General features: G+C 53.9%; 51 protein-coding genes (1 of these 51 running past the window's edge). 9 read left to right on the plus strand and 42 right to left on the minus strand.

Features of this window, described 5'->3' with window-relative positions; genetic code table 11:
* The 16 genes from NBA72_RS17850 to lrhA all read right to left on the minus strand — a co-directional run.
* Nucleotides 1–3305: autotransporter-associated beta strand repeat-containing protein (locus NBA72_RS17850; RefSeq protein WP_439006042.1), on the minus strand; the 3305-nt coding region annotated here is incomplete at its 3' end.
* 608 nt (nucleotides 3306–3913) lie between these two features.
* Nucleotides 3914–5371 (minus strand): NADH-quinone oxidoreductase subunit NuoN, encoded by a 1458-nt coding sequence (gene nuoN / locus NBA72_RS17855; protein ID WP_000156667.1) that lies wholly within the window; start codon nucleotides 5369–5371, stop codon nucleotides 3914–3916.
* A gap of 6 nt (nucleotides 5372–5377) precedes the next feature.
* Nucleotides 5378–6907 (minus strand): NADH-quinone oxidoreductase subunit M, encoded by a 1530-nt coding sequence (gene nuoM / locus NBA72_RS17860; protein ID WP_023138690.1) that lies wholly within the window; start codon nucleotides 6905–6907, stop codon nucleotides 5378–5380.
* Nucleotides 6908–6983: 76 nt separating this feature from the next.
* Entirely contained in the window at nucleotides 6984–8825 is a 1842-nt protein-coding gene (nuoL, locus tag NBA72_RS17865) for an NADH-quinone oxidoreductase subunit L (protein WP_042948965.1), read from the minus strand.
* A complete protein-coding gene (nuoK, locus tag NBA72_RS17870; RefSeq protein ID WP_000612687.1) occupies nucleotides 8822–9124 on the minus strand; it encodes an NADH-quinone oxidoreductase subunit NuoK in 303 nt (100 codons plus the stop codon). Before nuoK ends, nuoL begins: the two co-directional genes overlap by 4 nt.
* Nucleotides 9121–9675, minus strand: coding sequence for an NADH-quinone oxidoreductase subunit J (nuoJ, locus tag NBA72_RS17875; RefSeq protein WP_000393522.1), 555 nt, complete (start codon nucleotides 9673–9675; stop codon nucleotides 9121–9123). The genes nuoK and nuoJ overlap by 4 nt, the downstream gene beginning before the upstream one ends.
* Before the next feature lie 10 nt (nucleotides 9676–9685).
* Nucleotides 9686–10228: an NADH-quinone oxidoreductase subunit NuoI gene (gene nuoI / locus NBA72_RS17880; RefSeq protein ID WP_042948966.1), complete on the minus strand. Its 543-nt coding sequence runs from the start codon at nucleotides 10226–10228 to the stop codon at nucleotides 9686–9688.
* A 14-nt stretch (nucleotides 10229–10242) separates the two neighbouring features.
* Nucleotides 10243–11220 (minus strand): NADH-quinone oxidoreductase subunit NuoH, encoded by a 978-nt coding sequence (nuoH, locus tag NBA72_RS17885; protein WP_000118515.1) that lies wholly within the window; start codon nucleotides 11218–11220, stop codon nucleotides 10243–10245.
* A complete protein-coding gene (nuoG, locus tag NBA72_RS17890) occupies nucleotides 11217–13943 on the minus strand; it encodes an NADH-quinone oxidoreductase subunit NuoG (protein WP_001728014.1) in 2727 nt (908 codons plus the stop codon). The genes nuoH and nuoG overlap by 4 nt, the downstream gene beginning before the upstream one ends.
* A gap of 30 nt (nucleotides 13944–13973) precedes the next feature.
* On the minus strand, nucleotides 13974–15311 hold the full coding sequence (gene nuoF, locus NBA72_RS17895; protein WP_042948967.1) for an NADH-quinone oxidoreductase subunit NuoF: 1338 nt from the start codon (nucleotides 15309–15311) through the stop codon (nucleotides 13974–13976).
* Nucleotides 15308–15808, minus strand: coding sequence for an NADH-quinone oxidoreductase subunit NuoE (nuoE, locus tag NBA72_RS17900; RefSeq protein WP_000545038.1), 501 nt, complete (start codon nucleotides 15806–15808; stop codon nucleotides 15308–15310). The genes nuoF and nuoE overlap by 4 nt, the downstream gene beginning before the upstream one ends.
* A 2-nt stretch (nucleotides 15809–15810) precedes the next feature.
* On the minus strand, nucleotides 15811–17613 hold the full coding sequence (gene nuoC, locus NBA72_RS17905; protein WP_000247855.1) for an NADH-quinone oxidoreductase subunit C/D: 1803 nt from the start codon (nucleotides 17611–17613) through the stop codon (nucleotides 15811–15813).
* A gap of 86 nt (nucleotides 17614–17699) precedes the next feature.
* Complete coding sequence (gene nuoB, locus NBA72_RS17910; RefSeq protein WP_000386728.1) at nucleotides 17700–18362, minus strand: NADH-quinone oxidoreductase subunit NuoB; 663 nt, start codon at nucleotides 18360–18362, stop codon at nucleotides 17700–17702.
* Between the two features lie 15 nt (nucleotides 18363–18377).
* Nucleotides 18378–18821, minus strand: a complete 444-nt coding sequence (gene nuoA, locus NBA72_RS17915; RefSeq protein ID WP_000062993.1) for an NADH-quinone oxidoreductase subunit NuoA — start codon at nucleotides 18819–18821, stop codon at nucleotides 18378–18380.
* A 394-nt stretch (nucleotides 18822–19215) separates the two neighbouring features.
* Nucleotides 19216–19368, minus strand: coding sequence for an STM2329 family putative cytoplasmic protein (locus NBA72_RS17920; RefSeq protein ID WP_001121022.1), 153 nt, complete (start codon nucleotides 19366–19368; stop codon nucleotides 19216–19218).
* A 79-nt stretch (nucleotides 19369–19447) separates the two neighbouring features.
* Nucleotides 19448–20386, minus strand: a complete 939-nt coding sequence (lrhA, locus tag NBA72_RS17925) for a transcriptional regulator LrhA (RefSeq protein ID WP_023136804.1) — start codon at nucleotides 20384–20386, stop codon at nucleotides 19448–19450.
* A gap of 931 nt (nucleotides 20387–21317) precedes the next feature.
* Here lrhA and alaA point away from each other — a divergent pair.
* Together alaA and yfbR are read left to right on the plus strand one after the other, a co-directional pair.
* The gene (gene alaA, locus NBA72_RS17930; protein WP_000074540.1) at nucleotides 21318–22532 is read left to right on the plus strand and encodes an alanine transaminase AlaA; all 1215 of its coding nucleotides are present in this window, start codon (nucleotides 21318–21320) and stop codon (nucleotides 22530–22532) included.
* A 93-nt stretch (nucleotides 22533–22625) separates the two neighbouring features.
* On the plus strand, nucleotides 22626–23225 hold the full coding sequence (yfbR, locus tag NBA72_RS17935) for a 5'-deoxynucleotidase (RefSeq protein WP_000813882.1): 600 nt from the start codon (nucleotides 22626–22628) through the stop codon (nucleotides 23223–23225).
* 104 nt (nucleotides 23226–23329) lie between these two features.
* Here the strand turns inward: yfbR and NBA72_RS17940 are convergent, their stop codons facing one another.
* The 4 genes from NBA72_RS17940 to yfbV all read right to left on the minus strand — a co-directional run bounded on the left by NBA72_RS17940 (nucleotide 23330) and on the right by yfbV (nucleotide 26935).
* Nucleotides 23330–25156 (minus strand): SLC13 family permease, encoded by a 1827-nt coding sequence (locus NBA72_RS17940; protein WP_001012857.1) that lies wholly within the window; start codon nucleotides 25154–25156, stop codon nucleotides 23330–23332.
* 76 nt (nucleotides 25157–25232) lie between these two features.
* Nucleotides 25233–25910, minus strand: coding sequence for a sugar phosphatase (locus NBA72_RS17945; RefSeq protein WP_001555201.1), 678 nt, complete (start codon nucleotides 25908–25910; stop codon nucleotides 25233–25235).
* Nucleotides 25903–26397, minus strand: a complete 495-nt coding sequence (locus NBA72_RS17950; protein ID WP_000426135.1) for a YfbU family protein — start codon at nucleotides 26395–26397, stop codon at nucleotides 25903–25905. The genes NBA72_RS17945 and NBA72_RS17950 overlap by 8 nt, the downstream gene beginning before the upstream one ends.
* Before the next feature lie 82 nt (nucleotides 26398–26479).
* Nucleotides 26480–26935 (minus strand): terminus macrodomain insulation protein YfbV, encoded by a 456-nt coding sequence (yfbV, locus tag NBA72_RS17955; RefSeq protein ID WP_042948969.1) that lies wholly within the window; start codon nucleotides 26933–26935, stop codon nucleotides 26480–26482.
* 339 nt (nucleotides 26936–27274) lie between these two features.
* Here yfbV and ackA point away from each other — a divergent pair, with 339 nt between their 5' ends.
* From ackA to yfcC, 3 genes are all read left to right on the plus strand, one after another.
* A complete protein-coding gene (gene ackA / locus NBA72_RS17960) occupies nucleotides 27275–28477 on the plus strand; it encodes an acetate kinase (RefSeq protein WP_000095689.1) in 1203 nt (400 codons plus the stop codon).
* Between the two features lie 76 nt (nucleotides 28478–28553).
* Nucleotides 28554–30698, plus strand: coding sequence for a phosphate acetyltransferase (gene pta / locus NBA72_RS17965; RefSeq protein ID WP_042948970.1), 2145 nt, complete (start codon nucleotides 28554–28556; stop codon nucleotides 30696–30698).
* Nucleotides 30699–30915: 217 nt separating this feature from the next.
* The gene (yfcC, locus tag NBA72_RS17970) at nucleotides 30916–32436 is read left to right on the plus strand and encodes a putative basic amino acid antiporter YfcC (RefSeq protein ID WP_000117931.1); all 1521 of its coding nucleotides are present in this window, start codon (nucleotides 30916–30918) and stop codon (nucleotides 32434–32436) included.
* Between the two features lie 48 nt (nucleotides 32437–32484).
* Here yfcC and NBA72_RS17975 read toward each other — a convergent pair whose 3' ends face one another.
* The 5 genes from NBA72_RS17975 to NBA72_RS17995 all read right to left on the minus strand — a co-directional run bounded on the left by NBA72_RS17975 (nucleotide 32485) and on the right by NBA72_RS17995 (nucleotide 36466).
* Entirely contained in the window at nucleotides 32485–33438 is a 954-nt protein-coding gene (locus tag NBA72_RS17975) for a transketolase family protein (RefSeq protein WP_000593025.1), read from the minus strand.
* Nucleotides 33431–34261 (minus strand): transketolase, encoded by an 831-nt coding sequence (locus NBA72_RS17980; RefSeq protein WP_042948971.1) that lies wholly within the window; start codon nucleotides 34259–34261, stop codon nucleotides 33431–33433. The genes NBA72_RS17975 and NBA72_RS17980 overlap by 8 nt, the downstream gene beginning before the upstream one ends.
* Nucleotides 34258–35649 (minus strand): PTS ascorbate transporter subunit IIC, encoded by a 1392-nt coding sequence (locus NBA72_RS17985; protein ID WP_001518515.1) that lies wholly within the window; start codon nucleotides 35647–35649, stop codon nucleotides 34258–34260. Before NBA72_RS17985 ends, NBA72_RS17980 begins: the two co-directional genes overlap by 4 nt.
* A 20-nt stretch (nucleotides 35650–35669) precedes the next feature.
* Entirely contained in the window at nucleotides 35670–35942 is a 273-nt protein-coding gene (locus NBA72_RS17990; protein ID WP_000699818.1) for a PTS sugar transporter subunit IIB, read from the minus strand.
* Nucleotides 35943–36022: 80 nt separating this feature from the next.
* Nucleotides 36023–36466 carry a PTS sugar transporter subunit IIA gene (locus NBA72_RS17995; RefSeq protein ID WP_000901810.1) on the minus strand — a complete coding sequence of 148 codons (444 nt, stop codon included), beginning with the start codon at nucleotides 36464–36466 and terminating at the stop codon, nucleotides 36023–36025.
* 252 nt (nucleotides 36467–36718) lie between these two features.
* Between NBA72_RS17995 and NBA72_RS18000 the strand changes: the two genes are divergently transcribed.
* Nucleotides 36719–37738, plus strand: coding sequence for a LacI family DNA-binding transcriptional regulator (locus NBA72_RS18000; protein WP_000026949.1), 1020 nt, complete (start codon nucleotides 36719–36721; stop codon nucleotides 37736–37738).
* A 5-nt stretch (nucleotides 37739–37743) separates the two neighbouring features.
* Here the strand turns inward: NBA72_RS18000 and yfcD are convergent, their stop codons facing one another.
* The 3 genes from yfcD to yfcF are packed head-to-tail and all read right to left on the minus strand — an operon-like array spanning nucleotide 37744 to nucleotide 39606.
* Entirely contained in the window at nucleotides 37744–38298 is a 555-nt protein-coding gene (gene yfcD / locus NBA72_RS18005) for an NUDIX hydrolase YfcD (protein ID WP_042948972.1), read from the minus strand.
* A gap of 56 nt (nucleotides 38299–38354) precedes the next feature.
* Nucleotides 38355–38906, minus strand: coding sequence for a phosphodiesterase (gene yfcE / locus NBA72_RS18010; RefSeq protein ID WP_000772458.1), 552 nt, complete (start codon nucleotides 38904–38906; stop codon nucleotides 38355–38357).
* A 55-nt stretch (nucleotides 38907–38961) separates the two neighbouring features.
* Nucleotides 38962–39606: a glutathione transferase gene (gene yfcF / locus NBA72_RS18015; protein ID WP_042948973.1), complete on the minus strand. Its 645-nt coding sequence runs from the start codon at nucleotides 39604–39606 to the stop codon at nucleotides 38962–38964.
* A 142-nt stretch (nucleotides 39607–39748) separates the two neighbouring features.
* Here yfcF and yfcG point away from each other — a divergent pair, with 142 nt between their 5' ends.
* Both yfcG and NBA72_RS18025 read left to right on the plus strand, forming a co-directional pair.
* Nucleotides 39749–40396 carry a GSH-dependent disulfide bond oxidoreductase gene (gene yfcG / locus NBA72_RS18020; RefSeq protein ID WP_000566563.1) on the plus strand — a complete coding sequence of 216 codons (648 nt, stop codon included), beginning with the start codon at nucleotides 39749–39751 and terminating at the stop codon, nucleotides 40394–40396.
* A gap of 125 nt (nucleotides 40397–40521) precedes the next feature.
* The gene (locus NBA72_RS18025) at nucleotides 40522–41415 is read left to right on the plus strand and encodes a TIGR01777 family oxidoreductase (RefSeq protein WP_001166276.1); all 894 of its coding nucleotides are present in this window, start codon (nucleotides 40522–40524) and stop codon (nucleotides 41413–41415) included.
* A gap of 51 nt (nucleotides 41416–41466) precedes the next feature.
* On the opposite strand, the gene hisP is transcribed toward NBA72_RS18025, so the two are convergent.
* The 10 genes from hisP to NBA72_RS18075 all read right to left on the minus strand — a co-directional run bounded on the left by hisP (nucleotide 41467) and on the right by NBA72_RS18075 (nucleotide 51996).
* The gene (gene hisP, locus NBA72_RS18030; protein ID WP_001293591.1) at nucleotides 41467–42240 is read right to left on the minus strand and encodes a histidine ABC transporter ATP-binding protein HisP; all 774 of its coding nucleotides are present in this window, start codon (nucleotides 42238–42240) and stop codon (nucleotides 41467–41469) included.
* 13 nt (nucleotides 42241–42253) lie between these two features.
* Nucleotides 42254–42961 (minus strand): histidine ABC transporter permease HisM, encoded by a 708-nt coding sequence (hisM, locus tag NBA72_RS18035; RefSeq protein ID WP_000569771.1) that lies wholly within the window; start codon nucleotides 42959–42961, stop codon nucleotides 42254–42256.
* Nucleotides 42958–43644, minus strand: a complete 687-nt coding sequence (locus tag NBA72_RS18040; protein ID WP_000965498.1) for a histidine ABC transporter permease HisQ — start codon at nucleotides 43642–43644, stop codon at nucleotides 42958–42960. The genes hisM and NBA72_RS18040 overlap by 4 nt, the downstream gene beginning before the upstream one ends.
* A 180-nt stretch (nucleotides 43645–43824) precedes the next feature.
* Nucleotides 43825–44607, minus strand: coding sequence for a histidine ABC transporter substrate-binding protein HisJ (gene hisJ / locus NBA72_RS18045; protein WP_000731868.1), 783 nt, complete (start codon nucleotides 44605–44607; stop codon nucleotides 43825–43827).
* Nucleotides 44608–44844: 237 nt separating this feature from the next.
* The gene (gene argT / locus NBA72_RS18050; RefSeq protein WP_042948974.1) at nucleotides 44845–45627 is read right to left on the minus strand and encodes a lysine/arginine/ornithine ABC transporter substrate-binding protein ArgT; all 783 of its coding nucleotides are present in this window, start codon (nucleotides 45625–45627) and stop codon (nucleotides 44845–44847) included.
* Nucleotides 45628–45915: 288 nt separating this feature from the next.
* Nucleotides 45916–46485 carry a UbiX family flavin prenyltransferase gene (locus NBA72_RS18055; RefSeq protein ID WP_042948975.1) on the minus strand — a complete coding sequence of 190 codons (570 nt, stop codon included), beginning with the start codon at nucleotides 46483–46485 and terminating at the stop codon, nucleotides 45916–45918.
* 26 nt (nucleotides 46486–46511) lie between these two features.
* Nucleotides 46512–47918, minus strand: a complete 1407-nt coding sequence (locus NBA72_RS18060) for an amino acid permease (RefSeq protein ID WP_000380348.1) — start codon at nucleotides 47916–47918, stop codon at nucleotides 46512–46514.
* 63 nt (nucleotides 47919–47981) lie between these two features.
* Nucleotides 47982–49085, minus strand: coding sequence for an alanine/ornithine racemase family PLP-dependent enzyme (locus tag NBA72_RS18065; protein ID WP_000281907.1), 1104 nt, complete (start codon nucleotides 49083–49085; stop codon nucleotides 47982–47984).
* 1 nt (nucleotide 49086) lies between these two features.
* A complete protein-coding gene (locus NBA72_RS18070; protein WP_023203556.1) occupies nucleotides 49087–50508 on the minus strand; it encodes an APC family permease in 1422 nt (473 codons plus the stop codon).
* 90 nt (nucleotides 50509–50598) lie between these two features.
* Nucleotides 50599–51996 carry a diaminopimelate decarboxylase family protein gene (locus NBA72_RS18075; RefSeq protein ID WP_042948976.1) on the minus strand — a complete coding sequence of 466 codons (1398 nt, stop codon included), beginning with the start codon at nucleotides 51994–51996 and terminating at the stop codon, nucleotides 50599–50601.
* A gap of 210 nt (nucleotides 51997–52206) precedes the next feature.
* Between NBA72_RS18075 and NBA72_RS18080 the strand changes: the two genes are divergently transcribed.
* Nucleotides 52207–53634 carry a sigma-54 interaction domain-containing protein gene (locus tag NBA72_RS18080; protein WP_000168925.1) on the plus strand — a complete coding sequence of 476 codons (1428 nt, stop codon included), beginning with the start codon at nucleotides 52207–52209 and terminating at the stop codon, nucleotides 53632–53634.
* Nucleotides 53635–53669: 35 nt separating this feature from the next.
* Here NBA72_RS18080 and purF read toward each other — a convergent pair whose 3' ends face one another.
* The 4 genes from purF to folC all read right to left on the minus strand — a co-directional run.
* Nucleotides 53670–55187, minus strand: a complete 1518-nt coding sequence (gene purF / locus NBA72_RS18085; protein ID WP_000334205.1) for an amidophosphoribosyltransferase — start codon at nucleotides 55185–55187, stop codon at nucleotides 53670–53672.
* Between the two features lie 37 nt (nucleotides 55188–55224).
* The gene (gene cvpA / locus NBA72_RS18090) at nucleotides 55225–55713 is read right to left on the minus strand and encodes a colicin V production protein (RefSeq protein ID WP_000262102.1); all 489 of its coding nucleotides are present in this window, start codon (nucleotides 55711–55713) and stop codon (nucleotides 55225–55227) included.
* A gap of 310 nt (nucleotides 55714–56023) precedes the next feature.
* Nucleotides 56024–56698 carry a cell division protein DedD gene (gene dedD, locus NBA72_RS18095; RefSeq protein WP_000157031.1) on the minus strand — a complete coding sequence of 225 codons (675 nt, stop codon included), beginning with the start codon at nucleotides 56696–56698 and terminating at the stop codon, nucleotides 56024–56026.
* Nucleotides 56688–57671 carry the 3' portion of a bifunctional tetrahydrofolate synthase/dihydrofolate synthase gene (gene folC / locus NBA72_RS18100; RefSeq protein ID WP_000792286.1) on the minus strand. It continues 285 nt past the right edge of the window, so 984 of the gene's 1269 nt are visible here — the last part of the coding sequence; its start codon lies beyond the right edge, outside the window; its stop codon occupies nucleotides 56688–56690. Before folC ends, dedD begins: the two co-directional genes overlap by 11 nt.

Genomic DNA, 57671 nt, shown 5'->3' on the forward strand with positions numbered 1-57671 from the left:
CCGGATTTCACCACCTGGCCGCTGCCGCTGATGGCGTTGTCAAAATCACCGCCGGTGTTCAGTTCCAGCACGGCGTTGTCGGTAATGTCGCCGGTACCCAGCGCCTCAACGTTGCTGGCGACCAGCGTGCCGTCGCTGATGAGCGTGCCGCCGGTATAGGTGTTTTCCGCATTCAGGATCAGCGTGCCTGCGCCGGTTTTGGTAAGCGACTGGCCGTTCCAGCCGCTGTTGGCGTCAACATTTTCCAGCACCGTGTTGACCGTAAAGCTGTCGTCGGCATCCGCCAGGTTGAAGGTGCCGTGGGCGTCGATGGCGGCGTTGTAGCGATCGGCATACCACGTCAACGTCTCGACCAGATCATAGTGTGTGTCATTGACGTTTTTCTGCCCCACGACGGTAATGAACGCGTCCGGGTTCATGGCGTTGCCATTGATTGTGATGCCGTCAAAATCGCCGCTAATGGCGTTGTCCGATTCGATAAGCGCCAGGGAGATCAGATCGTCGGTGCTGCGTATCGGCTCCTGGCTGGCGGGCGAGGCGACATTCAGCGTGCCGTCCAGATTAACGTTTTTTGCGCGGATGGCGGGGCCGCTGGTCGCCGTCAAATCGGCCGTTAGCGTGCTGCCGTCCTGCTGGGTCAGGGTATTGGCCTGTAGCGTGCTGCCCGCGCCGATTTCAACGGTGGCGCCGCTGTGGGTGGTGAGATCCGCCACGATAAAGGGATCGCTGGCGCTTGCCGCGTCCAGTTTGAGGTAAGCACGGTTGTCGATATTGCCGCTGCCCAGCGCGCCGCCAGCGGTGGCGGTCAGCGTTCCCTCTGCAATGGTGGTGCCGCCGCTGTAGCTGTTGTTGTTACTGAGCGTCAGCTCGCCGCCGCCCTGTTTTACCACGTTGCCGCTGCCGCTTATGACGCTGCCGTAGGCGGCGGCATCGCTGCGGTTAAACGTCAGCGTGCCGTTGTCAACGATGTCGCCGTTAAACGCGCCCAGCGTGCCGCCGTTGCCAATCTGCAGCGTCGTGCCGCTATCGACGGTCGCGCCTTTGGCGGTCATCGCGCCGTTCAGTATCAGCGTGCCGGATTTTACCCAAAGCGCGCTGTTGGTTGTTCCCGAGAGGTTCATCGTCGCGCCCGACAGCGTCCAGTCGCCGCTGCTGGTCACGCTGTTCAGGCCGCTGATGCTGCTGCCCAGCGTACCCTCCCCATCCAGAATCAGATTATTGTTGGCGCTGGCGCTATTGTTGTCGTCGGTAATGCTGCCGGATATCTCCGTACCGGTATTGAGGGTGATAGTGTTGTTCTTGCTGCCGCTATTGATGAGAACGGCGTTGGTTCCGCCGGTTATTTTGCCCTGACTGGTCAGGGTGTTGCCGGAGCCGCTAATGGTTACGCCATTGGTGTCGCCCAGGATTGCTCCCGCATTAGCGAGCGTATTGTTATTGCCGTTGAGCTGAACGGCGGTATTTGCCGTGATGGAGCCGCCCGCCAGGTTATTGAGCGTGTGGCCCGTGGTGACGTAGACGCCGAATACCGAGGAGTCCATCGTGCCGCTGTTGTTAATCGTGACAGCGCCGCCGTGGGCATAGACGCTCGCGTCCCCGACGCCTTTACCCGTTGTGGTAATGGTGCCGGTGTTGGTGATAGTGCCGCTGGCGCCGCTATTGTACTGGATGCCGTAAGAGTTACTGGAGCCGGTCGCCGTGATGCTGCCGCCATTGGTGACGTTGTTGGCGCCGCTGTTAATCAGAATGCCGTTGTCTTTGGCGACGATAGCGCTTCCGCTTTCAGTCGTGACCTGGTTATTGCCGCTCGCGATACTGATGCCGGTACTGGTGGCGGTAATCTTACTTCCACTTTTGGCCGTGATCTGGTTGCCGCTGCCTTTACTGACGCGGATACCATTTTTGCCTGAAATTTCACCGCCTGAGGTGGTGACGATATTGTTATTGCCGCTGATAAGGAGGCCGTCGCTTACGCCGGTCATCTTCCCCTGGTTGGTGATGGTATTGCCGTTGCCATTAATCGCCACCGCCGTGTTGGCCGAGATTGCGCCCCCGGCCTGGTTATTGAGCGTATGGCCTTTGGAACGTGCCGAGTCGAGATAAACGCCATAGACGCTGGAACTCATGGTTCCGCTGTTATTAACGATGGTGCCGTCGCCGTTGCCGTGGACATAGACGCTGGCGTCTCCCGCGCCGCCGCCCGTGGTGGTAATGGAGCCGGTATTGGTGATAACGCCGCCGGAGGTACTTTCGCCATAATGGATGCCGTAAGTATTGGCGGTGCCATATGCGGAAATCGTGCCGTCATTGGTGACGAGGTTGTCGACGCCCACTTTAAGTTCCATGGCGGTGGACTTGATGCCGACGAGGCTGCTGTTTCCCGCCGTGATCACCCCGCCGACACGGTTGACCACTTCAAAATGAGAACCGTGATAGAGCGCAACGGTAATAAAATCAGACTGCATAAGGCCGCTATTATCAACAGAAACAGAACCACTCACCGCCATATCATTCAGGGTGTGGACATAAATCGCCGCATCCTCGATCTTGTTTGAACCATCGCTGGCCGTGGTGATAATGGTGCCGGTATTGACAATCGTACCGTAAGTACCGTCGCGAAACTCGACGCCATAAGAGCGCCAGGAGCCGTCGGAGTTAATCATCCCGCCGTTGGTGATGTGGGCCTCGCCGCTCTGGACTATCACCCCGGAAACTCCCTCCAGCACCCCGCTTTCGCTGCTGACGTAACTGCCGCCATTGAGCATATAAACGCCGGCATATTCCTGGGGGATATCCTCAGGATCATGCTCATACGTTGCGCTGTTTTCGATCCGGGCGTCGTTGATCACGCTGCCGCCATTTTGAAGCAATATCGTTCCATCTTCGTTGGAACCGGTGATCGTCCCCTGGTTATGTACGCTGGTGGCGCCCGTTAACGAATCCAGGTTCATCGCCTGGCTGTCGGTCAGGCTGCTCCCCACGACAGCGCCGCTTTCAATCAGCAGATCCCAGTCGTTGCTGTTATCGCCGACGATGGCGGCGCTGGCCGCTGTGTCGGTGGCGACGGTATTGCCCGTTTCCACGACGAACGGCGTAGCGCCTGACAGGGTGTAGGTGGTGGTCTGGGAGGGAATGGAAACTCGCGTTTCCTCTGCGACGGCGGGGGCAGCATCCATCGCCAGCAGAGTTACCGCGCACGAGGCGCTGACGCTGACGATAGCGCGGCTACCACTGCGCGCCAGTTCGGAGGTGACAATATACATGCCGCGGGCGGCGTTCCATATAATATTGTAGGTTTTGTTCACTTACTATGTCCTTATTTTCTTTTTGTCCTTTTTGTTTACCTCCGTGGAGCAGCACAAAACCCGGCTATATCGGAGTAACGTTTACGACATAATAAATCGGAATTTGTCATTTTATTAAATTTTATAAATGAACATTAGCATGACATGGTGTGTAAATAAATTTATTTAACGATTATATGCACTTAGAGGTTGCGGTAATAATTAGTAATTCTACCGTTTGGATTCATGTAAATTAAATAAATCAAAATAACATTACTGCAAATTATATTAACAAAGCTGACTGGTTTTGAATTTTATCGCTTCGATCTATTATTCATGGGGAATATAGAGGAGGTGTGAATATAATAGCGCCTGGCGGCGCTGTCGGATGGCTGACAAAGGAGAATACAACGTTGATGCCGGATGGCGGCTACGCCTTATCCGGCATCTGGTTCTGTGTTCGTTGGAAAAGTGTTGGGTTTCGGCTACGCCTCACCCAACGAGTCTATGGTCTCTATGCGTCACAGGTTTTCATAAGTTGGATGCAATCCAACATTTAGAGGCTCCGGTGTTGGTCATCAGCCTCAACCGCCGATAAATCGGCGGTTATTGACATCATCAACGCGGCATTACATCAGCGGCATCGCCAGTTGCACAAGGCTAATCAGCGGCTGCGGCCAGACGCCCAGTACCAACACCAGCAACGCGGAGATCAGCACCACGATACCGCCTGCGCTGTACTGCCAGTTTGTCGGCGCGTCGCGTCCCGGTTGCTGCGGCGCGTGCAGGTAGAGACTCACCGCAACACGCAGGTAGTAGTACAAACCAATCGCGGAACCCACTACCACGGCGGCGACCAGCCACCACAGGCTGGCCTGAACGCCGACCGCCAACACGTAGAATTTGCCGATAAAGCCCAGCGTCATCGGGATACCTGCCAGCGACAGCATCATCACCGTCATTACCGCGGCAAGAACCGGACGGTGCCAGAACAGACCACGGTAAGAGTACAGAGAATCCGCGTCCGGGCCGCGGAACGGGCTGGACATCAGGCTGACCACGCCAAACGCGCCGAGGCTGCTGAACAGATAACCGGCCAGATAAACGCCAACCGCTTCCATCGACATCTCGCCGCTCTGCAGGGCAATCAGCGCCACCAGCAGATAGCCGAGGTGAGAGATAGAAGAGTAACCGAGCAGACGTTTGATGTTGGTCTGGCTCAGCGCCATCAGGTTACCGAAGATGATAGAGGCAAAGGCGATAATGCCCAGCACCACGCGTACCGCTTCGCTGTCGCCTACCGGCGCATAGAGGAACAGACGCATCACCACGCCGAAGATAGCGATTTTGCTCGCCGTCGCCAGGAAGGTGGAAACCGGCGCAGGCGCGCCCTGATAAACGTCTGGCGTCCACAGGTGGAACGGCACCAGAGAGAGTTTAAAGCCCAGACCGACAATCATCAGGCCAAAGCCCGCCAGCAGCAACGGCTCGTGCAGCATACCATCGCCGAGGCTCTTACCGAGCGCTTCGAAAGACAGGTTGCCGGACTGCGCGTACACCAGCGCCATCCCGAACAGCAGGAAAGACGAGGCGGCGGCGGAGAGGATGGTGTATTTGATACTGGCTTCCAGCGAGCGTTTCTGGCGGAAAGCATAACCAATCAGGCCGAACAGCGGCAGCGAGATCAGTTCAATACCAAGGAACAGCGCCGCCAGGTGGTTGGCGTTCGCCAGCAGAATTCCCCCCAGGCTGGCGATTAACACCAGCAGGTAGAACTCTTCCTGGTTATCGTTATAGCCTTCCAGCCACGGGTAGGCAAAGGTACAGGTGGCGAGGCTCGCCAGCAGCACCAGCCCGGTGTAGAGCATCGCAAAGCCGTCAACGCGCATCAGCGGCGTGACGTCCATTGCCCCGGCCTGGCCGACAAACCAAAGCGAAACCAGAGCAGCGTTAAGCCCAATGACCGACAGCGTGGCATTGAGGAAGTGATTGCGTCGCCACGCAATGGAGAGCATCACAACCACCACCGTCAAGCCGACGATCAGCAGCGGTAGCAGCGCAATCAGGTGTTGTGGAGTTATTGTCATGGCGATTTACGGCCTTGTAGTAGTAACGGAATTAACAAACCACTGCTGGATGTTGCTCATCGCAGAATGCGAGGTATCCAGAATCGGCTGCGGATAGAAGCCAAGCAGTACCAGAAGCACCACCAGCAACAGAATGATAAACAGCTCGCGCAGCGACATCCCTGGCAGTTCCTGGCTGGCAATCTGGCTCTTCGCTTTACCGAAGTAAGCGCGATGCAGCATCGCCAGCGAGTATACAGAGGCGAATACCAGCCCAAAGGTGGAGATCACGGTAATCATCGGCACCACCTGGTAGCTGCCGAACAGAATCATAAATTCGCCGACAAAGTTACCGGTGCCCGGCATACCGAGCGTCGCCACCGCAAAGAACATGGACAGCGCAGGCAACCACTTCATCTTGCCCCACAGGCCGCCCATCATACGCATGTCGCGGGTATGCAGGCGCTCGTACAACTGACCACACAGAATGAACAGACCGGCCGCGGAGAGACCGTGCGCGATCATCTGGATCACCGCCCCCTGGTAAGCCAGTTGGCTGCCGGTGTAGATAGCGATCAGCACGAAGCCCATGTGGGAAACGGAGGTATAGGCAATCAGGCGCTTGATGTCGTATTGGGTAAAGGCCATCCACGCGCCGTAGAAAATGCCGATAACGCCAAGCCACATAGCGATCGGCGCAAACTCCGCCGACGCGTTCGGGAACAATGGCAGGGAGAAACGCAGCAGACCGTAAGCGGCGGTTTTCAGCAAGATACCGGCCAGGTCGACGGAACCGGCGGTCGGCGCCTGGGAGTGCGCATCCGGCAGCCAGCCATGCAGCGGCACCACCGGCATTTTCACCGCGAAGGCGATGAAGAAGCCCAGCATCAGCAGATATTCCACACCGTGGGACATCGGCGTGTTCAGCAGCTCTTCATAGTTGAAGGTCCACACGCCGGTCGCTTTATAGTGCACAAAGACCAGCGCCAGGATGGCAATCAACATCACCAGACCACTCGCCTGGGTGTAGATGAAGAACTTGGTCGCCGCCGTGATACGCGTTTTCCCGTCAGAAGCTTTGTGGCCCCACAGCGCTATCAGGAAGTACATCGGCACCAGCATCATTTCCCAGAAGAAGAAGAACAGGAACATGTCGATGGCCAGGAACACGCCGATAACGCCGCCTAAGATCCACATCAGGTTCAGGTGGAAGAAGCCCTGATATTTTTCGATTTCTCGCCAGGAGCAAAGCACCGCCAGAACGCCGAGCAGGCCGGTCAGCACCACCATTAGCAGCGACAGTCCGTCGAGCGCCAGATGGATAGAGATGCCAAAACGCGGGATCCACGGCAGGACAAATTCAGATTGCCACTGCGGAATACCGGCGGATTGCGTCAGTGAGTAGCCGCCCTGCAACCACAATTGCAGACCGAGCGCCAGCGTCAGCCCCATGGTAATCAGCGCTATCCAGCGCGGCACCTTCACGCCAAAGCGTTCGGTCTGCCAGCACAGAAAGCCGCCGATAAAGGGAATCAATATTAGCCAGGGTAGTAACATGGCGATTTTTATTCCTTTTTAAGGCCTCTGACAGAGGCCTGATTTTCAACGAATTTGGATAAAATTCACTTTACGATCAACGCAGTACCATCAGCAGCGCCAGCACCACAACCGCGCCAATGCTCATTGATGCCACATACCAGCGCAAATAACCGTTCTCGCTCAGTACCAGGCCTTTGCCTGCAAAACGGGAAAGGATAGCCGGAATGTTCATCAACGCATTAAGCGGGTCGCGCTTCAGCAGCCAGGCAATGCCCAGGAACGGCTTAACGAACACTTTGTCGTACAGCCAGTCAAAGCCCCAGGCGTTATACCACCAGGTCCCCAGCAGACGGCCCGGCGCGCTGTTGGCGATCGACGTAACAAGCGTACGTTTACCCAGCCACAGCCACGCAGCGATCAGGATGCCCGCAATCGCTACGATGCCGGAGGTAATTTCCAGCGTCATGACGCGACCATGCTCAAGTTCAGTCGTTGCAGGCAATACTCCCTGCAGCGGCGGCACAATCAGCGCGCCAACAAAGGTAGACAGAAGCATCAGGACAATCAGCGGCAGATGGTGGGTAATCCCCTTCCCTGCATGAGCATGAATTTGTTCTTTACCGTGGAATACGATGAAAATCATCCGGAAGGTGTACAGCGAGGTCATGAACGCGCCGACCAGACCCGCCACCATCAGATTGATATGACCGTTCGCCATCGCGCCAGCCAGGATCTCATCCTTACTGAAGAAGCCTGCAGTGACCAGCGGCAGCGCCGACAGCGCCGCGCCCCCCACCAGGAAGCAGGCATACACCAGCGGAATGGACTTACGCAGACCGCCCATCTTAAAGATGTTCTGTTCGTGATGGCAGGCCAGAATTACCGAGCCGGAGGCCAGGAACAGCAGCGCTTTAAAGAAGGCGTGCGTCATCAGGTGGAAAATCGCCGCATCCCACGCCTGTACGCCCAGCGCCAGGAACATGTAGCCAATCTGGCTCATGGTGGAATAGGCCAGCACGCGTTTGATGTCGGTCTGCACCAGCGCGGCGAAACCCGCCATGACCAGCGTAATCGCCCCGATAATGCCCACCAGATGCAGAATTTCCGGCGTCATCAGGAACAAACCATGGGTACGAGCGATCAGGTAGACACCGGCGGTAACCATCGTCGCGGCGTGGATCAGCGCGGAGACCGGCGTCGGGCCGGCCATCGCGTCGGCAAGCCAGGTCTGCAACGGTAGCTGCGCAGATTTACCGACCGCGCCGCCCAGCAGCATCAGCGTCGCCCACATCAGCATGTTGTTGCCGTCAGCAAAGTGCGCTGGCGCCAGCTCGACCATTTCGCGGAAGTTCAGCGTGCCCAGTTCGTTGTAGAGGATGAACAGCGCGAAGGCGAGGAATACGTCACCGACACGGGTCACCACGAAGGCTTTCATTGCCGCTGCGCCATTCTTCGGATCGCTGTAATAGAAGCCGATCAACAGATAAGAGCACAGGCCCACGCCTTCCCAGCCGAGGTACATCAACAGCAGGTTATCGGACAGCACCAGAACAACCATGCTGGCGATAAACAGGTTGGTATAAGCGAAGAAGCGGGAGTAACCCTCTTCTCCACGCATGTACCAGGACGCGAACATGTGGATCAGGAAGCCGACGCCGGTGACCACAGAGAGCATGGTCAGCGACAGGCCGTCCAGCACCAGGTTAAAACCGATGTTGAAGTTACCGACCGACATCCACGTCCACAGCGGCTGGCTGAACGCCTGTTTGCCGTTGGCGAAGAAATCCATCCCGACAAACGCTGTCACCAACGCCGCCAGACCAACGGAGCCCACGCCAATGGTCGCGGAGAGATTTTCCGACCAGCGTCCGCGAGAGAACGCCAGCAATACAAAGCCAATCAATGGCAGAATAATGGTTAAGGCAAGCATGTTCATCCACGCATCTCACTTACTGAATCGATGTTCAGGTTCTGGCGACGGCGATGGAGTTGCAGCAACAGCGCAAGTCCAATACTCGCTTCCGCAGCCGCAAGGCTGATGGCGAGAATGTACATCACCTGACCATCGGTCTGGCCCCAGTAGCTCCCGGCGACCACAAAGGCCAGCGCGGAGGCATTAATCATGATTTCCAGCCCGATCAGCATAAACAGCAGATTGCGGCGGATAACCAGACCGGTTAAACCCAGGACGAATAAAATCGCAGCGAGGATCAGTCCGTGTGTTAAGGGGATCATGCGCGCTCCTCCGTTTTTCTTTTCGCGCGGTCATCGGCGCGGTTGCTTAGCACTTCGCCCGCACGCTCTTCACGACCGACGTGGAACGCCACCACCAGGCCTGCCAGCAGCAGCATCGACGCCAGTTCGACCGCCAGAACATAAGGCCCGAACAGCGTAATGCCCACCGCTTTCGCGCTAATCGGCGTGCCGTCGATGCCCTGGTCGTTAACGCCCAGAATGGCGTACACAATGACCGCCAGCATAATGGCCGACAAAACCGCCGGACCAATCCACACCTGCGGCTTCAGCCACTGGCGTTCCTGTTCGATTTCGCTGCCGCCGAGGTTGAGCATCATCACCACGAACACAAACAGCACCATGATGGCGCCTGCGTAGACGATAATTTCCAGCGCACCGGCAAAATAAGCGCCCAGCGAAAAGAACACCCCGGAAATCGCCAATAGCGATATCACCAGATACAACAGCGCGTGTACCGGATTGGTATGGGTGATCACTCGCAGGGTCGCGAGGATGGCTATCAGGCCACAGATATAAAAAGCGAATTCCATTGCCCTCTCCTTACGGTAACAGGCTCTTGACGTCGATAGGCTTGGCTTCGTTCTCTGCTTCGCCTTTATCTTTGCCGTCGATTGCCATACCCGCCATCCGGTAGAAGTTATATTCCGGGTATTTGCCCGGACCGGAAATCAGCAGATCCTCTTTTTCGTACACCAGATCCTGACGTTTGTATTCGCCCAGTTCGAAGTCCGGGGTCAACTGAATCGCCGTGGTCGGGCACGCTTCTTCGCACAGGCCGCAGAAGATGCAGCGTGAGAAGTTAATGCGGAAAAATTCCGGATACCAGCGGCCATCTTTGGTCTCCGCTTTTTGCAGAGAGATACAGCCTACCGGACAGGCTACCGCACACAGGTTACAGGCAACGCAGCGCTCTTCACCGTCCGGGTCGCGCGTGAGCACGATACGGCCACGGTAACGGGGCGGTAAATAGACCGGCTCTTCCGGATACATCCGCGTTTCGCGTTTGTCGAACGCATGCAGGCCGATCATCCAGATACTGCGTACCTGAGTGCCGAAACCTACTAATAATTCTTTTAAGGTCATGGTCTTTGTGTCCCTTATTGCGCCTGCCACAGAATGACAGCCGCCGTTACCAGCAAGTTGATGAGCGTCAGCGGCAGGCAAACTTTCCAGCCGAAGGACATTACCTGGTCATAACGCGGACGCGGTAACGACGCACGAATCAAAATGAACATCATCATGAAGAACGCGGTTTTCAGCGCGAACCAGACGAATGGCGGTAAGAACGGGCCATGCCAGCCACCGAAGAACAACGTTACCATCAGCGCGGAAACGGTGACGATGCCGATGTACTCCCCCACGAAGAACAGACCGAATTTCATCCCGGAATATTCGATGTGGTAACCGTCCGCCAGTTCCTGCTCGGCTTCCGGCTGGTCAAACGGGTGACGGTGACAGACCGCTACGCCCGCGATGGCGAAAGTAACAAACCCAAAGAATTGCGGAATCACGTTCCACAGATGCGCCTGGTTATTGACGATATCGGTCATATTAAATGAACCGGCCTGCGCCACCACGCCCATCAGGGAAAGACCAAGGAACACTTCGTAGCTCACCGTCTGGGCAGACGCGCGCATCGCGCCCAGCAGCGAGTATTTGTTGTTGCTCGACCAACCGGCGAACAGCACCGCGTAAACTGCCAGACCAGCCATCATCAGGAAGAACAAAATCCCGATGTTTAAATCGGCCACCACCCAGTTAGGGCTAACCGGCACAATGGCGAAGGAGAGCAGCAGCGAAGTAAACGCGATCATCGGCGCCAGGGTAAAGATGACGCGATCCGAGAATTTCGGGATCCAGTCTTCTTTAAAGAACATCTTGATCATATCCGCGACCAGCTGGAGCGAGCCGCCCCAGCCAACGCGGTTTGGTCCATAACGGTTCTGGAACAGACCCAGCAGACGACGTTCGCCAAAGCTCATGAAGGCCCCGCAGGTGACGACCACCAGCAGAATCACCACCGCTTTGAGAATGCTCAGCAGGATCTCAATCAGATCCGGTGTAATCCAACTCATTGTTGCGCCTCCCGCAGATCCTCAAGACGCGCGCCAGCCAGAACCGGCGCGATGCCAGGCATACCCATCGGCAGCCCTACCTGCCCTGCCGCTAACCCTTCAGAGATTTCAACCGGCAGCGTCACCGTATTGCCATCGTAGCTAAAGGAGACGCGCGTCCCGGCATTGACGCCCAATTTCGCGGCATCCGCCGGGTTAAGTTTGATATACGGCTGCGGCATACGGCTCTGGAAGACCGGAGAACGCTGAGACAATTCGTCGCTGCCAAACAGGTGGTAATACGGCGCAATACGCCACTGACCGTCCTGCGCCTGGAAGCTTGCCGGCACGGTAGTGAAATAATCCAGACCGCCCTCAGTCGCTTCAATCAAACGCACGCCCGGATCGCCGTGACGCAGTTTGCCGCCCACTTCATCCTGGAATTTGTTCCACGCCTGCGGGGAGTTCCAGCCCGGCGCCCAGGCGAACGGAATTTCAGATCGCGGGGCAGTCGGTTGGTTATTCCCTTCCATCGAGAAGGCGAACATGGTGTCTTTATCCTGCGGCTGACGTGGTTCATGCACGCTGATATTGGCGCGCATCGCCGTACGACCGCTGTAACGATGCGGTTCGCGCGCCAGCTTCTGCCCACGAATGCGGAAGGTCGCATCCGGCGCGGCGTCCTTAATGCCGGCAAATTGCGGCATGGCGGCAATGACCGCGTCGATCACGTGGTCAAGCTGAGTCCAGTCCACTTCGCGGTTTTCGACGGTGCTGTGCAGCGAATGCAGCCAGCGCCAGCTTTCCAGCATAATCGTCTTGTTATCGTAGTAGGCCGGATCATAAACCTGGAAGAAGCGCTGCGCGCGGCCTTCGTTGTTGATGACCGTACCATCGCTTTCGGCGAAGCTTGCCGCGGAAAGCACCAGATGCGCGTTTTCCATAATCGCCGTGCGCTGATGGTCAACCACCATCACCAGCGGCGCTTTGGCGAGCGCGGCGTTCACGCGCGTAGCGCTTGCATGACGGTGGAGATCGTTTTCCAGCACCACCACCGCGTCCGCGTTGCCGGTTTCCAGCTCGCCCAACGCATCGTCAAGCGAACCGCCGCCCATCATACCCAGCCCCATGCTGTTCACGGAGCGGGCAATCATAGTAATACCGACGTCGGCGCCACGGCCTTTCAGCGCTTTCGCCACGTTGGCGGCCGCCTGAATCACCTCACTGCTACCGGCGTTAGTGCCGGAGATAATCAGCGGTTTTTTCGCGCCGGCCAACGCCTGCACAATGACATCAATTTTGTTTTGTAAGTCGCTGTCGATACCGTCAACCGCAGGCGCTGTATTGTCCAGCGCATGAGCAATCGCAAAGCCCAGGCGCGCCTGATCTTCCACCGGCGCGCGATAGGTCCAGGCGGCGATATCATCCAGACGGGTGTCGTCCACGTTGGTCACGAACAGCGGATGTTTGGCACGCTGGCCGATGTTAAGGATGGCCGCAATCTGCCAGTCGGCCACTTTCTGCGCCGCCGCCATTTCACGCGCTTTACCTTTCACCGCCTGACGTACCGCCAGCGCAACGCGCGCGCCGGTCTGGGTAACGTCTTCGCCCAAGACCAGTACCGCGTCATAAGATTCGATCTCCCGCAGCGCCGGGGTGTAAATTCCGCCTTCACGCAACACTTTCAGCGCCAGTTGCAGACGTTCCTGCTCGCCGCGCGCGATACCGGTGTAGAAGTTTTCCGCACCAACCAGCTCACGCAGCGCAAAGTTGCTCTCAATGCTGGCGCGTGGCGAACCGATACCGATCACTTTCTTCGACTGGCGCAGAATATCCGCCGCGCCCTGCATCGCCTGCTCGGCGTTGAGAGTAATAAAGTCATCGCCGCGGCGCTGAACCGGCTGACGCGGACGGTCTTTCAGGTTCACATAGCCATAGCCGAAACGACCGCGGTCGCAGAGGAAGTAGTGGTTAACGGTACCGTTGTAACGGTTTTCGATACGGCGTAATTCGCCATAGCGCTCGCCCGGGCTGATGTTACAACCGATGGAACACTGCTGGCAGATGCTCGGCGCAAACTGCATGTCCCATTTACGGTTGTAACGCTCGGAGTGCGTTTTATCGGTGAAGACGCCGGTCGGGCAAATCTCGACCAGGTTACCGGAGAATTCGCTTTCCAGCGTACCGTCTTCCGGACGCCCGAAGTAGACGTTGTCATGCGCGCCATAGACGCCCAGATCGGTGCCGTCGGCATAATCTTTGTAGTAACGCACACAACGGTAACAGGCGATGCAGCGGTTCATTTCGTGAGAGATGAACGGCCCCAGATCCTGGTTGCGGTGGGTACGTTTGGTGAAACGGTAGCGACGGAAACTGTGCCCCGTCATCACGGTCATATCCTGAAGATGGCAGTTACCGCCCTCTTCACAGACCGGACAGTCGTGCGGGTGGTTAGTCATCAGCCACTCCACCACGCTTTCACGGAACTGTTTCGCTTCTTCGTCGTCAATAGAGATAAAGGTACCGTCGGTGGCTGGCGTCATACAGGACATCACCAGGCGACCACGCGTATCTTCCGCGTTTTGGTATTGCTTCACCGCACACTGGCGGCAAGCACCGACGCTTCCCAGCGCCGGGTGCCAGCAAAAATACGGAATATCAAGGCCCAGGGACAGACATGCCTGTAGCAGGTTGTCCGCGCCGTTGACCTCGTATTCTTTGCCGTCTACATGAATCGTAGCCATTAGCATGCTTCCAAATTAAAAATCGTTAACTCACCAGCGATCTTTGAGCAGGTTCGGCTGAATACCATTGATTAAATGGGTATTGCTGAACGGCTGCTTGATGCCAGCTTCGAATTCGTCGCGGAAATACTTAATTGCGCTTTGCAGTGGCTCAACCGCGCCCGGCGCATGCGCGCAGAAGGTTTTACCCGGTCCGAGGAAACGACACAGTTGCTCAAGTGTCTCGATATCCCCCGGCTGGCCTTCGCCACGCTCCAGCGCGCGCAGAATTTTCACGCTCCACGGCAACCCGTCGCGGCATGGCGTACACCAGCCGCAGGATTCGCGGGCAAAGAACTCTTCCAGGTTACGCACCAGCGATACCATGCCGATTTCGTGGTCTACCGCCATCGCCAGCGCGGTGCCCAGACGGCTGCCTGCTTTACCGATGCTTTCGAACTCCATCGGCAGGTCAAGATGCGCCTCGGTCAGGAAGTCGGTTCCCGCCCCGCCCGGCTGCCAGGCTTTGAATTTCAGGCCATCGCGCATACCGCCCGCGTAGTCTTCGAGGATCTCGCGCGCGGTGGTGCCGAACGGTAATTCCCACAGGCCCGGATTCTTCACGCGGCCTGAGAAGCCCATCAGCTTGGTACCCGCATCTTTGCTTTTCGAAATGTTCTGGTACCACTCCACGCCGTTGGCGAGGATTGCCGGGACGTTGCACAACGTTTCGACGTTGTTCACACAGGTCGGCTTGCCCCATACGCCGGAGGTCGCCGGGAAGGGCGGCTTGGAGCGCGGGTTCGCGCGGCGGCCTTCGAGGGAGTTAATCAGCGCCGTTTCTTCACCACAGATGTAACGCCCTGCCCCGGTGTGCACGAACAGTTCAAAGTCGAACCCGGTGCCCATGATATTTTTGCCAAGCAGCCCGGCCTCGGTTGCTTCAGCAATCGCACGGCGCAGATGTACAGCCGCTTCGATATATTCTCCACGCAGGAAGATGTAACCACGATACGCTTTCAGCGCGAACGCGGAGATCAGCATGCCTTCCACCAGCAGGTGCGGCAGTTGTTCCATCAGCAGACGGTCTTTATAGGTGCCCGGCTCCATTTCATCGGCGTTACACAGCAGGTAACGGATGTTCATGGATTCATCTTTCGGCATCAGGCTCCACTTCAGACCGGTGGAAAAGCCCGCGCCGCCGCGCCCTTTCAGACCGGCGTCTTTTACCTGGCTGACGATTTCATCCGGAGACAGGCCTGTCAGCGCCTTACGCGCGCCTTCGTAGCCGTTTTTGCTACGATATTCATCCAGCCAGACCGGCTGTTTGTCATCGCGCAGACGCCAGGTCAGCGGATGGGTTTCGGGAGTACGGATAACGTTTTTCATTTATACCGCTCCAGTAGTTCAGGAATGGCTTCCGGGGTCAGATGGCTGTGAGTATCCTCATCAATCATCATGTTCGGCCCTTTATCGCAATTCCCCAGGCAGCAGGTCGGCAGCAGCGTAAAGCGACCATCAAAGGTCGTCTGCCCCGGTTTGATGTTGAGATTTTTTTCCAGCGCGGCCTGAATCCCCTGATAGCCGGTGATATGGCACACCACGCTGTCGCAGTAGCGAATCACGTGGCGACCGACCGGCTGACGGAAGATCTGGCTGTAGAATGTGGCGACGCCTTCGACGTCGCTCGCTGGAATACCCAGCACATCGGCAATAGCGTAGATCGCGCCGTCCGGCACCCAGCCACGCTGCTTCTGAACGATTTTCAGCGCTTCAATGGACGCCGCACGCGGGTCTTCGTAGTGGTGCTTCTCGTGCTCTATCGCTTCACGCTCTGCCGCACTCAGCTCAAAAGCCTCGGTTTGTGGTTGTTGATTCTCGTGCATAATTAGCGGTCCACATCTGACATAACAAAATCGATACTACCCAGATAGACAATCAGGTCGGAGACCAGGCTACCGCGGATCGCCGAGGGAATCTGCTGCAGGTGCGCAAAGCTCGGCGTGCGCACGCGGGTACGGTAGCTCATAGTGCTGCCGTCGCTGGTCAGGTAGTAACTGTTAATCCCCTTCGTCGCTTCCACCATCTGGAAGGACTCCTGCGCCGGCATCACCGGGCCCCAGGAGACCTGCAGGAAGTGGGTGATCAGGGTTTCGATATGTTGCAGCGTGCGCTCTTTCGGCGGCGGCGTGGTCAGCGGGTGATCCGCTTTGAACGGCCCTTCCGGCATGTTATCGAGGCACTGCTGAAGAATGCGCAGACTCTGGCGCAGCTCTTCCACTTTCAGCATCACGCGGGTATAGCAGTCGGAAACGCCGCCGCCCACCGGCACTTCAAAGTCAAAGTTTTCGTAGCCAGAGTATGGACGCCATTTACGTACGTCGAAGTCGATCCCGGTCGCGCGCAGCCCTGCGCCGGTGGTGCCCCACTCCAGCGCCTCTTTCGCGCCGTAAGCGGCAACGCCCTGCGAACGCCCTTTCAGAATAGTGTTACGCAGCGCGGCTTTCTCGTAAGAATCCAGACGCTTCGGCATCCACTCAAGGAACTCTCGCAGCAGGCGATCCCAACCGCGCGGCAAGTCGTGCGCGACGCCGCCGATACGGAACCAGGCCGGGTGCATACGGAAACCGGTAATGGCTTCCACCAGGTCATAAATTTTCTGCCGGTCGGTAAAGGCAAAGAAGACCGGCGTCATCGCGCCGACGTCCTGAATAAAGGTCGAGATGTACAGCAGATGACTGTTAATGCGGAACAGTTCGGAGAGCATCACGCGGATGACGTTCACCCGATCCGGGACGGTGATCCCTGCCAACTTTTCTACCGCCAGCACGTACGGCATTTCATTGACGCAACCACCGAGGTATTCGATACGGTCGGTATAGGGAATGTAGCTATGCCAGGACTGGCGCTCGCCCATTTTTTCGGCGCCGCGGTGGTGATAGCCGATATCCGGCACGCAGTCGACGATTTCTTCACCGTCAAGTTGCAGGATAATACGAAACGCACCGTGCGCAGACGGGTGGTTCGGGCCGAGGTTGAGGAACATAAAGTCCTCGTTGTCAGTCCCGCGCTTCATCCCCCAATCTTCCGGCTTAAAGGTCAGCGCTTCCATTTCCAGATCCTGCTTGGCTTTGGTCAGCTCAAACGGGTCGAATTCGGTCGCGCGCGCCGGATAATCTTTACGCAGCGGATGGCCTTCCCAGGTTTGCGGCATCATGATGCGCGTCAGGTGCGGGTGGCCTTCGATATCAATACCAAACATCTCCCAGGTCTCACGCTCGTACCAGTTGGCGTTAGGGAAAAGTTTAGTGAAGGTCGGCACGCGCAGGTCGTTTTCAGACAACGCCACCTTGAGCATGATATCGCGATTACGCTCAATGGAAATCAGGTGGTAGAAAACGGAAAAATCCGCGGCGGGTAACCCGTCACGGTGCGTACGCAGGCGTTCATCCATGCCGTGTAAGTCAAACAGCATGACGTAAGGTTTCGGCAGTTTCTTTAAGAAATCGCCAACCTCCAGTAGTTGTTCACGCTTGACCCAAACAACGGGGATACCGGTGCGGGTCGCCTGAACGGTAAAGGCATCCGGCCCAAAACGGTTGCGCAGTTCGCCGATAACCGGATCATCAAGATGATCGCGGGTACTCCATGCAGCGTCTTGCGCGGTTAAGTCGGTCATATTGTTCACCATTGCAAATGGTCCGTGGTGGTCGGCAGTGCTTCGCGCTATTAAAATAGTGGTTAGCGAAGTGAAGTGCTGCTGCCGACAGGCGCAAATTAAATCTCGTCCGGGGTACGCAGGTTCGTGACGGCAATACGCTCGCCGCGTTTACGTTCGCGTTCTGGCTGCATATTGGCGCGATACACGCCCTGATCGCCCACCACCCATGAGAGCGGACGGCGCTCTTTGCCAATCGATTCTTGCAGCAGCATCAACGCCTGCATATACGCTTCCGGACGCGGCGGACAGCCAGGGATATACACATCCACCGGGATGAACTTATCAACGCCCTGCACTACCGAATAAATATCGTACATGCCGCCAGAGTTGGCGCAGGCGCCCATAGAAATGACCCATTTTGGCTCCAGCATTTGGTCATACAGACGCTGAATAACCGGGGCCATTTTGGTAAAGCAGGTACCGGCCACCACCATCAGGTCAGCCTGACGTGGCGACGCACGCAGCACTTCCGCGCCGAAACGGGCAACGTCATGCACTGCGGTAAAAGAGGTCACCATCTCTACATAGCAGCAAGAAAGGCCGAAGTTGTAGGGCCAAATTGAGTTTTTACGGCCCCAGTTAACCATGTCATGCAGTTTGCCCATGAACACGTTTTTGTTAACTTCCTGCTCCAGGGGGTCGGTTACGATCTCCTGTTTTTGCAGGGGGTAACGGTCATTCTCACCGTTAGGATCTATGCGGGTGAGCGTATAATCCATCTTAATGCCTCGCGGTTAGCGTTGACGATTAGCGATACTGTTCGTTTCCGGGTTCATACGCTCGCGGCGTGAACGCGCGGGCGTCCAGTCCAACGCGCCAATACGCGCCAGATAAACCAGACCAGCCAGTAACACAAAAATAAAAATTGCAGCTTCCACAAAGCCAACCCAGCCGCTTTCGCGGATAGAAGTTGACCATGCGAACAGATACAGCGCTTCAACGTCGAAGATAACGAAGAACATGGCTACCAGGTAAAACTTGGCAGACAGGCGTAAGCGGGCGGTGCCGACCGAGTCGATACCTGATTCAAACGGAACGTTCTTGTGCCTCGCGCGTGCGCGACCGCCCAAAAACCAACCGCCTACCAGCATCAGGCAGCACAGGCCAATGGCAACGATAAGAAAGATAGCGAATGCCCAGTGATGAGCGATGACTTCAGTGGATGTTGACATACTCATTGCTTACTCATCAAAAGTAGCGCCAGTTTCTCTGCTCTTTACGGCAGATGGGCGCCACATCGATTCATGGGGAGGAATAAAAAAAACCCTACAATTACTGTAGAAAATGATAAAAACAGCTAATTGATGTGGTTTTTTACTCCTTTCTATAACCTTTTGTCAACTTTAACAAAAGTTCCTTCACATTAATTTACATCAATTCATCAACATTAACATTAAGTGCCATCCTGGAGAAAATGACTCTTCGGCCAGGGGGGATTTTATGTTGTTGAATCGTGTCCGTTGTGAAGCAAAAGAAATAACACACACCTATTTTGACAGGAATTTGTGAAGATGCCTCCCCCTAAATGGGAGTATTTTCTTGATCTGTGACACGCTTTTGTTAATTCACCCCCTAAAACAGCAACAATTTCTCTAGTTTTTTAACATGCAAATTCATAAAATGGATGTTCTGGTTATTTTTTACCCACATTGAACTGCGAATCGCTACTGGCTGATTTACCGCAACTTTTACAATTTGTGCGGTTAAGCGCGTACAGATGGGCACAAAAAAAGAGCCACTGAGCGTTTTTTCATCGCCAGCGGCTCTTTTTTACATTTACGACTTAGCGCCTTTTGCCTGCGAGCTACTCAAAACCCCCTTCCACCATCAGCGGATCATCTCCGCCCTCTGCAGAAAACTGGTTGTAATGCCATGGGTTTTGATAGCTTTCCATCGCATGGAAAATCACCATCGCCAGCTCGTTCTGGCTATTGGGATCGCGGCACAACAGATATTCCGTATCCGGCAAAGGCGGTAATCCGTCTGCGGCGCCCAGCACGCGAAGGTCGGGACTCATCATTTCGACAGGTCGAGCCGTTACGCCAAGACCGGCTTTAACGGCCGCGCGTACCGCCGGTAATGTAGACGCCACATAGGCCAGCCGCCAGGGAATACCCGCTGCATTTAGCGTCTCCAGCACCATATCGCGGAATGGGCTGGGATCGTCCAGCAGGACTAATGGTACGGGCTCTCCCCTTTGCAAAACATACTCAGCCGCACAATACCAATGGGTGGGCGAGGTCCGCAAATTCAAACAGTCCAGCGAATTAGGTTGGTTAGTCGTCACCACCAAATCTACTTCCTGCGATTTAACCATGTCCACCATATAGGCGTTGCGTTTTACCCGTACATCAAGCGCGAGTTTCGGATAAACCGAGCTGATTCGGCTAAGCAAAAAAGGCAGGATAGTATCAGCTGATTCATCAGAAGCGCCAATTGTTAACACTCCCTGAAGATTACTGAACATTAATGATGAACACGCCTCATCATTAAAACGCAGGATTTTTCTGGCGTACCCCAGAAGCTGGATACCGTGTTCGGTCAAAAGCTTGTTACGACCATGGCGGGCGAACAATTCCTTTCCCACGAGTTGCTCAAGACGCTGCATTTGCTGACTGACCGCAGACTGAGTACGACATACCGCCGCCGCCGCCGCGGCGAAGGTGTTCAGATCGGCAACGGCCACGAACGTTCTCAGCAGATCGAGATCGAGGTTAATTATCGGACGATTTGCATTTATCATAATTTTTCACTTACTGGCGGGTCATATCGGGCTGACCTGGTTAATGCTGTGCATTCAGAAACAAGCAATTCCATTTGTAATGTGCATCCTTCGCAGTACCGCCTGGTTACCCAGGTAAATGTTAGAATGTAATTGAAAATACGACCAAAACACTTCTCTTACTTACTGATATAATACCAAATGCAACTGATCGGGATATATCAAAGAGAATGTGTCATACCTTTAGGCGTCTACAGATTTCTGCTAATGATGGACGTGTAAATCTTGTAACAGCGTCAAATAGTTTACCGAGACGCACAGATACAAAAACAATATATTGAACAATAGGTTATGTATAAAATCGCGTCATGAAAATTAGCAGACAACGCAGACTACGCCCCCGTTTCGGATCATTATCTTAACCTAAAACCGCTATATTTATAAGTATTATTACGAATAATCTTAACCTGGGATATGTTATACTAATCGGACCAGAAAGATATTATTACGACTTTAGTAAATGCTTTTTAAATATTAAATAATAATTAATTAAGATTTCTACCATTCATTAATTATACTTAACAATAGTTTCACACCCCCCGCCGCCGGAAAGGTCTAACCTTCTCATTTTACCTTTAATACTCAGTATTTCCGAAATAGCCGACGCGACACTAATGATGAATGCTTATCTCTCATAAAACAGATAATTTCTGACAACAGAAAAAACCACATTACGCGCAATCACATAGAACAAAACACTATACATAAAGACAAAAATAGAAAATACATCTAACCAAATGATTTTATGAAGTTTTAAACAGTACGAAAGCGCGTTAAAAATAAACAAAATCTTCTTCTGTTCACTCTTCAAAACTCACCGTCGTGGGAGTACATTGTTTCGTGCTGACTTCCACGGCAGGGAGTGGCAATAACAGCTAAAAGGTCAAGATTCATGTCCCCCATTGAAAAATCCAGCAAACTCGAAAATGTCTGTTATGACATTCGTGGCCCCGTTCTGAAAGAAGCGAAACGCCTTGAGGAAGAAGGTAATAAAGTTCTTAAACTGAATATCGGCAACCCCGCCCCCTTCGGATTCGAAGCGCCGGACGAAATTCTGGTCGATGTCATTCGTAATTTGCCGACGGCGCAAGGATATTGCGACTCGAAAGGGCTTTATTCCGCCCGTAAAGCGATTATGCAGCATTATCAGGCCCGTGGAATGCGCGATGTAACCGTGGAAGATATCTATATAGGTAACGGCGTTTCCGAGCTGATCGTTCAGGCGATGCAGGCGTTGCTTAACAGTGGCGATGAAATGCTGGTTCCCGCGCCCGATTATCCGTTATGGACAGCGGCGGTATCGCTCTCCAGCGGCAAGGCGGTACATTATCTTTGCGATGAATCTTCCGACTGGTTCCCGGACCTTGACGATATCCGCGCCAAAATCACCCCACGTACGCGTGGTATTGTCATTATTAATCCAAACAACCCTACTGGCGCCGTCTATTCTAAAGAATTGTTGATGGAAATTGTCAACATTGCGCGCGAGCATAATCTCATCATCTTCGCCGATGAAATTTATGACAAGATTCTCTATGACGATGCCGAGCATCACTCTATCGCTGCACTGGCGCCTGATCTGCTGACCATCACCTTTAATGGTTTGTCTAAAACCTATCGCGTCGCCGGCTTCCGCCAGGGCTGGATGGTGCTGAACGGGCCGAAAAAACATGCGAAGGGCTATATTGAAGGACTGGAGATGTTAGCCTCAATGCGCCTGTGCGCTAACGTCCCGGCGCAACATGCTATTCAGACCGCGCTCGGCGGCTATCAAAGCATTAGCGAATTTATTCTGCCGGGCGGTCGACTGTATGAACAGCGTAACCGCGCCTGGGAGTTGATTAACGATATTCCCGGCGTTTCCTGCGTAAAACCGCGCGGCGCGTTGTACATGTTCCCCAGGATCGACGCTAAACGTTTTAATATTCACGACGACCAGAAGATGGTGCTGGACTTCCTGCTACAGGAAAAGGTGCTGCTGGTGCAAGGTACCGCCTTTAACTGGCCGTGGCCGGATCACTTCCGCATTGTGACGCTACCGCGTGAAGATGACCTGGAGATGGCCATCAACCGTTTTGGGCGTTTCCTCTCAGGTTACCATCAATAATCTTAAATTCAGGCTACTTCGGTAGCCTGAATTGCATCTTCATCTCCCTCCCCGCACAATGAAGTCTGCCGCAGTGAAAACAAAAGGTAATCTATGAAGCAGAGCCATTTTTTCGCCCATCTCTCCCGCATGAAGTTGATTAACCGCTGGCCGCTGATGCGTAACGTGCGTACGGAAAACGTCTCCGAACATAGTCTGCAGGTGGCGATGGTCGCCCATGCGTTGGCGGCGATAAAAAACCGTAAATTTGGCGGTCAGCTCAATGCTGAACGCATCGCGCTTCTGGCGATGTATCATGATGCCTCGGAAGTACTGACCGGCGATCTGCCGACGCCGGTAAAATATTTTAATTCCCAGATAGCCCAGGAATATAAAGCGATCGAAAAAATCGCCCAGCAAAAGCTGGTTGATATGGCGCCGGATGAATTACGCGATATTTTCGCACCGCTTATTGATGAGAATGCCTGGAGCGAAGAAGAACAGGCAATCGTAAAACAGGCCGATGCGCTTTGCGCCTACCTGAAATGCCTGGAAGAGCTATCGGCGGGAAACAATGAGTTTGGACTGGCAAAAACGCGGCTGGAAAAAACGCTGGAATTACGTCGCAGCCAGGAGATGGACTATTTTATGGCGGTGTTCGTACCAAGTTTCCATCTTTCTCTTGACGAGATAAGCCAGGATTCACCGCTTTAAACGGTTGTGCCGGATGACGACGTCAACGTCTTATCCGGCCTGGACGTAGCGTGATACCCGTAGGCCTGATAAGCGCAGCGCCATCAGGCCTTTTCCAGCCTGGGTTAAAACGGAAACAACATCGGAATCATCACAATACAAACCGCCATCACAATAAGCGTGAACGGCACGCCAAGCTTCACAAAATCGCTAAAGCTATAGTTTCCCGGCCCCAGAACCAGAGTATTGACCGGCGATGAAACCGGCGTCATAAAGGCGGCGGATGCCGCCATCGCCACCGCCATCGCAAACGGATAGGGCGACACCCCCATCGATTTCGCCGCCGCCAGCGCAATCGGCGCCATCAGCACCGCCGTTGCCGTGTTAGAAATGAACAGTCCTATGACAGCACACAGCACGAACAGGCATCCCAGCATCATATATGGCCCATAGCCGCCGCCGATATTCATTAACCCTTGCACGACCAGAGAGACGCCGCCGGTTTTTTGCAACGCCTGCGCAAACGGCATCATACCCACAATCAAGATAATGCTCGGCCAGTGGATCGCTTTATACGCGCTTTCAGCATCAATACAGCGAAATTTTCCCATCAGCAGGCAGGCGATAATCGCCGCGATCGGGTTGGGAATTTCATCGGTCAACATCAGCGCCACCATCAGTACCAGGCAGAAAATGGCGTGCGGCGCCTGGCTGTGCGCAGGAGAGGCTTCGCTGACCTCGACCGGCATATTCAGCACCACAAAGTCGCGGCCTTTTTGCCCCAGCAGGCTGATTAACTTCCAGTTCCCCACGACCAGAATGATATCGCCCATCAATAACGGCTCATCGGCCAGCGACCCTTCCAGCGCGACGCCGTCGCGTTTCAGGCCGACCACATTCAGCCCGTAACGTGTACGGAAAGCGATTTCACGCACCGACTTGCCAATCAGTTCAGACTCCGGAATAAGCGAAATTTCCGCCATCCCGACATCCAACGCCTGATCGGAAAAATATTCTCCACGCAATACCATAGGTTCCAGCAGTTGCTCGGCGCAGAACTCTCTGAGGTCGACCTCCGCCGCCGACATATCAATCAGCAGAACGTCGCGAGCGCGAAACTCCGATACGCCGTTCACATTGACGATAACCCGCCGAAAGCGCCGCCAGCGTTCAACGCCGATGACATTGGCGCCGTAACGTTCGCGCAATTTAAGGTCGTCCAGCCGCTGTCCCACCATCGGCGAACCGGGGCGAATCGCCAGACGACGAGCGCGCCCCGTCAGACGGTACTCGCGGATAAGATCGCGGAAAGTGCGCCGCTTACCGGCCTGTTGTCCGGGCGCATCGCCTTTTAGCATGAAGCGCATCACCAGCATATAAACAATGCCGAGCGCCAACACCACTATCCCCAGCGGCGTCACGCTAAAAAAGTTGAACCCGTGCAGGCCTTCACGCAGCAGTTCACTGTTAACCACCAGGTTCGGCGGCGTCGCCACCAGCGTCATCATTCCGCTGATAAGCCCGGCAAAACTCAGCGGCATCATCAGGCGCGAAGGCGAGGTTTGCATATGCATAGAAACGCTAAGAACAACGGGGATAAAAATCGCCACCACGCCGGTTGAACTCATGAAAGCGCCAAGTCCGGCGACGGTGATCATCAGTAAAACCAGCATTTTGATTTCACTGCTGCCCGCCATTTTAACCAGCCAGGTACCGACCACCGTCGCAACGCCGGTGCGCACGAGGCCGTCGCCAATAATAAATAAGGCGGCGATAAGAATGACATTCGGATCGCTAAAGCCGGAGAAGGCTTCCGGAAGGGTCAAGGTACCGCTAAGGACAAAAGCAACAATGACGAATAAAGCCACCGCATCCATACGTACTTTGCCCGTCGCAAACAACACGACGGCAATCGCCAGTAAAGAGAGAACCCAAATCAATTCACCGTTCACAACATATCCTTGTCAGATGAGAAGATAACGCGATTCTGCCATAAATATGCCCCGCCAAAGCGGGGCGATATCATGATCAGGTCTTTCTTAACACCACTACATCGCCGTTTGGTTGTTTAGCGACCGATAATTGCGTCAGGCTATCCAACGCAAAATCAACATCCGCCAGACGCGGCGTGTCGGCCGGCGCATTGACCGCAATGACGTGGCAGCCCGCAGCCAGCCCGGACAGCACGCCAGCCGGGGCATCTTCTACTACGACGCACTCCTGAGGGGCCAGGCCAAGCAGTTGTGCGCCCAGCAAATACGCATCCGGCTCCGGTTTGCCGCGTTTGACTCGTTCGGCGGTGACAAACACCTCTGGCGCTGGAAGGCCCGCGACCTGATGGCGCGCACGCGCGACCGGCATTGAACCGGAGGTGACGATAGCCCACGGAATGCCCGCTTTATTCAGGTGATTGAGTAAATCGACTGCCCCCGGCAACGCGGTGATCCCTGCGGTTTCAGTGGCTTCTATTTGCTCCAGGCGCGTAAACTCAGCGGCAATTTCCGCCTCCGATTTACCCGCCATAAAATGCCGCAACGAGGTGATCGCCTGTTTGCCATGAATAAAGCCCAGCACCTCATCATGAGCAAGGTTAAAACGATCGGCCCAGCTACACCACGCGCGTTCGACGGCAGGTAATGAGTCAACCAACGTTCCATCCAGATCAAACAGAAAACCTTTACACTGCACGCGAGCCTCCTCAGGCATTAATGATTTGATTGATTTCATTCGCGCTCAGGTGGTACTGACGCGGGCAGGCATGCCAGACATTCAACATCCGCTGGTATTTTTCCCACATCGGCGTCTGGGCATTAAAGCCGTGCGTCCCGGCGTCAAAGTGAGTGTAGCGTCCTTCTATATTCACCATAAAACGGACATAGCCGAGGTAACGCGCTTCCGTCGCGGCGTCAAACCCCAGGAAGGTGACGCGACGTTCGTCGATGGCTTGCGTATCTTTGAGGTTGGTCCAGGAGACGTGCAGCGCATGGTACATCTCCATAATATCGATGATGGTACGACAGGTCTCTTCCGTCAGCTCGCCAAACTCGCGATCCAGCTCGCGCATCTGCAGGCCGTAGCCGCGTTCAATAATTGTTTGTAAGCGACGGTAACGCTCGGCGTTGGTGGGATCGAGCATCGTCATCATTTTGTACTGGTTAGACAAAATCAGACGTTGCGCGTTGGTCATTTCCATTTTGAACTCCTGTATCACGCTATAGCGATGAAAAAAAGAAGGCATTGGTATGCCTTCTTTTATATGCGTAATCCGGGGTCAATTACAAATCATCCAGGAAAGTTTTATCCAGTTGTTTGAAGGCGCGCTTAAGCGTGTCAGCTAATGCCTGGTAATCCGGCTTTCCTTCTACCGGTGCCAGCGCTTGTCCAGCCTCCTGCAATTTACCGCGAACTTCGTAAAACCAGTTAAGGATTGAAGGCGGCAACGGCGTCACGGAACGTTTCCCTAACCACCATAATCCCTGCATAGGCAAGCTCAGGGCGAACAGGGCGGTCGCCACGGCCGGACCTAACTGACCGCCCAGCGCTATCTGCCAGCATAATGTAAAAACGGCGACAGGCGGCATAAATCGTATGACATAGCGCGTCATACGAATGACGCGGTTTTCGACGAAAACGGGCGCCAGCCGTTTTTCCATCGGCCACGTCTTCGCGTAGTGCTGCCCCCGGCGAAATAAGCTAAAAAAATTTACGGAGCGATTATCCGGTGTCGACATGGCCTACCTCAACTTCACATATAAAATTTAAAAAATTTGTGCAAAACAACAACTGCGAGGGACAACGTTCAAAACATTTTGTCTTCGATACCCACTATCAGGTATCCTGTGTCGGCCTGTCAAAGGCCGGTAGTTTAAAATCATTGAGTCGTCAATATTACACATAGTATGCCATTGGCTGAAAAATACGCAAAATGGCATAGACTCAAAGGTATTTCTTCCATCATGCCCAAAAAAACTCCTGCGCATGATGTTAATCATAAATGTCAGGGCTATCATGCGCTACGCTCTATGGCTCACTGACGTTTTTTTAGCCACGTATCATAAATAGGTACTTCCATGTCGAGTAAGTTAGTACTGGTTCTGAACTGCGGTAGTTCTTCACTGAAATTTGCAATTATTGATGCAGTTAATGGTGATGAATACCTTTCTGGTTTAGCCGAATGTTTCCATCTGCCAGAAGCACGCATCAAATGGAAAATGGACGGCAGTAAACAAGAAGCGGCTTTAGGTGCAGGCGCCGCTCACAGTGAAGCGCTGAACTTTATCGTTAACACTATTCTGGCACAAAAACCAGAACTGTCTGCGCAGTTAACTGCAATTGGTCACCGTATCGTACACGGCGGCGAGAAGTATACCAGCTCCGTAGTCATTGATGAGTCCGTCATTCAGGGCATCAAAGATTCCGCCTCTTTCGCACCGCTGCATAACCCGGCTCACCTGATTGGTATCGCCGAAGCGCTGAAATCTTTCCCGCAGCTGAAAGATAAAAACGTTGCAGTATTCGACACCGCCTTCCATCAGACCATGCCGGAAGAATCTTACCTGTATGCCCTGCCGTACAGCCTGTATAAAGAACACGGCGTTCGTCGCTATGGCGCACACGGCACCAGCCACTTCTATGTAACTCAGGAAGCGGCAAAAATGCTGAACAAGCCGGTAGAAGAACTGAACATTATCACCTGCCACCTGGGCAACGGCGGTTCTGTTTCCGCTATCCGTAACGGTAAATGCGTGGATACCTCCATGGGTCTGACCCCGCTGGAAGGCCTGGTCATGGGTACCCGTTCCGGCGATATCGACCCTGCGATTATCTTCCACCTGCACGACACTCTGGGCATGAGCGTGGACCAGATCAACAAAATGCTGACCAAAGAGTCCGGTCTGCTGGGTCTGACTGAAGTGACCAGCGACTGCCGTTATGTTGAAGACAACTACGCCACCAAAGAAGACGCAAAACGTGCGATGGACGTTTACTGCCACCGCCTGGCGAAATACATCGGTTCTTACACCGCTCTGATGGACGGTCGTCTGGATGCAGTCGTGTTCACCGGCGGTATCGGTGAAAACGCCGCGATGGTTCGCGAACTGTCTCTGGGTAAACTGGGCGTACTGGGCTTTGAAGTCGACCACGAACGTAACCTGGCGGCCCGCTTCGGCAAATCTGGTTTCATCAACAAAGAAGGTACCCGTCCGGCGGTGGTGATCCCAACCAACGAAGAACTGGTTATCGCGCAGGACGCGAGCCGTCTGACTGCCTGATTTCACACCGCCAGCCTCGCTGGCGGTGCTGTTTTGTAACCCGTCCCCAAAAGACGGTAACGAAAGAGGATAAACCGTGTCCCGTATTATTATGCTGATCCCTACCGGAACCAGCGTCGGCCTGACCAGCGTCAGCCTCGGCGTCATCCGTGCTATGGAACGCAAAGGCGTTCGTCTGAGCGTCTTTAAGCCTATCGCCCAGCCTCGCGCTGGCGGCGATGCGCCTGACCAGACCACTACTATCGTTCGCGCGAACTCTACCCTGCCAGCGGCTGAACCGCTGAAGATGAGCCACGTTGAATCTCTGCTCTCCAGCAACCAGAAAGACGTGCTGATGGAAGAGATCATCGCGAACTACCATGCGAATACCAAAGACGCGGAAGTGGTGCTGGTTGAAGGTCTGGTTCCGACCCGTAAACATCAGTTCGCTCAGTCTCTGAACTATGAAATCGCGAAAACGCTGAATGCGGAAATCGTTTTTGTCATGTCTCAGGGTACCGACACGCCAGAACAGCTGAACGAGCGTATCGAACTGACGCGCAGCAGCTTCGGCGGCGCGAAAAACACCAACATCACCGGCGTTATCATCAACAAACTGAATGCGCCGGTTGATGAACAAGGTCGTACTCGCCCGGATCTGTCGGAGATTTTTGACGACTCTTCCAAAGCGCAGGTGATCAAAATCGATCCTGCTAAACTGCAGGAATCCAGCCCGCTGCCGGTTCTGGGCGCGGTGCCGTGGAGCTTCGATCTGATTGCGACCCGCGCTATCGATATGGCGCGTCACCTGAACGCCACCATCATTAACGAAGGCGATATCAAAACCCGCCGCGTTAAATCCGTTACGTTCTGCGCGCGTAGTATTCCGCATATGCTGGAACATTTCCGCGCAGGATCGTTGTTAGTGACCTCCGCTGACCGTCCGGACGTACTGGTCGCAGCTTGCCTGGCCGCGATGAACGGCGTAGAAATCGGCGCCCTGTTGCTGACCGGCGGCTATGAAATGGACGCACGCATTTCTAAACTGTGCGAACGCGCATTCGCCACCGGTCTGCCGGTCTTTATGGTGAACATCAACACCTGGCAGACTTCGCTGAGCCTGCAAAGCTTCAATCTGGAAGTCCCGGTTGATGACCATGAGCGCATCGAGAAAGTTCAGGAATACGTCGCGAACTACGTTAACGCTGAGTGGATCGAGTCGCTGACCGCCACTTCCGAGCGTAGCCGTCGTCTCTCTCCGCCGGCGTTCCGCTACCAACTGACCGAGCTGGCGCGTAAAGCCGGTAAACGCGTAGTGCTGCCGGAAGGCGACGAACCGCGTACCGTCAAAGCGGCGGCAATCTGCGCTGAACGCGGCATCGCCACTTGCGTACTGCTGGGCAACCCGGATGAAATCAACCGCGTCGCGGCATCTCAGGGCGTTGAGCTGGGCGCAGGTATTGAAATCGTCGATCCGGAAGTGGTGCGTGAAAGCTATGTCGCTCGCCTGGTTGAGCTGCGTAAGAGCAAAGGCATGACCGAACCGGTTGCCCGCGAGCAGCTGGAAGACAACGTGGTGCTTGGCACGCTGATGCTGGAGCAAGACGAAGTCGACGGCCTGGTTTCCGGCGCGGTTCATACCACCGCCAACACCATCCGTCCGCCGCTGCAGCTTATTAAAACGGCGCCAGGTAGCTCCCTGGTCTCTTCTGTGTTCTTTATGCTACTGCCGGAGCAGGTTTACGTTTACGGCGACTGCGCAATCAACCCAGACCCGACTGCAGAGCAGCTGGCAGAAATCGCGATTCAGTCTGCGGATTCCGCCATTGCCTTCGGCATCGAACCGCGTGTGGCAATGCTCTCCTACTCCACCGGCACCTCTGGCGCGGGCAGCGACGTAGAGAAAGTACGTGAAGCGACGCGTCTGGCGCAGGAAAAACGTCCTGACCTGATGATCGACGGTCCGTTGCAGTACGACGCCGCGGTCATGGCTGACGTAGCGAAATCCAAAGCGCCGAACTCGCCGGTTGCGGGTCGCGCTACCGTGTTCATTTTCCCGGATCTGAACACCGGTAACACCACCTACAAAGCGGTACAGCGTTCTGCCGACCTGATCTCCATCGGGCCGATGCTGCAGGGTATGCGCAAGCCGGTGAACGACCTGTCCCGTGGCGCGCTGGTTGACGATATCGTCTATACCATCGCCCTGACGGCGATCCAGGCTTCCCAACAGCAGCAGTAACAGTAAAAGCCAATGCCGGATGGCGGCGTGAACGCCTTGTCCGGCCTACAGGTGAGATACCGTTGTAGGCCGGATAAGACGCGTTAGCATCGCCATCCGGCATTCTGCTATTTACCCTGCAAAGCGGAATTTTTTGCTTAACTGCGCTGCATCAATGAATAACTATTCCCTTCTTCTCATACTTAGCCTCTTTGCTTTGCAACAGGGATAGTCTGTCATGTCTGTCGTTACAGAATCAAAAACAGCCAGAAAATGGGCAATGCCCGATACGCTGGTCATCATCTTTTTTGTCGCCATTTTAACCAGTATCGCCACCTGGGTCGTACCCGTTGGGATGTTTGATAGCCAGGAAGTGCAGTATCAGGTCGATGGTCAGACAAAAACCCGCAAAGTCGTCGACCCGCACTCTTTTCGCATTGTGACCAATGAGGCCGGGGAAGCGCAGTATCATCGCGTACAATTTTTCACTACCGGCGATGAAAGACCAGGGCTGATGAATTTTCCGTTTGAAGGGTTAACATCCGGATCGAAATTCGGCACTGCCGTCGGCATCATTATGTTTATGTTGGTGATTGGCGGCGCATTCGGCATCGTGATGCGTACCGGCACCGTGGATAACGGCATTCTGGCGCTTATTCGCCACACGCGGGGCAACGAAGTCCTGTTTATTCCGGTGCTATTTGTCCTCTTTTCGTTAGGGGGCGCCGTATTTGGCATGGGCGAAGAGGCGGTCGCCTTTGCAATTATCATAGCCCCGCTGATGGTCAGGCTGGGCTATGACAGCATTACCACCGTCCTGGTGACCTATATCGCCACCCAAATTGGCTTTGCCAGTTCGTGGATGAACCCTTTCTGCGTAGTCGTCGCCCAGGGGATTGCCGGCGTGCCGGTACTTTCCGGCTCCGGGCTGCGTATTGTGGTCTGGATTGTCGCCACGCTGATTGGGCTGGTTTTTACGCTGGTCTACGCCTCACGCGTGAAAAAGAATCCTCTGCTTTCCCGCGTCCACGAATCCGATCGCTATTTCCGCGAACAGCAGGATGAAGTCGTCCAGCGCCCTTTCACCTTCGGTGACTGGCTGGTCCTGCTGGTCCTGACCGGCGTAATGATTTGGGTCGTCTGGGGCGTGATTGTCCACGCCTGGTTTATTCCGGAGATCGCCAGCCAGTTTTTCACCATGGGCGTGGTGATCGGCCTCATCGGCGTTATCTTCCGCCTCAACGGTATGACGATCAACGTGATGGCGTCCTCATTCACCGAAGGGGCGAGGATGATGATCGCGCCCGCCTTGCTGGTGGGTTTTGCCAAAGGCATTCTGCTGCTGGTCGGCAACGGCGAAGCCGGGGAACCCAGCGTGCTCAATACGTTGCTTAACAGTATCGCTCATGGCATCAGCGGGCTTAATAATGCTATCGCCGCCTGGTTTATGCTGCTCTTCCAGGCGGTATTTAATTTCTTTGTCACGTCCGGTTCGGGCCAGGCGGCGTTAACCATGCCATTACTGGCGCCGCTCGGCGATCTGGTCGGCGTTAACCGTCAGGTGACTGTTCTGGCCTTCCAGTTTGGCGATGGCTTCAGCCATATTATCTATCCGACATCGGCCTCGCTGATGGCCACGCTGGGCGTGTGCCGGGTCGATTTTCGCAACTGGCTGAAAGTGGGGGCGTCGCTGCTGGGACTACTGTTTATTATGTCCAGCGTGGTCGTCATTGGCGCGCAGATGATGGGATATCATTGATCCAAAATGCCGGATGAGCACCAGCGCCATCCGGCAATATCTCCATGATTAAAGCAGTGATTTCGCGGCTTCTACAATCGCTGCGGCGGTGAGTCCGTACTCTTGTTGTAAGAAATCCTGCGTTCCTACCTGCCCATAACGCTCTTTGACGCCAACACGGCGCATCGGCACCGGGCAGTTTTCCACCAGCACTTCCGCCACCGCTGACCCCAGTCCATTATGGATGCTGTGGTTTTCACACGTGACGATACGCCGCGTTTTTTCCGCATAGTTTTTCACCAACATGCGATCGATAGGCTTTAAGGTGAACATATCAATGACCGCGGCGCTCACACCTTCCTGCTCCAGTTGGCGCGCCGCCTCCAGCGCCTCCGCCACCATAATGCCGTTGGCGATAAGCGTAATATCATCGCCCTCGCGCAGTACGTTGCCCTTGCCAATGGTAAAGGTAGAGCCTGGCGCATAGATACTCCGCGCCTGCTTACGGATGGTACGTAGCCAGTAAAAACCGTCCAGGTCCATTAGCTGGCGTAAAATATCCGCGAACATCACCGCATCCGTCACCTCCAGTACTACGGAGTGCGCCAGCCCGCGAACAATCCCCATATCTTCAAAAGACATATGGGTGCCGCCGTTATGGCACGCTGTCACTCCGGCATCGGAGGCGATCACTTTGACGTTGTTACGCTGATAATCCAGCGCCATGAAGAGCTGATCAAAACAGCGACGGCTGGCAAAAGCGGTAAAGGTATGCACAAACGGTTTACGACCGGTCAGCGCCAGCCCCGCCGCAGTGCCAATCACATTCGCCTCCATAATACCGCAGTTAATGACATGCTGCGGGTAGTCACGCGCCACGCTGTCCATCGCCATTGAGCTCATTAAATCAGCCTCAAGCGCAATAATTGGGCTTCCGGCCTCAATCTGCCCGGCGACAAAACCGGCGTAAACTTTGCGCATTTCGATATCGTCTTTAAGCCCTGCGGGCGCAAGCTTAATCATGCATGACCTCCAGTTGATGAATGGCCTCATTGAGCGTCTGCTTCATGCCATCCGTCAGGCGTAAGTGGTGAGAATTCGTTAACTGCTCCAGGCATGGCACCCCCTGCCCTTTAATGCTGTCAAGGATCACAACCCGTGGCTGGGCATCGGCGGGCTGCACTGGCTGAACCACCGCCAGTAGTCCGGCGATATCATCGCCTTTGACGGTGACGACATCGAAACCAAACGCGCGGAATTTCCCTTCCAGATCGAATGGATTGATAATCTCCTCCAGCTCGCCGTCAAGCTGCTGTTTGTTCCAGTCAATGAAAACGGTCAGATTATTCAGGCGGTGGTGGGCAATAAACTGAAACGCCTCCCAGCACTGCCCTTCATTGAGCTCGCCATCGCCGACAATGCAAAATACCCGGTTGGGTCGCCGCGCCAGTTTATGCGACAGCGCCATTCCGCCCGCAATAGAGATGCCCTGTCCCAGTGAGCCGGTCGTGGCGTCCACGCCGCGCGTTTTTAGCCGATCCGGATGGCTGGGAAGACGGGTGCCGTTCTGGTTAAGCGTATTCAGCTCTTCGAGCGGGAAATAGCCTTTAATCGCCAGGGTACTGTACAACGCGGGGCCCGCATGGCCTTTCGACAGCACGAAGTAATCGCGCTCCGGCCAGTCCGGGTCGGCAGGGTCGATTTTCATCACCGCGCCGTACAGAACCGCCAGAGTTTCCACTACCGACATGCTGCCGCCATAGTGACCAAAGCCAAGATGGTTTAAGGATTTGAGCGTGGCGACGCGAATGTCGCGCGCCAGTTGGGTGATTTCGGTTACATTCATTCTTTCGCTCCGCTATTTTCCTGCACTTCGGCATTCGCTTTTTTGTTTTTGGCCAACACGTTGTACGCCACCAGTAGCGCGAATAGCGCCACCACCAGCCCCGTGATAGCCATCGGCGACAGATAACGCGCCAGGTTGCCCAGCAAAATACCGATTACGCCAAAGTCAGCATCCGAGAACGTGGTATTGGCGAAGCCGATCGCGCCGAGAACCGGCAGTAACAGCACTGGCAGGAAAGTGATTAATAGACCATTAGCAAATGCGCCGATCATCGCCCCGCGGCGACCGCCGGTGGCATTGCCAAAGACGCCTGCGGTCGCGCCGGTAAAGAAGTGCGGCACAACGCCTGGCAGGATTAACACAAGCTTCATCTGTCCAAGCAGGAACAGCCCCACCAGCCCGCCGAGAAAACTGAACAGGAAGCCAATCAGTACCGCGTTAGGGGCATAGGGATACACCACCGGGCAGTCCAGCGCCGGACGCGCGTTTGGCACCAGTTTTTCTGAAAAGCCGGTAAAGGCCGGAACAATTTCCGCCAGAATCAGACGGACGCCTTGCAGAATGATGAATACGCCGGCGGCGAAGGTGATTGCCATGATGATGGCGTACACCAGATAGTTTTGCCCGCCGCTAAACGTCGCTTCGACATACTCACGCCCTGCGCTGACTGCCATGATCAGATAGATAATCATCATGGTCAGCGAAATCGAGATAGAACTGTCGCGTAAAAAACTGAGGTTTTTCGGCAGGTTCATCTCTTCCGTGGAGCGGGAGCCTTTACCACACAGGCTGCCAATCCAGCCGGAAAGCACATATCCCAGGGTACCGAAGTGACCAAACGCAATGTCATCGGTACCGGTAATCCGCCTCATATAACGTTGGGCCAACGCCGGGAAGAAAGCCATCACCAGCCCCAGGATCAGCGATCCGGTGAAGACCAGCCCTACGCCCTCAAACCCCGCCACGGTCAGGATTACGCCAATCATACAGGCCATGTAAAAGGTGTGATGCCCGGTCAAAAAGATATATTTAAGACGCGTAAAGCGCGCCACGACAATATTGGCCACCATACCAAATGCCATAATTAACGCCGTGGACGCGCCATATTTCTCCAGCGCGATTGAGACTATCGCTTCATTATTAGGAATAATGCCCTGAATATTAAAAGCGTGTTCAAACATACCCCCTAGCGGATTTAATGAACCCACCAGTACGGTTGCGCCACCGCCAAGCACAATAAAACCTAAAATGGTTTTAATCGTGCCTTTTACCACATCGGAAAACGCTTTTTTCTGCGCCACCAGACCAATCAGCGCAATTAACCCTACAAGCACCGAGGGCACTTTTAAAATATCAACAACAAAATTCAGCGTTTCAAGGATAAACATATCCACCTCGCCAGCAATAATTATTGTTTAGCGAACCATGCGCGCAGCTGCGTTTCCAGTTCGTTGATGTCGATGATGTTATTGATCACCACCAGTTGGCTTTCCGGTACGCTGGCGCTGGCCGCAATATCTTTGGCCATTACAAAAAGATCGGCAGCCCCGGGCGTGGCCGATGAGAGATCGGAGTGTTCCACCTCGGCGTCAATATTGAGTTTCTTTAATACTTTTTTAATGTTCATTTCTACCATAAAACTACTACCCAGGCCGGAACCGCAAATTGCCATGATTTTCATTATTGTCACCTTTTAAAAGTAGAGTTGGTCTGCATCACGCACAGGCGTAATGTTATTTACCGCAAGAAAATGGAATAAAATCAGAAACGGTCAATAATCGTTTTAATGTCCTCCAGGTTTTTTGCCTGATGTAATTTTTCCATATCTACATCACTGGAAAATAATTCCGCCAGCGCCGATATCATTTCGATATGACTGTGCTTATCAGGTGCCGCCAGCATAATAATGATGTCAACCGGATCGAATTCGTCTGCGCCAAATGAAACGCCGCGCTGTAGTTTCAGTAACGATAAACCTAACCCTTTCGCCCCCTCTTCCGGCCTCGCATGCGGCATCGCTAACCCTGGCGCTAATACATAATATGGCCCAAGCTTTTGGTGCTGCTGAACAATCGCCGTAATGTATTCCGGTGCGATAACACCTGCGTCCAGCAGGGGTTTGCCGCAAATTTCCAGCGCCTGCGGCCACGTTTCCACGCTCTCCTGTAGCGTGATGGTTGCGTCAGATAACCAGGTTCCCAGCATGTTATTCGCCCCCACGGTGTATGAAATTATGAACAAACTTTATTCAAGCCATTCGATATTAGCTGCGATCGTTATCACAAAGATAGCGCTACCAGCGACTATTACTCAGAATTGTGATAGCGCTATCAAATTAAAATCATGGTGTGAAATCACAGCAAAAAAGCGGATTTAAGGCGTATACTGCCAGTCATGCGAAGCAAAGAACGACAATAAAAAAGCATCTCAACATGTTGTAATGACGCAGGAATTTGTATGTCGATACCCCGTAAACGGCGCAGTACCGGTAAAGTGACTATCGCCGATGTAGCCCAACTTGCCGGTGTAGGCACGATGACCGTATCACGAGCCTTACGCACGCCGGAACAGGTCTCTGATAAACTCCGGGAAAAAATCGAAGCGGCAGTGCATGAGCTGGGCTATATGCCTAATCTCGCCGCCAGCGCGCTGGCGTCTGCCTCCTCGCACACCATCGCAATGGTCGTACCGAACCTTGCGGAAGCGGGGTGTTCTGAAATGTTCGCCGGGCTGCAACAAATTTTACAGCCCGCTGGCTACCAGATTATGCTGGCGGAATCGCAGCATCGCGTGGAACAAGAGGAGAAGCTGCTCGAAACGCTGCTGGCCTCCAACATTGCCGCGGCGATTCTGCTTAGCGTCGAACATAGCACTACCGTGCGCCAGTGGCTGAAAAATGCCTCTATCCCGGTGATGGAGATGGGCGCGATTCGCAGCGATCCTATTGATATGAATATCGGTATTGATAACGTTGCGGCAATGTATGAGCTGACGGAAATGCTGATTCAGCGCGGTTATCAGAATATCGGGCTGCTATGCGCCAATCAGGAACAGTGGATTTTTCAGCAACATCTGCACGGCTGGTACAAAGCGATGCTTCGCCACCATATGTCGCCAAACCGGGTGATTAATGCCGCCTTGCCGCCCAATTTTTCTACCGGCGCGTCGCAACTGCCGGAGTTTTTACTGGCGTGGCCGGAGCTGGACGCGTTGGTATGCGTATCGGATGAGCTGGCCTGCGGCGCGTTATACGAGTGCCAACGACGGCGGATCAAAGTTCCGGACGATTTAGCGGTGGTCGGGTTTGGCGATAGCGATGTCAGCCGGGTCTGCCAGCCGCCGTTAACCACCATGGCCGTACCGCACCGTAAGATTGGCAGTGAAGCCGGACGGGCGCTGTTGGAAAGGTTAAATCAGGGAAACTGGAGCGATCGAAAATCCATCGCCTCCAGTTTATGTATGCGGGAAAGCTGCTAAAACGCTTATTCCGTCTCTTCCGGTTTCTCCTGGAGCGCGGCTTCGTTTTTGGCGTTGCGGGTCATCCACAGCGCCAGCGCTTTGAGCGAGTCCGGCGTAAACTCATCACAGCGCGCGGTGATCTCCTCCGGAGTCAGCCAACACACTTCGCTGACTTCATCTTCCTGAAGCGCGAAAGGCCCGTGGGAAACGCAGCTAAACAGCGCGCCCCAAACCCGGCAATGTTGGTCTTCAAAGTAAAACAGACCGTGTTCGGCAAACGGCACGCCTGCAATACCCAACTCTTCTTCCGCTTCGCGGCGGGCAGATTCCAGTAGCTGCTCATCAGCCTGGACCACGCCGCCTGCGGTAGCATCTAACATACCGGGCAAAAAATCTTTTGTTTCGGTACGACGCTGCACCAGAATTTTACCCATACCATCATGAACGACGATATACGTCGCACGATGCCGTAAGCGTTGCGCACGCATCTGTTCCCGGCTGGACTGTGCAATGACTTCATTGCCTTCATTCACAATATCCACCCATTCCGTACTTGCCAAACGACGCTGTTCCACCATCAGGAAACCTTCTTATTTCTGGCGCTCTTACGGCGCATTTACGTTTGTGAGGTAAATTACGAGTTAATTGCAACCTGCGCAATGATACTTTGATCATTGAGTGCGATTACGCTCAACACATTATCATCCAGAATACCGTAGCTTGCCGCATACCCGCCTTTCGGGATGCTCACTGACCCAGGATTAAAGTGATACAGTCCTTCCTGCTGTTGCGCCACCGGCAGATGCGTATGACCATAAACCAACACATCGCCAGTATGCAGAGCGGGCAGATTCGTCGGCCCGAAGAGGTGCCCATGCGTTAAAAATAGCCGCCTCTCTTGCGTCAATATTTGCTGCCACGGCGCAGTTATCGGGAAATGCAGCAGCATCTGATCCACTTCGCTATCGCAGTTGCCGCGCACGGCAATGATTTGCGTCGCCACCGCGTTCAGGCGTTCGGCGACCTGGGCGGGCGCATAGCCTTCAGGCAGCGCATTTCGCGGCCCGTGGTTAAGGACATCGCCTAATATCACCAGCCAACGCGCGCCGCTTTGCGCGAACCGCTCAAGCACGCGTTCCGTGGCGGGTAAAGAACCATGAATGTCCGATGCGAACATCAGTTTCATCGCTCACTCCTCGTTGTGAAAAACGGCGTTATGATACTGGAATATGAATAGATTTTCAGCCTGAACGCTTCGAGGAAAGCGCAATAAAACGCTGTACGGAAGCACGCTGCCACTGGGATGTCGCATACGCCGCCAGCGACGCCGGCACGTCATCGCCATGCAGCGCCAGACGATTGATCATCAATGCCAGATCGGTATCGGCAATGCACCATTCACCAAATAAATTTTGCGTCCCCTGCCCCAATAGCGCTTCAGCCGTCGCAAACAGTTTTGCCGCGCTGGCTTTTCCAGCCTCGCTTAGCGGCGCTTTTTTCGCCCCGGCAAACACCACGTCGGTAGGCCGTTCTTCGCGAAGCGGCAGTAAATCGCTGCGTAGCCACGCCTGAATCTGTCGCGCGCGGGCGCGTTTTTGTAAATCGTGCGGGTAGATACGCTCCCACTGCGGCGGCGCGAAACGCTCCTCCAGGTATTCCGCAATAGCGGACGACTCGCTCAACTCAAAATTGTCGGCCTCAAGCACCGGTACGCGCTGCGTCAGCGCATATCCCCGCCAGCCAGGTTGCAGATGTTCTCCCTGGTCCAGATCGCGGGTTTTCAGAGTAAAGGAAAGCCCTTTTTCTTGTAATGCCACCCAGGCGGACAAGACGTAGGGAGAGAAAAAGTTCGCATCCGACCACAGCACAATAACAGGCTTACTCATAATGTCCTCTTGAGGGCTTATTAAGTTTCTTCCCAAAATATAGCGTCTTTCGCCTGCTGTCACCTGATGAAAACTCACACACATCAGGAGGCTTTCTATACTTAATTCAGCCCAGACTCTTTACGCACATGCAGGAGCCAAAATGATTGACCTTTACTACGCCCCCACGCCCAACGGGCATAAAATAACGCTGTTTCTGGAAGAGGCGGAGCTGGCGTATCGTTTGCTAAAAGTAGATATCAGCAAGGGCAATCAGTTTCGCCCTGATTTTTTGGCTATCTCTCCCAATAATAAAATTCCTGCCATCGTCGATCACGCCCCGGCAGACGGCGGTCAACCGCTTAGTCTTTTTGAATCCGGCGAAATTCTTCTCTACCTGGCGGAAAAAAGCGGCAAACTGCTTAGCGGGGAGCTGCGTGAACGCCATACCACGCTGCAATGGCTGTTCTGGCAGGTCGGCGGGTTAGGGCCGATGCTGGGCCAGAATCATCACTTTAACCATTTTGCGCCGCAGGCCATCCCCTATGCGATTGAACGCTATCAGGTTGAAACGCAACGCTTATACAACGTCCTGAATAAACGCCTGGAAACCTCCCCGTGGCTGGGCGGCGACCACTACAGTATTGCGGATATCGCCAGTTGGCCGTGGGTTAACGCACATCAGCGTCAGCGAATCGATCTTGATACCTACCCGGCGGTGTATAACTGGTTTGAACGCATTCGCACGCGTCCTGCGACAGCGCGCGCACTGTTACAAGCGCAACTGCACTGTAACAGTACGAAAGCGTAACGCGGTAGCATACATCATGTATGATGTAGAGGTGTATACACGGAAAAAACCTGCGTCCGGCACCCTTATTCGTATTAAAAACCTGACATTAGGGAAGAGGAAATCCTCCCTACTCTGGAGGTCATATGCAGATTCTGATTACCGGCGGTACGGGCCTGATAGGGCGTCATCTCATTCCCCGGCTGTTAACACTGGGGCACCAGGTGACGGTCGTTACGCGCAATCCCGATAACGCGCGTCAGATTCTCGATTCCAGAGTGACATTATGGAAAGGGCTGGCGGAACGTGAGCACCTCAATGAGATTGATGCCATCATCAATCTGGCGGGCGAACCGATTGCCGACAAGCGCTGGACGTCGCAACAAAAAGAACGGTTGTGCCAAAGCCGCTGGGCTATCACGCAAAAGTTGGTGGATTTAATTCATGCCAGCGCTACGCCGCCCTCGGTGTTGATATCCGGCTCCGCCACGGGCTATTACGGCGATCTGGGCGACGTTGTCGTCACTGAAGATGAGCCGCCGCACAACGAATTTACGCATAAACTTTGCGCCCGCTGGGAACAGATTGCCTGTCGTGCGCAGAGCGACCAGACCCGCGTCTGCCTGCTGCGTACCGGCGTTGTCCTGGCGCCGCAAGGCGGGATTCTGGGGAAAATGGTTCCGCCGTTTCGCCTCGGACTCGGCGGTCCGGTGGGTAATGGTCGGCAATATCTGGCCTGGATTCACATCGACGATATGGTCAACGGCATCCTGTGGCTGCTGAATAACGATCTTCGCGGTCCCTTCAATATGGTCTCGCCGTATCCCGTCCATAATGAGCATTTTGCTCATGCGCTGGGTCGCGCGCTGCGCCGTCCGGCGATTATTCGCATTCCGGCGACGGCAATTCGCTTATTGATGGGAGAGTCGTCAGTGCTGGTATTGGGCGGACAGCGGGCGCTGCCAAAACGGCTTGAAGCCGCCGGATTCGCATTTCGCTGGTATGATTTAGAAGAGGCGCTGGCGGATGTGATTCGCTAGTTCCTAAAGCGCCGTATCCTGCCCGGTAAGCGATGCGCCGCCGGGCTTCTTTTATTTCAGCGAGCCTTTCAGGAATTGCTGTAAACGCGGGCTTTGCGGATTGCCGAACACCTGCTCCGGATCGCCCTCTTCTTCAATTTTCCCCTGATGCAGAAAAATAACGTGCGAAGAGACATGGCGAGCGAAGCCCATTTCATGCGTGACCACCACCATCGTTTTGCCTTCTTCCGCCAGTTGTTGCATGATGCGCAACACTTCGCCGACCAGTTCAGGATCGAGCGCCGATGTGGGTTCATCGAACAGTAAAACGTCAGGTTCCATCGCCAGCGCGCGCGCAATAGAAACGCGCTGCTGTTGGCCACCGGAGAGATGAACGGGATATTTGCCCTGAGCGCGCTCATCAATCCCCACCTTCGCCAGATATTTCAACGCCCGCTCGCGCGCGTCGTGCTTGCTTAATCCCAGTACCTGAATCGGCGCTTCCATCACATTTTCCAGCACCGTCATGTGACTCCAGAGGTTAAAGTGCTGAAACACCATCGTCAGGCGGGTACGCAACAAGCGTAGCTGATTTTTATCCGCCACTTTGAGCTGCCCGTCTTTGTCGCGCACCAGATTAATGTTCTGACCGTTCACGATAATCGCGCCTTCGCTCGGTTTTTCGAGGAAGTTAATGCAGCGCAAAAAAGTGCTTTTACCGGAGCCGGACGAGCCGATGATGCTAATCACATCTCCGGCGCGGGCCTGCAGCGATACCCCTTTCAGCACTTCATGACCGCCGTAGCGTTTGTGCAAATCGATAACGTGTAATTTATTTTCTGACATCATGTTACTCGAATTATTTAGAGGACACGTGCTGCAACCAGCGTCTTTCCGCCCGACGGAACAGGCTTATCAGGACATACGAAATGAGTAAATACAACACGGCGGCAATGCCAAACGCGGTAAACGGCTGGTAAGTCGCTGAGTTAATATCGCGGGCGATTTTCAACAAATCCGGCACCGTCGCGGTAAACGCCAGCGCCGTAGAGTGCAGCATTAAAATCACTTCGTTGCTGTAGGCAGGCAAGGCGATGCGTAATGCCGACGGCAAAATAATGCAGCGATACATTTTAAATGACGAGAAGCCATAGGCCCGTGCCGCTTCAATTTCACCGTGCGGCACCGAGCGAATCGCCCCGGCGAAAATTTCCGTGGTGTACGCGCAGGTATTCAGCGTCAGCGCCAGTACGGTACAGTTCAGTCCGCTGCGGAAAAACGCGTTAAGAAGATCGGTGCCTTTGACTATCTCCAGCGTATACATCCCCGAATAGAACACCAGTAGCTGTACGTACAGCGGCGTGCCGCGAAAAATATACGTAAACAGCCAGATGGGAAAACGGATGAATTTATTACTGGAAACGCGGCCTACCGCCAGAATCACCGCCAGAAGACCGCCCATCACCACCGATGAAATTAACAGCCACAGCGTAATCGCCACGCCGGTAAAACGATAGCCATCCGTCCAAAGCAGGGATTTCCAGTACTCCTGAATGATCTCAATCACAAATCGGCCCTCTTCACGCCCACGGAATAGCGACGCTCAAGTAAGAGCAGCACACCATTGGAAACGGTGGTAAATACCAGGTAGATAAGTCCACAGACCACGGCAAAATAGAAAGGCTCCCAGGTGCTTTTACCGGCAAGCTGCGTGGCTTTGACGACATCTTCCAGGCCCAGCAGCGACACCAGCGCCGTCGCTTTGAGTATCACCTGCCAGTTATTGCCGATCCCCGGCAGGGCGTAACGCATCATCGCCGGGAACATAATCCGCCGGAAGGTTTGCCCGTGGGTAAAACCAAAGGCCGTCGCCGCCTCGATATGGCCTTTCGGCACCGCCATAAACGCGCCGCGAAAGGTTTCGGTAAAATAGGCGCCGTAGATGAAACCAAGGGTGATAATACCGGCCACCATCGGATCAATATCTATCTGGTCGATACCCAGCGAATCGGTCACCACGTTAAGCGCGATTTGCAATCCGTAAAATATCAGCAGCATTAAAACCAGATCCGGCACCCCGCGAATCAGGGTGGTGTACCCTTCAAAAATAAGCCCCGTTACCCGGTTTTGCGAAAGCTTCGCCCCCGCGCCGACAAGACCGATAAGCACGGCCAGCACCACGGAACTGAGCGCCAGTTCCAGCGTGACGATCGCGCCCTGTAAAATTACGCCTGAAAACCCGTACAACATGCAGCCTGTCCTGTTGTGTGTGGTGAAGTAAGAAGCCTCTTTTGCATTTTTGCCTCACATCACGCCGGATGGCGGCTATGCCTTGCCCGACCTACGATGCTCCGTAGGCCTGACATGCACAGCGCCATCAGGCAATGCAGACAGTCAACATTCTTTGGGCTTTATCTGCACCGACGGTGATTAACCGCCATAAACATCAAAATCAAAGTACTTTTTCGCCAGCTTTTCGTAAGTACCGTCAGCACGCATTTCAGCAAAGGCTTTGTTCAGCGCTTCGCGCAGCTCGTTATCCTCTTTGCGCAGCCCCATACCGGTTCCTACGCCGAATAACTTCTCATCTTTCACCGCCGGGCCGCCGAATTTATAGTCTTTTCCGACGGGCTGTTTAAGGAAACCTTCGCTGGCCGCGACCTCGTCCTGGAACGCTGCATCAATACGACCCGCCGTCAGATCGGAATAAATGTTGTCCTGCCCCTGGTAAGAGACGATCTCAATCCCTTTCGGCGCCCAGTGCTCATTGCCGAAGGTCTCCTGCGTCGTCCCCTGTAGCACGCCAACGCGCTTGCCTTTCAGCGACGCGACGGTCGGCTGAATATCAGAGTTCTTCGCCACCACCAGACGGGAATCAGCGGCGTAAAGCTTGTCGGTAAACGCGATTTCCTGCTGGCGCTTTTCAGTGATGGACAGCGAGGACATGATGGCATCAATTTTCTTCGCTTTTAAAGACGGAATCAGCGCATCCAGCGGGTTTTCCACGAACGTACACTGTGTGTTGATACGTTTGCACAGCTCTTTGGCCAGATCGATATCAAAGCCGACCAATTCACCTTGTGCATTTTTGGATTCAAACGGTGCGTATGTAGGATCGGTACCGATACGAATCTTTTGTGGAATAGCGGCAAATGCTGCGGTAGCGCTGGAAAATGCCAGCACCAGAGAAAGGGATAACGCCAGTTTTTTCATAACTATCCTCAACAGACTGTCTTTCCAGGAGATCTTTACAGATCCGATGCGACTATCGTGCCATTAATCAGGCCGACAAGGCAAAGCATTCTACCTTGTCAGCCGGTTTATTTTGCATAAAAATCGATTAAGTATGCATTTATGCGCCTGTTCCGCAACGGCTTATGCACCAAAAAGGTGCAAAACATCTATTTTGCACCGTGATAGTTCCCCAGCGCGGCGCGTTATCCCCTTCCCTCAATCGCCGTAGACATTAAAATCGAAGTACTTTTTGGCCATTTTGTCGTAAGTTCCGTCCTGGCGCAGTTCGGTCAGCGCTTTATCAAACGCGGCTTTTAGCTCGGTATCGTCTTTACGCATCCCAACCCCCGTCCCGTCGCCAAAATATTTTTTATCCTTCACGGAAGGACCGGCAAACGCATACTCTTTGCCCACTGGCTGCTTCAGGAAACCTTCGCTGGCGGCGACTTCATCCTGCAATGCGGCATCCAGACGACCGGCGGTTAAATCGGAATAGATAAGATCCTGGTTAGCATAAGCCACCACATCCACACCTTTAGTGCGCCAGTTATCATTGGCGTAAGCCTCTTGCGTGGACCCTTGCAGCACGCCGACATGCTTGCCTTTCAGCGATTCCAGCGTCGGCTGAATGGGAGACCCTTTTGCCGCAATCAGGCGTGAATCCGCCGCGTAAAGTTTGTCGGAAAACGCAATTTCTTGCTGGCGTTTATCGGTGATAGAGAGCGATGAAATAATGGCATCAATTTTTTTCGCTTTTAGTGAGGGAATAAGCGCATCAAAGTCGCTGGCGACCCAAGTACATTTCACCTGCATACGCTTACACATTTCATTACCGAGATCGATATCAAAGCCAATAAACTCGCCTTTGGCATCTTTTGATGAGAAAGGCGCGTAGGTGGTATCTGTTCCAATACGAACCGTTTGCGGGAGCGCGGCGTAACTGGCCGCCGTCGCGCCCAGACCTATCAGCAAAGACAAAGCGAGAACGGTCTTCTTCATACATACCCCTCAAGTGGCGTCATTTTCTTATGTTTTACGTGGTGTTGTGTGTTTGCAGACTTTTTCATGCAGGTCTTATGCCATTTTCACGTCAGCAAAACGATTCGACGTTAAATTTGTTAATAAAACGTTGCAATATTGTCCTGATGTTGAAGATAGCAGGTATGACGGTTGAACCGCAGCGTTTCGGCGGCTTTTAACGAATTAAATGTTGAGGATATGATCGCGGTTACAAAATTGCCCTGAAACAGGGCAACAGGGACAATAATGCACGCTAAACAGACAACGCTATGCGCCCTGCCAGCGAACAAAAAGATCGTGCGGAAGGGGGATATCAAACTGATCCAAAACTCGGTTAACCGTTTGATTTATAACATCATCTAACGTCTGAGGAAGATGATAAAAAGCCGGAACCGGCGGCATAATTACCGCGCCTATCTCAGCGGCCTGGGTCATTAAACGCAAATGCCCGATATGCAGCGGCGTTTCGCGCACACACAGCACCAGAGGTCGCCGCTCTTTTAATATCACATCCGCCGCGCGGGTAAGCAGTCCGTCAGTATAACTGTGGACAATCCCCGACAGCGTTTTAATCGAACAGGGCAAGATAACCATTCCCGCCGTCGGGTAAGAGCCCGAAGAAATCCTGGCGGCAATGTCGCGCGCATCGTGCGTCACATCGGCCAGCGCCTGCACCTCGCGCAGCGAAAAATGGGTCTCCAGCGCCAGCGTTTGCCGGGCCGCCTGGCTCATCACCAGATGCGTTTCCACGCTATCGACATCGCGCAAAATTTGTAATAAGCGCACGCCATAAATCGCTCCGCTGGCGCCGCTAATTCCTACAATGAGTCGTTTCATGTTCTCTTACCGTTTACGAGCGCCGTTCATCCCACTGTGTTACGTAATCGGCTCAAAGTGGGTCTGAAGAGATACCATGACAAAAGAATCCCTATCATAAAAGCCAGCTCAACCAACATTATCACTACCCCTTGCTCACTAAACCAGGTGCCGACCATAATGGCAAAATTGGTGATAATGACAAATCGGGCCGTCCAGGGGAAAAGCGGCGATCGATAGCGTAGCAAATCGCTGGCGTACGTTCCATTACGCACCGATTGTCGGAAACGATACTGGCACCATCCGATGGTTATCCATGCCAGGCAACCCACCTGCCCGGTACTGGCGATCAGATATAAATAAAATTGCTGTGCGGGAATATAGCGGGTCAGCAACGACACCAACGCCAACAAGGCCGTGATTAAAATAGCATACACCGGCACGCCGCCGCCGTTCGTTTTACCAAAGCAGGCTGGCGCAAAGCGATCGCCCGCCATAGACCACAGCATACGCGAACTGGCGTAAATGGCCGAGTTAGCGGCAGAAACCGCGGCGGAAAAGATCACCAGCGTCATCAGCGTATCCGCCCCCGGAATGCCCGCGTGGGAGAATACCCATACAAAGGGACTTTGTCCATTTGGCGTCAGTTCATGCGGATAGACCAGCGCCAGCACCGCAATCGCCAGGCCGTAAAACAAAATGATTCTGAGACCGATCCCCAGGATCACTTTCGGTAAAATAATGTGCGGCGATTCGGTCTCCCCTGCCGCATTTCCTACCAGTTCCACCCCCTGGAAGGAGTAAATCACGATCGTCATACAGACCACAATTTGCTCCCAACCGTGGGGAAACCACATTCCGTCTGTTTTTAACGTCGGGTGCCAGTCACTATGGCCCATTAGCGAGTAGATCATGACCCCGCCCGCGCAGATAAACAGCACGATCGCGAAGACCTTAATGGCCGAAAGCCAGTATTCGCATTCGCCAAAACTTTTTGCGGAGGTAAGATTGATGGCCGTCAGGATGAGCAGAATCGCCAGGCAGAACATATATACCGGAACCGCGGGGAAAAACTGGTGAGCAATAAACCCTGCGGCAGTGAGGTCGGCCGCCAGGGAAAAGACCCAGCTAAACCAGTAAAGCCAGCCAATGGTATAGCTCCAGCAAGGTGACGGCATAAACATCAGCGCGTAATGTTGAAATGAACCGGAGTGAGGAAAGGCGCATGATAATTCGCCAAGACACATCATCGTCGCCAGCATAATGGTTCCGGCAAACAGATAGGCCAGTAAGGTTCCCGCCGGCCCGACGCTGCTTAACGGTTCGGCAATGCCGATAAATAAGCCGGTGCCAATCGTGCCGCCCAGCGACATCATCAGCAGGTGCCGCTTCTTCAGGTTACGCCGCAGACCGCCTTCAGGCTCTGCTGGCGGTGGTTGTTGCAGGGTATCCATCGTTACTCCCTGTCTTGTGTGAGGTCAAAGATGCCGCCGCGACATAGCCGCGGCGGTTATGCGTTAACGCGTAAACCTCCAGGCGACGCCTTTGGTCTGGCAGGCCATTAACAGGCCCGTATAATCCAGCTCAAAGCGAACCACATCGCCTACTTTTAGCGACTGACGACAATCTTCAATATCCACCAGCGTATGATCGCTGGTTTGCCCTAAGATAGTGATAGCGTCGTCGCATGGCACACAGTTATCCGACGGCACATCCTGGCGACCAAACGCCAGCAATGCGCGTCGGCGTATGCCACGATCGACAAAGGTTTTACTTTGCAAAAAGGCATCGACGCCCAGCTCCCCGACCGGGACGGTCGGTTTACTGTTCAGTTCGATGATTTCCGCTTCCAGGATATACATATCGGAACAGGCTTTATCGACAGGTTTTGCGGAGTGGTGAAATTCATTCAGGTATTTCATGTCCACATATTCAATGCCGAATTCATGCAGTCCGCCGATGCGCAGATGATTCAGCCCCTGCGGCCAGATACCTTTATCCAGCAGGTGATAGCTGGTGCAGTTTCCCGCAGAAAGCCGCCGGACAGGAATACCGCTGTCGGCTTCCAGCCGGGCGGCCAGCGCCAGAAAATCCTCGCCATTTTTTACCGTTGGCAACACGGTGCCGTAACAATTAAAGTTGGTGCCCAGTCCATATAATTCCAGACCGGGCAGACCAGTAATCAGAGTCACGGTCTCAAGAATGCGTTGATATTCACCAAACCAGATACCCTCGCGTAAATCGCCCATATCCACCATCAGTAATACCTGATGCGTTTTCCCCTGGCGTTGGGCTTCTTGCGATAATGCCCGTAATACCACCGGCTCGCTATTTAAACTAATATCCGCGTAGCGCACCACATCTTCGATTTCACTCAGACACGGGCTGCGTAACAGGCAGGTCGTACATCCTGTCTCGCGTATTTTTTTCAAATTATAGGTTCGTGATTCAGCAATAACGGTAATTCCGCCGTTGAACACCGCCTGCGCGGTTTCCACGCAGCCGTCAAAAACTTTATTGACAGCCATCACGTCAATACCGCTACTTGCCAGCAGAGCTTTTTCCGTGCGGGCGTTTTCTTCCAGCTTGCGTAGATTTATTTCCAGAACTGGCATATACATTTTATTTTCCTCCCGCCATGCTTAAACGGGCATTACGTTTCTGCGCCCGATGGTAAATGTACTCCGCGACGACAACCGCCAGCACGGCTCCGCCAATAATTTTCCCGGCGTACTGGAAATATCCGCCCATATCAATTTGAGAAGGCGGAATAAATAACAGCGCAACGGCAAAGGCGATAGAAAGAAAGCCCAGCGCGGGTAAAATAGCCGGTAAAACCTTGCCCGGAATTTTAAAACTTCTTGGCGTATCCGGCTGAGTCTTACGTAAACGCCAGAACGCCGGGAACATCACCAGGTAAGGAATAAAATAGGTGATGGTCGTTAGCGCCGTTAACATCCAGTAAGCCGCCGCAACGCTTGGCGAAATAAAAGTCGAAAAACACAGGACCGTGACAATAATCGCCTGTACAGTCAAGGCAAAGGCGGGCGTTTTCCACACCGGATGTAATTTGCCGATTCGGTCCCCCAGCAGATTATCTTCACGCGAGGCTTCCTGGAGCATATAAATCGGCCCCACCAGCCAGGAGTTAATCTGCCCGAGAGCGCCAAAAAACATACAGATGGCCATAACAGGAATTAACCACGGCATATGCAGCGTGTCCGCAGCAGCATGCATAGCCTGCATGACGCCTGCCACAATGTCGGTTTTCCCGGCGGGTAAAAGCGTGTTTAGCGCCCAGGTGCCGACCATATAGATCCCAACGATAACGGCGGCGGAGACGGCCATCGCTCGCGGAAAATCACGCTGTGGATTACGGGTACGCCCGGCAATCATCGGGGCGACCTCCAGTCCGGCAAACGCAAACATCATGCTGGATAAGAAAACGATCGTATCCCAGTGTCCGAGATCCGGAATCCAGTTTTTCGCTGTAGTGTAGTCCGTCTGCATCTGGTGTCCGGTACATAGCCATACCACCGCCAGTAAAATGAGGATGGCGGAGGGAATAAATACGCCGCACCAGGCGCTGATGCTATTAATAATTTTTGTCCATTCCATCCCGCGGATATTCATCAGCGTTAATAGCCAGAAAATTATCGCGGAACCAATACCGATAAATGCTTTATTTTCCGCCAGGCCGCCGCCAATCATATAGCCCAACGCGGTAAAGCCGAATTGCAGCATTAATGGGAAAAACAGTACGCAGGAAAAGAGAAAACAAACCACGACAATCCATGCAATACGTTTACCAAATGCCTCTTTAATCCAGACAAATATCCCGCCATCTTTCGGCCAGCCGGTTGACAGCTCGCCGCATACCATCGCTAAAGGAAAAAACAAGCAGAATGCGGCGATCACCCATAACAACATGGCCGATGCCCCGTAAGGCGCCACGTTAGGGATTTGCCGCAAACTCAGAATAGCGATGACATTCATAAAGACAATGTCTTTGATGCCAAGTAAGCCAGAATTCGTGTTACTCATGGCCATCTCCTGTTATGCATTCAGGCATCACTGCCCTCTTCTTATCATCTGACGACGGGCTTCAGCATGAAACTGAAGCCCAAAACAGTATTAATAAATGTCGTACTTGACCATGTCTTCGTAACTGTCTTCCCGACGAATCAGACGCGTCTCACCATTTTTATCGATCATCACCACGCCCGTGCGCGGACGGTTGTTATAAACGGTTTGACTTTCAATGGTGTATGCCCCGGCATCAAGAAATGCGACAATATCGCCAACATGAGTCTCCTTCGGCAGTAAAAACTCTTCGCCTTTCACTCCCATGTGGAAATAATCCCCGCCATCACACAGCGGCCCGGCTAATTTTATCCAGGCGTCGTGCGCTGCCGTCATGCGAGAGGCGTTATAGACATAAAAGAACCAGTCAAAATGCTGGCTGTCAGAGAGTACGCTGTAACCAGCGTCGACAAATTTCCATTCAACGTGGCATTCCACATTGCCGTTAAGATCGTAATTTGTTTTACGTTTTTCGCAGGAGACTTCCGTCAGTAACACCGCCGCCGACCCGGTCACTTTACGTCCAGGTTCAATACATATTTCCACATCGGTACGCCATTTATGCACTTCGCGAATGACCGCATCGGCAAAATCCTGGGCGGTAATACCGGCATACATATTATCTTTTAACGGGTCGCCATTCTCGTCGTCATATTTATAGGGAACCGGAATTCCGCCGCCTACGTTGATCAAATCAAATTTAATACCGAGCACCTCTTCCAGGCGACGGGATTCATCCACCAGCACTTTAGTCGCTTTTGCGAAAGGCTCTGACTCCGGCACCTGATCGCCCACATGCATATGCAAGCCGCGCAAATGCACATAAGGCATCGCCAGAATGCGGCGGCAGGTTTCTTCCGCCTGTTCCAGGTCGAGACCCGACTTCGCATGGAAAGCGGTAACCAGTTCCGCATGCGTCGCCGAGGGAACATTCGGCTCTACGCGGACGCAAACATTGGCGACTTTCTTCAGCTTGCGAGAGATGGCATCAATATGTTCCAGCTCATACAGGCTATCAACATTAATAAGATACAGATCGTTGGCGATGGCATATTCCAGATCGGCAGGCTTTTTCACCACGCCGTTGAAGACGATCTGATCGCCGCGAAAGCCTATCTCCAGGCACTTGCGAACCTCATATTGTGAGTTTGCCTCCGCGCAAATTCCGGCGTCACGAATGGCTTTCAACACCCCCATGACCGAGCAGGTTTTTGACGCAAAGAAGGTTTTGGTATTTTTATGCGCCGCAAATGCCTGCTGGATTTCATTAATGTTACGAATAATCTCCGGCTCAGAAAACACATAGAACGGCGTGGGGTACTGGCGCGCCAGTGCGTCCAGATCGACCCCTTCAAAACACAAATGACCGTCTTTGTGCTGGAAACGGCGATCGCCGTTGATTACCTGCTCACGTAGCTGGTTGTAATTCTGCATAATCGAGTCAGTCATAACGCCCTCTGCTTAATGTTTATGGTAAAAATCCGCATTCTTTACAGGGATAAAGCAAAAGGCATGCCACTATTTTTTATAAAAATAATCAATTACTTATAAAAATAAGTTTTTCCTCATTTTCGTCATTGAGTTTGTTATTCATCACAACGACGAAAATTCGTCACTTTTATAATGGCAACATGAACAATAGATATGAGGAATGCGTGTATGGCATCCACCAATCAGGAACTGGCCTCGGCGCTCAGGATGTTTTCCCGCTTTTTCGATTTGATTCATCAGCCGTTGGCCGTCATTAATGAGCGTGGTGAATACGTTTACTACAATCAGGAAAGCGCGGATCTGGACGGCTACAGCATTGAACGGGCAATGGGAAAACATATGCTCGATGTCTATCCGGGCATGAAAGAGACGCAAAGTACGATGCTTTCATCGTTAAAAAAAGGCGTGGAATACATTGGCCATTATCAAATTTATTACAATGCGCGAGGCCAGGCCGTTGACTATCAGCACACCACCGCGCCGCTCTATGCAAGCGATGGCGGCATGGTCGGCGTTATCGAAATCGGCAGGAATATGTCCGGCGTCAGGCGGCTCCAGGAGCAGGTGGTAGAACTGAACCAACTGCTGTATGCCGATCACCATGAGAAGCACCATGCCATTATTACCGAAAACCCGGAAATGCTCAGTAATATCGCCAAAGCCAAACGGCTGGCCGCCAGTAATATTCCGGTGACGATTGTCGGGGAGACGGGTACGGGTAAGGAGCTATTTTCCCGCCTGATCCATCAATGCAGCAAGCGGGCGAATAAACCCTTCATCGCCCTGAACTGCGGCGCTCTACCGCCTACGCTTATCGAAAGTACGCTTTTCGGCACCGTGCGCGGCGCCTATACCGGCGCGGAAAATAGCCAGGGCTATCTGGAACTGGCAAACGGGGGAACGCTCTTTCTTGATGAGCTGAACGCCATGCCGATAGAGATGCAAAGTAAGCTGCTGCGATTCTTGCAGGATAAAACCTTCTGGCGGCTCGGCGGACAACAGCAACTTCACTCTGATGTCAGGATCGTTGCCGCCATGAACGAAGCGCCCGTCAAATTAATTCAACAAGAACGCCTGCGGGCAGATCTTTTTTATCGGTTGAGCGTCGGAATGTTGACGCTACCGCCGCTGCGCGCCCGCCCGGAAGATATCCCCTTACTGGCGAATTATTTTATTGATAAATACCGTAATGACGTGCCGCAGGACATTCACGGATTAAGCGAGACGGCGCGTGCCGATCTGCTCAATCACGCCTGGCCGGGTAATGTCAGGATGCTGGAAAACGCGATTGTACGCAGCATGATCATGCAGGAAAAAGATGGGCTGCTCAAACACATCATTTTTGAACAGGACGAGTTAAATTTAGGCGTACCGGAAACCGCGCCGGAAAATCCCCTTCCCTCGTCACCCGATCCGCAGTATGAAGGGTCGCTGGAGGTACGGGTTGCCAACTACGAAAGGCATTTAATAGAAACCGCGCTGGATACGCATCAGGGGAATATTGCCGCCGCGGCCCGCAGCCTTAACGTATCCCGCACCACGTTACAGTACAAAGTACAAAAATACGCTATTCGCTTCGGCGTGGTGCGTAATTGACATCGGCCAGCGGCATTGCGCCGCTGGCAAAGCCATTAGCCTTCGTTATGCATTTCCAGGTTTTCCATTTCGTTCTGGAACAGCACCGCTTTGGCGTCGTCATTACGTAATGAATCCAGGAAGTCGAGGTATTGCTGGTCTACGTCTTTGGTGACATATACCCCGTTAAATACCGAACACTCAAACTGCTGGATATCCGGATTTTCCGCGCGTACGGCTTCGATCAGATCGTTCAGATCCTGGAAGATAAGCCCGTCTGCGCCGATGATCTGACGAATCTCATCCACCTCGCGACCATGCGCGATCAGCTCATTGGCGGTCGGCATATCAATGCCATAGACGTTGGGGAAACGAATTTCCGGCGCGGCGGACGCCAGATAAACCTTCTTCGCGCCGGCTTCCCGGGCCATCTCGATGATCTGCTCTGATGTAGTGCCACGCACGATGGAATCATCCACCAGCAGGACGTTCTTATCGCGGAATTCCGCGCGATTAGCATTGAGCTTACGGCGCACAGATTTACGGCGTAGCTGTTGGCCCGGCATGATAAAGGTACGTCCCACGTAACGATTTTTGACAAATCCCTGGCGGTACGGCTTGCCGAGAATACGGGCAATTTCCAGTGCGATATCGCAGGAGGTTTCCGGGATAGGGATCACGACGTCGATGTCCAGATCTTCCCATTCACGAGCGATTTTTTCGCCAAGTTTGGTGCCCATATTCACACGAGCGCTGTAGACGGAGATTTTGTCGATAAAGGAGTCCGGGCGAGCAAAGTAAACGTACTCGAACAGACAAGGATTACTGACCGGATTATCCGCGCACTGGCGCGTGAACAGTTGCCCCTTTTCGGTAATATAGATAGCTTCGCCCGGCGCGACATCGCGCAGAAACTCAAAGCCCAGCGTATCCAGCGCCACGCTTTCAGAAGCGACCATATACTCCGTACGACCATCGCCAACGTCACGCTTGCCCAGCACTAACGGGCGAATGCCGTGCGGATCGCGAAAAGCCACCATGCCGTGGCCGATAATCATCGCCACGCAGGCATAGGCGCCGCGGATTTGACGGTTAGTCGCGGCAATAGCGGCAAAAATATTGTCGGCTTCCAGCGGATAGTGACGGAAGTTGTCGAGCTCGCTGGCGAAAATATTGAGCAGGATTTCGGAATCGGAGGTGGTGTTGATATGACGGCGCTTTTCTTCAAACAGCTTTTTACGTAGCTCGTGCGCGTTAGTCAGGTTGCCATTATGGGCCAACGTGATGCCATACGGCGAGTTAACGTAAAAAGGTTGCGCTTCGGAAGCGCTGGAGCTGCCTGCGGTAGGGTAGCGCACATGGCCGATTCCCATGTTGCCCTGCAAACGCTGCATGTGGCGAGCTTCAAAAATATCGTTCACCAGCCCGTTTGCCTTACGCAAGCGGAAGCAGTTATTCGCATCAATGGTGATGATACCGGCAGCATCCTGACCACGATGCTGGAGCACTGTTAACGCGTCATAAATCGACTGGTTGACCGGCATAACACCGGCGATACCGACAATACCGCACATACGTCATTTTCCTCGTTAAGCCACATCTCAGAACCTGTTACGTCCTGGGCAAGAAACTCGACGAGCTTTGCAGATAGTCAAAGAACCATCTGATGATGAAGCTGAACTGCGGGATGAGCTGCGATTTGCTCCAGTCTTCGCTTTTCGACAAGCCGGTAAAGGTATCAAGGAAGAACAGAATGGCGGCGACAATCAGCGCGCCTCGCAGTGCGCCGAAACAGATCCCCAACACCCGGTCAGTTCCCGACAGGCCGGTCTTTTCTACTAGCTGACCTATCACAAAATTCACGATAGCGCCGACGATAAGCGTCGCGATAAACAGTACCGCGATAGCAATCCCATTACGAACCAGTTCGTCTTCAAAGCCCGTAAACCAGACAGACAGGTAAGTGTAGTAGTGACTGGCGACAAAGAAAGCACAACCCCACGTCACCAGCGATAACGCTTCACGAACAAAGCCGCGGATCAGGCTAACCAGACAGGAAAAAGCAATCACCGCGATAATGGCGTAATCAATCCAGACCATAGATGTCCCACGATTTTACGCCCTGTCGTCCTGTTCGGGGCGCATTCTAACAGAAAAAGAAAACGTTTGCGTAGGGATTTCCTTCCCACGCGTAAATAAAAATGGCGCTGAAAAAATATTCAACGCCATCACACTTTTTATCTCTTCGGGCACGACCAGAAGAGCTGCCATCGGCCTGATAAGCGCAGGATACCAGGTTCATTCCTTCTGCCGGATGGCGGCGTAAACGCCTTATCCAGCCTACAGAACTTCGGCTATTACCAGGTGAACACCGTAGGCCTTAACGCTGCGCGCTCAGACAAAACGCGCCTTAGTTCGGGCTATATCCCATCACCACGCCGCTTAACCCGGAAATCTGCTTGAGCTCGCCAAGCGATCCTTTCATCTTATCTTTCGACGCATCCGGCCCGACGAGAATACGGGTTATTTTACCCTGTACCGGCGTTGAGGGGGAAGTATAAACCCGGAACCCGGCGGAACGAAGCTTGCCTACTATCTCGTTGACTTTATCCGCGTTTTTCAGCGCGCCCAACTGTACGACATAGGCTTTGCCGGTCGGCGCAGGTTTATCGTCGGCGACTGGTTGCGGCGCGGGCGTCGGCGTGGAAGCGGCGACAACCGGCTGTTGCGGTTTAGGCTGCGGTTTCGGCTTTTCAACCGGCTTCGGTTTAGGCGTCTCCGCCGGTATCGGATCAAGCTCAACATTGTTAGACGCCATGCGCGACGGGTCCAGCGATGGCGCTGCCGCATCTCCCGCCCGCACCTCTTCAGCCGCCCCTTCCGGCGGCTGTGTCGGCAGCGCCTGCGTTGCGGCAGGCATCATATCCGGCTCATCGCGGTCGCCAGGCTTCGGTACCAGTGGAATCGCAGCAAATTCATCCTGATAATGCTTTTTCTGTCCGTCCAGCAGACCGGGAAGCACAATAACCCCCAGCGCGACTAACACAATCGTGCCGACTAAACGATTCTGAAACTTACTCGCCACCGATTCTCCCCGCGTCTATCACTTCCATAACATGTGCGACGGTGTGGAACGATCCGCACACCAGCACGGTATCTTCTGGCTGCGCCGCGTCGATAGCGGCCTGCCATGCCTGCGCGACGCTATCATAGACATTCCCTTTCCCCAGATGTTCCAGAAGTTGTTCCGCCGTCGCGCCGCGCGGCCCCTCTAACGGAGCACAATACCAGTCGTCAACCACGCTTTTCAACCAGGCTAACGTGCCGGCGATATCTTTATCATGCAGCATACCAATCACCGCAAGCACGCGCCCGCGTTTCGGCAACATTTTCAGACGACCCGTCAGGTATTCCGCCGCGTGGGGATTATGGGCGACATCAAAGATAACGCGCGGCGACTCACTCACGATTTGAAAACGTCCCGGCAAGGTAGCCTGCGCAATACCGTCGCGAATCGCCTGTTCGTCAATGTTCAACCCGCTGGCGCGCAGCGCGGCCAGAGCGGTGGCGGCATTCGGCTGGGGAACCTGCGGCAACGGCAGTCCGGCAAGCGTGCCGTCGCCATCGGTAAACGCCCACTGGGTCGCTGTCACCTCATAACGCCAGTCAACGCCGCGACGCAGCAACAGCGCGCCGGTCTCCTGCGCGACATCCGCGATAGTTGCCGGCATTTCCGGTTCGCCGACGATAGCGGGTTTTTCCGCACGAAAAATCCCGGCCTTCTCGCGGCCGATACTTTCGCGATCCGGCCCCAGCCAGTCAGTATGGTCAAGCGCGATGCTGGTAATTACCGCTACATCGGCATCCACAATGTTCGTGGCGTCCAGGCGCCCGCCCAACCCGACCTCCAGAATCACCACGTCAAGGTTAGCCTGTTTAAACAGCCACAATGCCGACAACGTACCATATTCAAAATAGGTCAATGAAATATCGCCGCGCGCCGTTTCTATTTCCGCAAAGGACGCGGTATGCGCGGATTCCGCTAATTCTTTCCCCTG

The organism is Salmonella sp. NW1250, from assembly GCF_051812965.1.
GTDB classification, from domain to species: Bacteria; Pseudomonadota; Gammaproteobacteria; order Enterobacterales; family Enterobacteriaceae; genus Salmonella; species Salmonella enterica.

Coding starts and splice junctions, on each gene's coding strand:
- nuoN (WP_000156667.1), bottom strand. CDS start 5,371: ATGACAATAACTCCACAACACCTGATTGCGCTGCTACCGCTGCTGATC.
- nuoM (WP_023138690.1), bottom strand. CDS start 6,907: ATGTTACTACCCTGGCTAATATTGATTCCCTTTATCGGCGGCTTTCTG.
- nuoL (WP_042948965.1), bottom strand. CDS start 8,825: ATGAACATGCTTGCCTTAACCATTATTCTGCCATTGATTGGCTTTGTA.
- nuoK (WP_000612687.1), bottom strand. CDS start 9,124: ATGATCCCCTTAACACACGGACTGATCCTCGCTGCGATTTTATTCGTC.
- nuoJ (WP_000393522.1), bottom strand. CDS start 9,675: ATGGAATTCGCTTTTTATATCTGTGGCCTGATAGCCATCCTCGCGACC.
- nuoI (WP_042948966.1), bottom strand. CDS start 10,228: ATGACCTTAAAAGAATTATTAGTAGGTTTCGGCACTCAGGTACGCAGT.
- nuoH (WP_000118515.1), bottom strand. CDS start 11,220: ATGAGTTGGATTACACCGGATCTGATTGAGATCCTGCTGAGCATTCTC.
- nuoG (WP_001728014.1), bottom strand. CDS start 13,943: ATGGCTACGATTCATGTAGACGGCAAAGAATACGAGGTCAACGGCGCG.
- nuoF (WP_042948967.1), bottom strand. CDS start 15,311: ATGAAAAACGTTATCCGTACTCCCGAAACCCATCCGCTGACCTGGCGT.
- nuoE (WP_000545038.1), bottom strand. CDS start 15,808: ATGCACGAGAATCAACAACCACAAACCGAGGCTTTTGAGCTGAGTGCG.
- nuoC (WP_000247855.1), bottom strand. CDS start 17,613: ATGGTGAACAATATGACCGACTTAACCGCGCAAGACGCTGCATGGAGT.
- nuoB (WP_000386728.1), bottom strand. CDS start 18,362: ATGGATTATACGCTCACCCGCATAGATCCTAACGGTGAGAATGACCGT.
- nuoA (WP_000062993.1), bottom strand. CDS start 18,821: ATGAGTATGTCAACATCCACTGAAGTCATCGCTCATCACTGGGCATTC.
- lrhA (WP_023136804.1), bottom strand. CDS start 20,386: ATGATAAATGCAAATCGTCCGATAATTAACCTCGATCTCGATCTGCTG.
- alaA (WP_000074540.1), top strand. CDS start 21,318: ATGTCCCCCATTGAAAAATCCAGCAAACTCGAAAATGTCTGTTATGAC.
- yfbR (WP_000813882.1), top strand. CDS start 22,626: ATGAAGCAGAGCCATTTTTTCGCCCATCTCTCCCGCATGAAGTTGATT.
- NBA72_RS17945 (WP_001555201.1), bottom strand. CDS start 25,910: ATGCCTGAGGAGGCTCGCGTGCAGTGTAAAGGTTTTCTGTTTGATCTG.
- NBA72_RS17950 (WP_000426135.1), bottom strand. CDS start 26,397: ATGGAAATGACCAACGCGCAACGTCTGATTTTGTCTAACCAGTACAAA.
- yfbV (WP_042948969.1), bottom strand. CDS start 26,935: ATGTCGACACCGGATAATCGCTCCGTAAATTTTTTTAGCTTATTTCGC.
- ackA (WP_000095689.1), top strand. CDS start 27,275: ATGTCGAGTAAGTTAGTACTGGTTCTGAACTGCGGTAGTTCTTCACTG.
- yfcC (WP_000117931.1), top strand. CDS start 30,916: ATGTCTGTCGTTACAGAATCAAAAACAGCCAGAAAATGGGCAATGCCC.
- NBA72_RS17975 (WP_000593025.1), bottom strand. CDS start 33,438: ATGATTAAGCTTGCGCCCGCAGGGCTTAAAGACGATATCGAAATGCGC.
- NBA72_RS17980 (WP_042948971.1), bottom strand. CDS start 34,261: ATGAATGTAACCGAAATCACCCAACTGGCGCGCGACATTCGCGTCGCC.
- NBA72_RS17985 (WP_001518515.1), bottom strand. CDS start 35,649: ATGTTTATCCTTGAAACGCTGAATTTTGTTGTTGATATTTTAAAAGTG.
- NBA72_RS17990 (WP_000699818.1), bottom strand. CDS start 35,942: ATGAAAATCATGGCAATTTGCGGTTCCGGCCTGGGTAGTAGTTTTATG.
- NBA72_RS17995 (WP_000901810.1), bottom strand. CDS start 36,466: ATGCTGGGAACCTGGTTATCTGACGCAACCATCACGCTACAGGAGAGC.
- NBA72_RS18000 (WP_000026949.1), top strand. CDS start 36,719: ATGTCGATACCCCGTAAACGGCGCAGTACCGGTAAAGTGACTATCGCC.
- yfcD (WP_042948972.1), bottom strand. CDS start 38,298: ATGGTGGAACAGCGTCGTTTGGCAAGTACGGAATGGGTGGATATTGTG.
- yfcE (WP_000772458.1), bottom strand. CDS start 38,906: ATGAAACTGATGTTCGCATCGGACATTCATGGTTCTTTACCCGCCACG.
- yfcF (WP_042948973.1), bottom strand. CDS start 39,606: ATGAGTAAGCCTGTTATTGTGCTGTGGTCGGATGCGAACTTTTTCTCT.
- yfcG (WP_000566563.1), top strand. CDS start 39,749: ATGATTGACCTTTACTACGCCCCCACGCCCAACGGGCATAAAATAACG.
- NBA72_RS18025 (WP_001166276.1), top strand. CDS start 40,522: ATGCAGATTCTGATTACCGGCGGTACGGGCCTGATAGGGCGTCATCTC.
- hisP (WP_001293591.1), bottom strand. CDS start 42,240: ATGTCAGAAAATAAATTACACGTTATCGATTTGCACAAACGCTACGGC.
- NBA72_RS18040 (WP_000965498.1), bottom strand. CDS start 43,644: ATGTTGTACGGGTTTTCAGGCGTAATTTTACAGGGCGCGATCGTCACG.
- hisJ (WP_000731868.1), bottom strand. CDS start 44,607: ATGAAAAAACTGGCGTTATCCCTTTCTCTGGTGCTGGCATTTTCCAGC.
- argT (WP_042948974.1), bottom strand. CDS start 45,627: ATGAAGAAGACCGTTCTCGCTTTGTCTTTGCTGATAGGTCTGGGCGCG.
- NBA72_RS18055 (WP_042948975.1), bottom strand. CDS start 46,485: ATGAAACGACTCATTGTAGGAATTAGCGGCGCCAGCGGAGCGATTTAT.
- NBA72_RS18060 (WP_000380348.1), bottom strand. CDS start 47,918: ATGGATACCCTGCAACAACCACCGCCAGCAGAGCCTGAAGGCGGTCTG.
- NBA72_RS18065 (WP_000281907.1), bottom strand. CDS start 49,085: ATGTATATGCCAGTTCTGGAAATAAATCTACGCAAGCTGGAAGAAAAC.
- NBA72_RS18070 (WP_023203556.1), bottom strand. CDS start 50,508: ATGAGTAACACGAATTCTGGCTTACTTGGCATCAAAGACATTGTCTTT.
- NBA72_RS18075 (WP_042948976.1), bottom strand. CDS start 51,996: ATGACTGACTCGATTATGCAGAATTACAACCAGCTACGTGAGCAGGTA.
- NBA72_RS18080 (WP_000168925.1), top strand. CDS start 52,207: ATGGCATCCACCAATCAGGAACTGGCCTCGGCGCTCAGGATGTTTTCC.
- purF (WP_000334205.1), bottom strand. CDS start 55,187: ATGTGCGGTATTGTCGGTATCGCCGGTGTTATGCCGGTCAACCAGTCG.
- cvpA (WP_000262102.1), bottom strand. CDS start 55,713: ATGGTCTGGATTGATTACGCCATTATCGCGGTGATTGCTTTTTCCTGT.